Source organism: Mycetohabitans sp. B8, assembly GCF_021991875.1.
Classification (GTDB): domain Bacteria; phylum Pseudomonadota; class Gammaproteobacteria; order Burkholderiales; family Burkholderiaceae; genus Mycetohabitans.
Genome location: NZ_JAHLKR010000020.1, coordinates 57,672 through 102,636 on the forward strand (window position 1 = coordinate 57,672; position 44,965 = coordinate 102,636).

Below are 44,965 nucleotides of genomic sequence, written 5' to 3' on the forward strand. Positions count from 1 at the left end.
GCGGACATCGCGTATTTCATCGATGCGTTCTGCGCGCGTCTGGGCATCAGGCCAATCGTGCCGGCCGCACAACTTGCGCTTGGCCTGATGGCCTTGTGCGACGGCATCCAGTGCTTCCATGCGTCGGACCCGCACGTGACCAACGAAATGGCAGAGAACGTGCTGGCAGCGTTCTTCGGTGCGGCGGTGTTCGGCCATCGGGCGGGGAGCCTCGCTGAGCGTGTCGCCGCGCGTGTACGCTAAGCGGACAGGCCGGGGCCCGCCGCACTGCCGATCCAGCGCGCGACCGACTGCGGATCCGGGTAGTCACGCTCGGGTAGTGCCTGCAGCGCGAGTAGCACGTCGTTGCTGGCACCTGCCGAGCAGGCGGCGGCTACTAGCGCGTCGCGCGTGGCCGGGTAGCGCACATCTCGCAGCGTCTGGCTGATTTGCTGGTCGATTGGGTCGGTGGCGTTCATTCGTCAAGTTTCCAGGCGAGGCAACGGGCGGGCAGCAGGCGCATGGGTGATACTGTGCTGCTCATGTTCGGATCTTGACATGCCGTGCAGGCCTCGCGGCAGCGTCCGGTCGGGGCGTCGGCAACTCAATGGTCTGCCAGTGCTCGATCGGCACGGCACCGTCCCTCTGTGGCACGCCAGGAACGGCGGACGATACCGTGCTGCCGGCGTGTCGCGCGTGCGGAGCATGGACCACGTCGGGTACACCGTTGTCGCCCGGCACGACGGCGATGAGCGGCGTGCTGACGATGGCCGCGGCCAACGCCGCCATCGGAGGTGACATGAATGGATTCATGGTGTAGGCCCTCCACTGAAGCGCGATAGCGATGCTTGCGCAACCTATGTGCCCGCGTTCCGCGAGGGTGCGCCGCGCCGCGCGCCGGCAGGTGATTAACGGACCGCGTCGAACAGTATCCAAGGCTGGGACGCGCGATCGCGCATGTAACCGTTGAGCCAATTCCACTGTGGATGGCGGCGCATAAACGCTTGTGCGTCGAACGGCCGGCCGCATGGGTGACCCCAACGCGCCCACAATTCGAGCCGCACCGCCATGTCGCTGTCGACCACCTTGCCGTCGTTGGCGCCCCATGGATTGAACGGACCATGATCGGCGCCGCCAAAGCGGGCGTCGTCCAGTTCCAGGTGGCCGCAGAGGGTGCGCGAGCTTGGATGATCGTCGCGGTCGAGGTACACATCGTAATGGTCGGCGATGATTTCCTTGGCCAGTTCGGCATCGATTCGGCCTCGGTGCTTTTCCATCAATTGCATCCAGCGCAGCCGGCGCGCGCCATTGCGTCGCACGTCGTTATAGTCATCCCCCTCGCTGATGCATTCTTGGTTGCGGATCTTTAAGTCGTTGGCCGTGTTGAAGCCGCTGTAAAAGCCGTCCGTGGTGGCCTCGAACCCGGAATAATGTAGCCCGAGCTCATAGCGCGCAATTTCGCCGGTTTTGGTGTCGCCGAGCAGCCAGCTATTCACGTAGCCGCCGTTGTTGTCAGTCGCAAAGCGCTCGCACCACGAACCGATGCTATCTGCGTACTGTGTTGCCTTGCGCGAACGGTAGAACTCCGGCGAGCCGGAGGGGTTGTAGCCGACAAAATTGGAGATCGTCGTCTCGGTCACCATGAGGCCCGCTGACGTAATCCAAAAGTCCGTTAAGCTGGAGATGCAGCCGGGCAGCCCCTGCATGAGAATTCGGTTGCCCTCGTCGGGCACGATATCGAAGATCACGTTAAACGCATCGCCGGCCGCATAGCGGTCCCACGAGTTGTGCGCCATCACGATGCGACCATCGCGCGTGGCGCTGCCGGTTGCAATGAACGCACTGCAGTGATGGCCGAGGCGCCCGCGCCATGGCTTGCCGGCGAGTTGCGGCCGTGTTTGGCTGACATGCGCGGGCCACCAGCTTTGCAGCAGTTCCATGTAGCCGTTCCAGGCGAGCACCTGTTCGTAGGGCACCTGCGCGCCATCGGCAATGCCGCGCATCTCGGCGGTGAACTCGTCATCGACACGGTCGGTGAACTGGTCGATGGCGGCGTTCACGAAGGTGTCGAACTCCTCGCCGGTATCCCACTTGACCAGATATTGCGCGGTGCGGATCGCGCTGTTGATCTCGCGGGCAAGCAACTGGCCGTGCTGTAGGCCACGTTCGTACGGCGCACCTTCGATATGCACGAAGATCCAGCCAGCCTGGTCGCGCCGCTGCGCAGGAGTCGATTGTTCAGACATATCGCACCCTCCGAATCCATGGTAGTGAATCCGTTGCGTCTTGCCATCGCGGCGACGCGCCGCACGCGGCGCGGCTCAGTCGCTGGCATTCATCCGGAAGTATGCCTGCAACAGCGAGGTCTTGTAGGCTACGCCTAGCAATTTAGGTACCCGCATCGATGCGACAACGGGTAGCCGCTCGCCTTGGAAGGCGAGAAAGTGCTGCAGCGCGGCGGCAAGCGGCATGTCCGGCGTCAGCGCGGCGAAATCTCTGCACAGGTAATCGTGCGCGCGGCGCTCGCGTGGACCGTGCTGATCGAGTGGATCGGAGGTGATGTCCTTTAACGCGACCACGCCTTGGAACCAGCCGGCGGCGTCGACGATATAGATGTACTTGACCGGATAGGCGAGAAATACGCGCGTCATGTCCGATACGCTCGCCTCCAGGCCAAGGACGGTGTCAGCCGGGCGCACCAGTTTGCGCATCTGCGTGGCCTTCAGGCGCAGCCGTTCACGACGCTCGCGGTTGCGCCGTAGCGTAACTTCGTACATTGAGGTCTCGGCCAAGGCCCGCGCGATGAAATAGGCGATCACGCTGGCCAGCATCAACGGCAGCACGACCTGGTAGCTGAGCGTCATCTCGAAGATCATCAGGATCGCCATCAACGGCGCATGGGTCGCTGCCGCGAGGAAAGCTCCCATCCCGACGATGGCATACGCGAACGGCGCCGACGTGGCGAGCGGCAAGTGCGCATGGGCCGCGAGTCCGTAGATTGCGCCGAGCACCGCGCCGACGAACAGCGTCGGCGTGAAAATACCGCCGACCGCGCCTGAGCCGACTGCCGCGCAAGTCGCCGCCACCTTGAATATCAGCACTGCGACCAGCGCTTGCCAGGTCCACGGCTGGTGCAGGATGGCGTTCACCACGCTATAGCCGTTGCCCCACACTTGCGGTGCCTGGATCGATAAGGCGCCTACCAACGCGCCGCCCAGTGCGAGCCGCCAGGGCAGGGGCGGCACCCATCGGCCAAGCCCACGGATGACACGATGATCGGCCCGAAGCGCTCCATCGCGATTGAGCCCAGCACGATTTCGGTGACGAACAGCGCGCCGGCGATCGGGGTGCTGTACGCGGACGTGATGCCGGCCGCGGCGCCGCCGACGCTGGGCAGCGCAAGCCGCGCGTACCATGGTAGGTCGCGCGCGATCTGCACCAGTCCGATCGCGTCGGGGTCAACGAGCGGTTCCAGCCAGTCGATGCCGACGCGGAATACGACGGTCGCGGCAGCGCCAACCAAGCCGGCAAGGGTGGTCCACAGCAGCATCGTATGCTCGTCGGACAGCTTGAACAGGCGTTGCGCGCGGGTGCGCAGCTTGAGCAAAGGCCAGCACGGCGCTGGTGACGATGGGTCAACTGGCGTCCAGTTCCGCGTAGTGCCGGAACACGCACGACTCATTGTGCGGGATGCGGCGAGGCGACGCCAGGTACGCGGCGATGCGTGGCCGCGCGCGCACTGCTTCATATAGTGCCGTGAGCTTCGGATAGTGTGTCGCGAAGCGGGCGGTGGCGCGCGGAAACGCGTAGCGCAGTCCGTCGATAAGTTGGAACATCGACAGGTCTGCGTAACTCAATGTCGCGCCGACCAGGTGCGCGCATCCCGTGGGGTTCTGCTCGAGCACACGCTCGAAATAGTGCATGAACTTCGGTATCCGGTTGGCGATAAAGTCGGCGGCGCGCTGCCGGGCGGTGTCGCGCTGCTGCTCAAAATACAACGCGCTGGCGATCGGGTGGTGTGTGTCGTGCGCCTCGGTCACCATGTCGGCAATGGTTAACTGCAGCCCATGGACCCAGTGGCGCTGCGCTTCATCCGCGGGCGCCAGGCCGAGCCGGGGCCCCAGGTACAGCAGGATGTTAGCGGTCTGCGCGACGAGTGTCGTGCCGTCGCGCAGGAAGGGGGGAGCGAAGGGGATGCAAGGCTCGGTTTGGCTTTGTAGGATCGACATCATCGCGTCGATGCCGTGCTCCGTGCCCTGCGGATTCGCGTCCTCGCGGCGACCGGACGGCGGCAGGCGCGCGATATCAAGATAATCTGCACCTGCCTCTTCGAGCGCTAGGCGGACGAATTCACCGCGGCCCTGTAGGCCCGGCCAGTAGTACAGTTCGTAGCTCATCATCACAGTCCTGGGACAGCGTAGCGACGGACAGCGGCCGCTGGCAGCCAGTGTTCCGGCGTCCGATGGCCGCTGCGCCCGCGCGGCACCGCAAGCCGGGCCGCGCCTGCCGTCACGATACCATTGACTACCGTACCACTGGGCTAGAGCGTGTTATGCACTTTGCAAGATAGGCGAGGCATGAACGAGCATGAGTATGGCAAAGACGAGGAAATGCAAGCCGACGAGCGTTTCGGGCAAACGCTCGTCGTCGTGAGCGAGTCTTCTGCTGCTGTATAACCTTGGTCGGCAAAGGCAAGCTTCACGCTCCGCCCAGTCACAAGTTGCACCGCTTGTGCCAACATCTGAGCGCTGCAATATGCAGCTCGTTTACACTGATTACCTGCCCCTTACGTTCAAGCGTCGCGCGAATGTCGCCATAATGGGCAGCGGCTTTAACTCCATAGTCCAACGTTTCTAAATGGAACACGAAATCGTCTACCTGTCGGCGGTTATGATCCGGTCTTGAACACCTTTCGACGCCGTGCTGCAGTTCAGCATAGATTATGGTGCTGATACACATCGTTTCCGTATGCGGTTGAAGATAGCTAAGATTTCAATTGGACGACAACCGATGTGTGCGAATCGCATACATGGACTTTCTATGGTCCACCCGCAAACCGCAAGCGCAGACTGGCGGCGGCTCACGACTCGCGTTTATCTATTCGACCTGTGGTGATCTGATACTTTCAGATCTGGCCTGCATGATGTAGTCGCACGCTCCCCTCCCAATGATAGACTTCGCGTGCCAGCTCGACAGAGATATAGCCATTTCGAATGTCGTCGCGAACCGCATCGGGATCGCGCATCGACGGATCACCGTATCCACCGCCTGAGCCCGTACGCACGCGGACCACATCGCCGCGATCGAGCTTGACGCCGCTGGCCATGGCGTAGCGCTCGCTGCGGCCGTCGGCGCGCACAACCTCGACGAAATTGAGTGAACCGTCACGTCCGTTCGCCTGGCCCCACGGTGGCACTTTGGCGCGCGTATATCCGCAGGTCAGGAAGCTGCCGTCGGAGCGGATCCGATAATCGAGCCGGATGCCGCGGCCGCCGCGATATTGCCCGTATCCCCCTGGTTCGTCGTTCAGTTCCATGCACTCAACATAGACGCCATAGCGCGCTTCGCAGATCTCGGCCGGGCAGTTGTATGTCTCGCCATGCATTGCGGAGAACATCGCGCTGTTGCCGTCGCGATCCCGCTTTGCTCCCCATCCGCCGATCTCGGGCTCGATCAGCGTGAAAATGCGCGCGGTTTTCGGATGGGGGCCGCCAATCACAGTGGCGCATATCGACGAGAAACTGCCGGCGGGGATGCGGCCGGGCAGATGCGGTGCAAGACAGCGTAGGATCAGATCGTGCACCCGGATCAGGTTTTCAAAGTAAAATCCTTCTGCCGCGGGGCTACGCGCATCAAACAGCGAACCAGGCCGTGTCACGACCTTCAGCGGCCGGAAGGTGCCGCCGTTGGCGCTGCCGTTCGGCTCGGTGATCGACTTAAATGCCATCTGGGCAGCCACTACCGTGCCGTCGCGGCTAAGATTGCCCGGCCCATGGACCTGGTCCGGATTGTCGCGCAAGTCGACGATCATTCCGTTGTCGCCGATTTCAACGACTACTTTGTACACCTTGCCGTCGTCTTGAGGTTCGGCCAGTTCGAAGCGCCCTTTCGGCGTGTGGCGCAGTGCTTTCAGCGAGACCTTTTCACCGTAGTTCATGAAGTCTTGCATTGCCTGCAGGAACATTGCTTTACCGTACTTTTGGGTCAGTTCAATCAAGCGTGTCGCGCCGCTGCGCGCGGCAGCGATGCCTGCCCAAAGATCACCTTCCATGAAGTCGGGCATGCGCGTGTTATAGCGCAGAATCTGCATCACGGGACGCATCGGCTTGCCGCGTGAGATCAGTTTTACCGCGGCCAGGCGCAGCCCTTCCTGGAAGATATCGGTTGCATCGGTGGAGAACGATCCCGGGACCATGCCACCCACATCGTTCCAGTGAGCAATATTGGCCGTCCACGCGACGATGTCGTCGCCAACGAAAACCGGCATCGACAGTACCACGTCGTTCAGATGCGTCACGCCGCCCGAGTACGGGTCGTTGGTAATGAAGATGTCACCCGGCTCGATGTCGCCTGGTTGGTCGTGCTCAACCAAAATGCGGCGCACTGCCTTGTCCAGCACGCCAACAAAGGCAGGGATACCGGCGCCGGAGCTGGCGATATTGCCTTGCGCATCGGTGATGCCAGTCCCCATGTCGAGCACCTCGTAGATGATCGGGCTCATCGCGGTCTTGCGCATCGCGGTGAACATCTCGTCGGCGATGGCTTGTAGTGCATTCTGAATGATATCGAGCGTGAAGATATCGGTCTTATCACTGTGGCTCATGATGATGGCTCACACGGAAAGAGTGATGTGAAAGTTGCCGAGGCGGTCGACGCTCACGGCGTTGTTCGGGTGGACCACGATGGTCGTGCCGGGGTCCTCAATCATTGCCGGACCGGCGAAGCGCATGCCAGGCTCGATGCGTTCCGCGTCGTAGACGATCGCTTCGAGCCGCCCTTCGAGCGCATAGTCGACGGTGCGACGGCCTTTTGCCGCAGCCTGAACCGTGGCGCCGGTGACTGGCAGCTCGGCCAGGTTGAGCTTGCCGATTTCTGCCACGGCGACGATATGAAAGCCGACGATCTCCAGCGGGGCGTCGAGCCGATAGGTGTACTGTTGCTCGTAGCTGGCGTGAAAGCGGGCAACGATATCGGCCCAATGCGTGGCGAAGCGTTCACCTTGCCGCAGCGGCACCTCGACCGCATGCTCCTGGTTCTGGTAACGGATCTTGCAGTACAGGGCCAATTCGATAGCGTCGGCGCCGATGCCCTCGGTCGCGTACTGTGCCGTTGCATCATGCGACAGCTGTTCGAGCAGCGCTTGCGCACCGAGCGCCGCATCCGGACGATCCATCTCAAAGAGGCGGTTGACGAAGCAGTCGCGACGCAGGTCGGACATCGTCATGCCCCACGCAGAAAAGACAGACGCACCACGCGGAATCACCACCTTTTTCACGCCTAGTTCCTGCGCGAGCGCAACGGCGTGCATCGCGCCGCCGCCACCGAAGGCGAGCAGCGTGAAGTCACGCGGATCATGGCCCCGGCTGAGTGACACCAACTTCAGCGCATTCGCCATGTTGTCGTTGGCGATCCGAATAATGCCGCGCGCGATTGCCTGAGGCGACAGCCGTAGCCGCTCGGTCAGCGGTGCCATGGCCCGGGCCACGGCGTCCATGTCGGCAATGAACGTACCGCCGCAGAAATAATCCTTATTGATGCGGTTCAGAATCAGGTTTGCATCGGTGGTGGTCACGTTGGTGCCGCCGCGACCGTAGGCTGCAGGACCAGGCGATGCGCTGGCCGATTGCGGGCCGACATGCAGCTTGTCGAATTCATCGATCCACGCGATCGAGCCGCCACCATTGCCGATCTCGACCATATCGACCACAGGTACCATGATCGGATAGCCGGCATGCGTCCGGTCGCGCTCAATCCAATAGTCCGTTTTGATGGAGATCTGCTCGTCCTTGATCAGTGCGCATTTGGCCGTGGTGCCGCCGATATCGAGCGCGAGCACATTGGGCTCGTCGATCAGACGGCCCAGTTCGGCCGCTCCCCAGAAGCCGCTGGCCGGCCCCGACTCCACCATCGTAATCGGGATTTCTCGGGCGTGAGCCACGGTGTCGACACCGCAGTTTGATTGCATCACATAGAGCGGCGCCCGATAGCCGTTCGATCGCAATCCATCTTCAAGCCGCTGCAGGTAGCGCGCGGCGATGGGCTGCACATAGGCGGACAGTACCGCGGTACTGGAGCGCTCGTATTCCCGCCACTCGCGCGTGATTTGGTGCGATGCCACCGCCGACGCCTGTGGCCAGAGCCGACGCACACCGGCCAGCACCGCTTGTTCGTGCACCGGATTGGCATAGGCGTGTAGCAGGCAGATCGCGACTGCTTCCACCCCTTCGGCGCGGAATGTGTCGACGATGGCGGGCAGGCCGGATAGGTCCAGCGGCTCGCGCTCGCTGCCGTCCACATGCAGGCGCCCCGGTATTTCACGACGCAGGTAGCGCGGCACAAATGGCGCGGGTTTGACCCAGCTCAAATTGAAAAAGTCAGGCCGGTTGGCACGCGCAATTTCTAGCGTGTCGCCAAAGCCTTGCGTCGTGATCAGTCCCGTCTTGACGCCACGGCGTTCGGTCAGCGCATTGATCACTACGGTGGTGCCGTGCGCGAGGAAGGTAACAACGCTCAAATCCACATCGGCCTTTTTTAGTACGTCGAGGATGCCCTGCTCGTAGTTAGGCGGCGTCGTATCCGACTTGGCAGTCCGTACCGATTGCCGGCCTGTGTCCGGATCGACCTCGAAGTACACCAGGTCGGTGAAAGTACCACCGACGTCAGTAGCTACGCGAATCGTCTTGTTTAGTTTGCTCATCGCGTGTCTCCTTGCCACCGAAGGCCGTCGTCCTGTCCTTTGATGTGACGCGCGCCGGCTTTTTGCTGTCGTTAGCGTACCGATCCAGATCGCTTCCGCATCTAGAGCGGCCCGGCCAGGCGGTCGATGTCCTGCCCGGTGCCAGATGCTGCCACTACAGCGTATTCTCGGTCATGTCAAATGCGGTTGTCTTGACCACCACCGCGACACGGTAGGCGAGCTCACCGTGATCGCGCGTTTTGCGATGCGTGACCCAATCGCCGTATTCAATGGCTACATGCCCCATTATCGAACTGGCATCGACCGGATAGCATTAGCAATACAGCGACTCGCCATTGAGACGGACCTGCGTCATATGGCGCCGGAACTGGCCCAGGTGCCCCGGCGTCCACTGGGAGGGCACGCGGCTGGGCCGCCTGCTCATAAGCATAGAATGCGTGCCACAGTTGTGGGGGCATTCAGGCGGATAGGGTTAAAAAGTGGCCGCTCAATTACATGGATCGGTGCCGTCCGATGATCGATACGCTTTATGGACTAGCTCGCATTGGGTGGGAACTGACTACTGGTATGCCAGTCAGCTCGCGCGCCGAGGCACTCAAAAAATTAAACTGGTATGCCATGCGCTGGAAGATCGAGGCATTCCATAAGAACCTGAAATCGGAGTGCAGGGCAGAAGAGTCAAGGTTGTGAGGCTGACCCAAAAATCTGGGCCATTCAAAAGTAGAAAAACCGGCATGATGCAACCTTGACAAGCAGAAGGTCATGTCGTGAAGAAGGAAAGATACACCGAAGAATAGATGGCGTTTGCGTTGAAGCAGGCTTGGGGCGCATGCTATCGCGATGCGTCGACAAGGGGTGAATGACGATCGTACGTAGCTTGATTACGGCGAGTAGGCGAGAGCTGGAACGAAGCAAGGACATGGCAGCAGTTGTCGAAGGCGTCACTCGTCGGCTTGCATTTCGTTGTCTTTGCCATGCTCATGCTCATGCTCGTTCATGCCGCGCCTATCTTGCAAAGTGCATAACACGCTCTAGCCGAGCCAGCGCTCGACACCGAGCGTCAGCGCGTAACCCCCAGCGATCAGCCAGAGCTGTAGCAGCGCGCCGGCGATCAGCGCACGTGGCCCAGCCTCGCGAATCTGCGCGACCCGAGTTTCGATCCCGAGCGCGGTCATCGCCATCGTCAGTGCGAAGGTATCTAGACTATTAAGAATGTAGGACGCATGCAACGGGATCACGTGCAGCGAGTTCACTAGCACCAGCACGAGGAAGCCGAGCGCGAACCACGGCACGGGCAACTTGCCGCGCCGCGTGCTACTGCCGGCCGGCTGCGCATTGCGCGCGGCACGGGCGATGAAGCCGGCGACCACGAAAATCGCTGGCACCAGCAGCATCACACGCGTCATCTTGACGATCGTCGCCACGTGTACCGTTTGCGCGTTGATCGCGCTGGCGGCGCCGACCACCTGTGCCACCTCGTGGATGGTGCCGCCGAAGTATAGGCCGAGTCCGGTCGCGTCCAGGTGAAGCCATCCGGCATTGGCCATTAGCGGATAGACGAACATCGACAGCGTGCCAAACAGCACCACCGTGCCGACCGCCATCGCACTCTTGTGTGGCTTAGATTGCAACGTGGACTCGAACGCGACGACTGCCGCTGCGCCGCAGATTGCGCTGCCCGCGGCCGTGAGCAGCGCGGTGTCCCGGTCCAACTTCAGCCATCGGGTTCCGACCCACCAGCCGATAGCCAGCGTTGTAGCGACGACCACGACGGACATCGCCAGCCCGGCCAGCCCGACTTGCGCGATTTCCTGCAGACTGACGCGTAGCCCAAAGAATGCGACCGCGATGCGCAGCAGCTTGCGCGCGGAGAAGTTCACGCCGGCAGCCCAACTGTCTGGCATGGCGACGCGCAATGCGTTGCCGTACACCGCACCGCACGCAATGCCGACGATCAGCGGGCTCATGCCGAGCCCGGCGATGAGTGGCCACGCGGCCAATTGGGTGACCGCGAAGGCAAATAGCGCGACGAACAGCACGCCGTTGAGCAGCCCGCGACGTGACGCTGTGACAGCGCCCGCTGACGTGCTCCGCGACGGCGAGGAAGACTCGGAAATTAGGATGGACATGGCGTTCAAGTGACAGGTGACCTCGATAGCCCCATCCTAAATTGGATATATAGATATGAAAAATCGTCATTTAGAATGTAAAATATCGGCTTAACTGATAGTTTGAGCGCATGACCCCTGATCAACTTTTGACCTTTGCCGCTGTCGCGGAACATCAGAACATTAGCCGGGCGGCCGAAGCGGTGCATTTGTCGCAACCTGCGGTGTCCGGACAGCTGCGGCTGCTGCAAGAGGAATTCGGCGAGCCGTTGTACGTGCGCGACGGCCGTGGCGTGCGGCTCACGGACGCTGGCCGGCAGCTGGCCGTGCATGCCGCGCGGCTGCGCGACACGTGGCGCCAAGCGCATGCACTGCGCGACGCGTTGCGGGGTCTGGAACGTGGCACACTGCGCATCGGCGCCAGCACGACGCCAGCCAGCTATCTGCTGCCGTATTTGGTCGCGGATTTTCACCGCGCCCATCCTAATATCGAGATCCGCACCACCTATGGCAATACAAGCGATGTCTGCCATGTGCTGCAGGAGTTGGACATCGCGCTGATTGAAGGCGGTGTGCCTGCCGAGCTACCGGTCGGCACATGCGTGTATCCGTGGCACGACGACGAGATTGTCGCGATCGTGCCAGTCGGTCACCCGCTGGCTACCGATGAAGCCGCATCGTTGTCGCGGATTAGTCAGTTTCCGCTGATTTGGCGTGAGTCGGGCTCCGGCGTGCGGCACGAGGTGGAGCGCGCGTTTGCGCGGGCCGGCGCGCTCGCGCGGGTCGCGTTGGAGCTGGCCGGCGTCGAGGGAGTGAAGGAGGCGGTGCGCGCCGGCATGGGCGTGGGCTTCGTGTCGGCGATGGCGATGCGGCATGAGGATGCGCGCCTGACCAGCGTGTCGCTGGCGCCGCAACCGCTGACGCGGCGTTTCTCGATTCTGGTCATGCACGGCTCGGCAGCGTCGCGCGCGACGCTCAAGTTCCTGGCCATTTGCGGCATCAACTAGGATAGTCTCCATGGCGCGACGTGCAAGCCCGTGCGGATCATCCCTGTATCAATCAGGCGCAGACCGCGCGCCTTTTCGGTGCGAATGCTCCTACGCCACCGCCCAGCCACGCCGGATCAGCGCCGCGCACAGGAACCGATAGGGCGGCTCACCGCAGCGCAACAGGGGCGGCACGGCCCATGGCGCGAGACGGTGAGCGAGCACGGCGCACGCCATGCCGAGCAGCATGCCGCAGCCGACATCCAGTGGGAAGTGGATGCCGGCATAGATGCGGGCCCAGCCGACCATCAACCCGGCCAACGTGAGGGCTGCTCCGGCCACCCGGGTGCCGGCGTGCAGCAGTAGGCTGCAGGCGACTGAGAAGGCGAGCGTGGTATGGTCGCTGGGCAGCGATGCGTCGTCAACGTGGGCGATCCATGCGTGTCCCAAGCCGATCGCGAACGGCCGTGGGTGGGGCCACATTGCACCGATGATCTGGGCGATCCCAAGGCCGAGCGCGGCGGCCAGCGCGGCTTCGACGAAATGGCCACGGCATGCTTGCGGCTGGCCGGCGGCATCGGCGGGGGGCTCGGCGTGCGTCGGGCACGCGCGGCTCGGCACGCGCAACCAGCCGGCGACAAGCGTCGCCGGCATGGCCCAGATCAGCGCATTCGCGCAAAACGACATTAATGCGTGCATCATCGGCGACGGCGCACTCGCGTTGAGCAGCAGGAACAGCGTTTGATTCAAGGATTCCATCAATAGGTGCGAGAGGATTTTAGAAATGACCAGCGCCCGAGGATATCGCAACCACCTTAACGTGCGCTTAGGGCCGTGGTCACGGCAAGCTTGGCGCGGCGGCGAGCTTCACAGGGTTGAAACTATCCCGACTTGCATATGCGACTGATTGTGATAGCCTCGGCACTCTTTCGAAGCCCCGCATCCATGGCCCGTCCGCCTTTTCTCTTTCACGATCCGCTGCGCGAGCGCCTTGCCCGCGTCATTAGCGACTTATTGCCGGAAACCGCCTACTTCACCGATACGCAGGCCGAGGGCGGCCATCCAGCGCTGCGCATTGACTGGACAATCTCGCCCTTTTCGCGGCGGCACTCGAAGGTCACGCTCGACGTAGTGTTCGTCGACTCGAGCCTGGCGCGCTATGCGGCCGCGCCGCCCAACGAGCGTGCGCGGGCCGAAGCTGTGTTGCGTGCCTACGTAGAGGCGGTGATCGGTTCGATGGAAGAGCAGTACGCGCTAGGCAAGGAGATCGAGCCGGTGTCCGCGATCAAGCTCGGGCGCGAGTTCGCATGACGCGTGCGTCGCGGCCAGGCGCCTGTCATGCCGGACCGGCGCGATCAAACTGACGAGCGCCGGTGCGATCGGCCGGTCGTGGATCTGTTTCGTGAAGGTCAATTGCCGCAAAGCGGTTTATCCGGCAGGAGCAGGCCGAGTTCGATGCCTTCTTGGAAAATCGTTTTGGCCGCCTATATACGGGACAGCCAGGGCAGGAACTTATCCCGGCGTAAACGGCGGCCTGCCGGCAGCGGAGGTGGCGGGCTCAGCGCGATGGACTGGCGCGAGAAGCCCATCCCACAGCGCGCGCCGGTCTGCGTCGCAGGGTGCACTGTTCAAGGGGCCGACGACGATCGCGCTGATGCCCAGCGACACGTTTTCGCACACGGTGTCGAGCAGCCCTGGTGTTTAGGGTCACGCCAACGACAGGCGCGACCGTCCAGCGAGTCGGATCGCATCCGCGCCAGGTTTCCTTCGTTTTCCAGCCACATCGCGTTGATCACGCCGAAGCCCAGTGCCACGCCGATACCCAGTATCCAGCAGAAGTACCACATTGTGGTTTCCTCCATTGGGTTGAAATTGGATGGGATGCTGCCTCGTGGCCGGCCGCGGCGGGACACAGCCGTGCCGATGGAGTCATGATGACCGCACGCGCGTGCGAGCGCAAGCTCGATGCGTGGCGCGTGGTGAAGTGGGCGACGTTAACCGTTCGAGATGTTCGACGGCGCCGCTTGCGGCGCGTGGCTTGCCGATGGAATCAGCAATACCGGTAGCTGCGCGAGCCGCAGCGTCTGTTCCGCCACGCTGCCCAGCACCAGTCGGCGCACGCCGCGCCGTCCATGGGTACCGAGCACGAGCAGGTCCGCGTTGAATGCCTGCGCCGCTCGTACGATACACTCGGCAATCCCTTCGAGGGACGATGTCGTCAGCATCTGCGTCGTGCCGACGATGCCTCGAGCACGCATCGCGTCAGCCGCCTCGTCGATCACACGTTGGCCTTCTTCAGTCTGCGCGTGCACGATGATTGACGGATCGTAGCCGGGTACCGAATAGTAGAGCGGGATGTCATCGACGATGAAGACCGGCCGAAGCTGCGCGCCCTCGGACGCAGCAAGATCGAGCGCGGCGTTGAATGCCTGGCGCGACGTGTGGCTGCCGTCGATGGCCACGAGGATGCGGTGGTACATGCTGGCGTTCTCCTACCTAGTGTGATGGGCCCTTCGTGCGCCCGGGTGCGCGCACGCACCCGGACATTATCGTCGCAACGGGGGACGCGCGCAGCGTTTGCTGCTTTCGTCGATGGGCCTGCCCACCCTATTGCGTGCTGCATCGTCTGACAATACGGGGCTTTCGGGCAAAAGCGGCGTGCCCGCGGCATCTGTCCACGCAAACGGTAACGCGGTACCCATGGGCAGGTCGTCGGCCGTCATTGGCGTGCGATCGCCGGTACGCAGGGGAAGCTGTCTGCATTGGAAGCCACGCTCGTTGGGGCGTCTACGGGCGGCTCGATGCGCAAGGCGCTCCTCAGCCGCTGCACGAAGACGCACTGCGTTAAGATAATATTTTATCGGACATCGTTATCGGAATCTTGGGTTCGCTTTGCCCCTTGTTTTTCTTAGCAAGACCCTATAGTCTCGCCGGCGGTACGGGTCGACGCGTGTTCGGACAAGGAGCGAACGATGTTTAAAAAGCTGATTGGCGGTACCGTATGGGCGGCCGTGCCGAGGCACTGAACTCGTCGCGCTCGTGTCGCTCGATAAAACATGCAAGGCGGGCGGCGACCCTCGACGCATCACGCAGGATCACCCAATGCGGTGCGTCGATTTCAATGCGCTCGTACGGACCCAGCCAGCGGTGGAGTATTGGGCAATCAGCAAAGCGGATTCATTCTACGCGGCACGCGTGCGGCAGCGGACGCCGTGACGCGGTAGACTTGCATCCAAAGCCCCTGTGGCGGTGCGAATGATCGAGGGTACGATGCAACAACAATATTTTGACGAGGCCAGCGAATGCGCGGCACACATTGCCAGCGCGACGCTGCCGACCCGCTATGGGACTTTTGCGTCCCACGTGTTTCGGGTCAGAGGCGATGGCACGGAGCACTTAGCACTGGTCATGGGGGAGGTGCGCGCGCGCGAGGCGGTGCTCACACGGCTGCATTCGGAGTGCTTGACAGGCGACGTGCTCGGCTCGTTCCGCTGTGATTGCGGCGAGCAGTTAGATGCGGCGCTGCGCCACATCGCGGCTGAGGCGGCAGGCGTGCTGCTGTACCTGCGCGGACACGAAGGACGCGGCATCGGATTGTCGAACAAGATGCTTGCGTACGCATTGCAAGAGCAGGGTCGCGACACGGTCGATGCCAACCGGGACCTCGGGTTGCCCGACGATGCGCGCGAATACGATTCAGCTGCCAGCATCCTGCGCTGGCTCGGCGTGTCGTCGGTACGATTGATGAGCAACAATCCGAACAAGTTCGACACGCTACGGCGCCATGGCATTCCCGTGCATGACCGCGTCGACCTCGCCATTCCGACGCGCGAGGAAAATGAACGCTATATTTGGACCAAGCGCAAGCGCTTTGGGCACTATTTCAGCGAGAACGAATAGTGTGCGAACGGGTTCTACGAGGCGCCTATTTGTCGACGTGGGCTGGCACCCCGAACGACGTCCTGGTCGGCGTTGGAAAAACGCTTGTCGGCCGCGTGTGAAAAGCGGTCTCTGTCAGTAGGCATCCGTGCCTGAAATAAGGCTTGATTTCGTCCTCCATGTCCATATCATGTGCGTCTACATCTACATGGAGAACGAGATGGCAGCGGTTACCGAGCGACTCGTCGTGCAGGTCACGGCGGCTTAAAGCGTGTGATTGCGCGGATGGCCAAGTGTCTGGATTGAACCTGAGCGAACGCATGCGTCAAGCCGCGCAGGGCTTCACCCCGACCGAAGACTACGCGGACATGCTTGCACGGGTCGAGCGCGTGAACACGTTCACGAAAGAAGTGAATGATGCATTCGATGACGTTCTGTCATTTGCCGCGGAATCGAACAAGCGTATCGAGGCGAGGATGGAGAGCAAGCCGTAATGGGTAGGGTCAGCAAGATCTGGGACGCGCTTACGACCGTGATCAAGATGCGTGACAAGGTTGTGCCGCTTGCCGGTACAGTCAAAGAGCCGCAGTCGAAAATTGAGCGCCTGGTCGAGCGCGCGATTCGTTTTGACGCGACGCTGGAGCGGTTGTTGCGTGCAGGCGGAGATAACCAGAAGCTGCTGCGCTTGTAAGCAGGAAAACAAAGTAGGGAAATCGTTGTTCGGACCGGTGCGCCATGACCATGCTTGACGAGGTGTCCGCACTGTCCAATCCTGGCTCGCTGCTGTCGCCGCACGCCCGCGTAGTGGCCTCGTATGACCTGGAGGTGACCGGCAAGCCGGCGCGCGGCTACCGGCCATTGTCAGTGGTCAGTTGGATCCGTAATGCGAATGCGGCACCTTTCACAATCGATTATCGCCAGCAAACGCATTTGCATCTGATCAACGGCATGGGCGTTACGCTCGGCGACTCGATTATTGGATTGAGCGCGCTCGACGCAATCCGACGTCTGCATCCGTCGTTGTCGGTGACGATCTACCGGCCCGCCCATGCGCCAGATTACGTGAAGCAACTGCATGCATTGGCCGCACCTTGCTTCGGCGACGTGATCGACTTGCCCGTGCCGCTCGACTCGATTCCCGCAACTGAACTTGCCATCGATGTTGGCAACCATCTTTTCTGGCCGGGCTTCGCGACCCTGCCAATGATCGATTTTTTCCTGTTCGCGCTTGGCATGGCGCCCCACACCGTGCCCGCTCGGCACAAGACGAACGAATGGCTCACCGCGCTGACATTACCGCCCCCTGTCGGGGCGTGGCGTGCGGGTGGCTACACGTTGCTTTGTTCGCAGGCGAGCACGCCGGTGCGCAGTATCCCGGCCACCGTGCGCGTGTCGATCGTCGATGAGATGTGGCGCACCTTCGGCTTGCCAGTGTTAGGCTTCGGCGCGCTGGAGCACGATCACTATACGGATATTGCCGCGCTGTCGCCCGATACGGCAAGCTTTCTGAGCTGGATCGCCCATGCTCGCCACGTGGTGACGTCTGACACGGCCGCGGTACACGTGGCGGCAGGTTTTGGCGTGCCGAGTACCGCGTATTTCACGACGATCGCACCGGCGCTGCGCGTGCGCGACTACCCGCACTGCGAGGCGCTCGCGCTGAACGTGCCGGAATTGGATGGGATGCATGCGATCGGGCGGGACGCCGACTTGCGTCGGGTCGAGCGCGCGTACCACGAATGGCATGCGGCCCGCGGCAGCTGGTTGGCAAACCGTGATCGCGCGCCGGGGCAGCCAGTGTTGACACAGCTGGAGTTGGGCCAACCGGAACAGGTCCTGCCAGAGTTGACGCCAATCCAGCTGGGCTAACCGATGTTGAGCTTAACCTGCGCCGGCTCGCTCAGTTGACCTGTCGCGAGCGCATCAGAAGCGCATCCCGACACCGATGCCCACCACTAGCGGGTCGATCTTCAACGAGCCAAGCTGTGTGTCACCGATCGATGCGCTGGTGCGCATCCAGATCTTCTTGATATCGGCGTTGACGAAGACGCTCTTGGTCACTTGCACGTCCACGCCAGCTTGCAGCGCCGGTCCGAAACTGGATTGCTTGATGGATACCGGCGTGCCGTCCGCCTGCAGCCCATCGTTATAGAAGTAAGTGTAGTTCAAGCCGGCGCCCACGTACGGGCGGATCTTGCCGGCCGGATTGAAGTGATATTGCAACAACAACGTAGGCGGCAGTACGTTGACACCCCCCAATGCGCCGATGTTGGACGTGACCTGGTGCCGCGATGTCCCAAGGATCAACTCGATGCCAATGTTGCGTGTTGCCATGTACGTGAAATCGAGTTCCGGGACGATCGCATTGTTGACCCCGGTGCCAAGTTGGCCGAGCATGCCGCCGGCCGACACGTCGGGCTGAATGCTAATCGCGCGCAAGCGGGCCAGGATATCACCTTGCTCGGCATGGACGGGCGCCGCGAAGACGATGGGCGCCGCAAGCAGCACGCCGGCTGCGATACGAGAAAGTGCATTCATCGTGTAGTCCTCTTGTGCAATATTGTGAGTGGGCTATGCATATTGTCGAACGGACGTTCACGCTCTGTATTGACGTGAGTCAATACCCATGCTCGTGCTGGGGGATGGAGTGCCGCGAGCTGGGATCGGTACAAGAAGCGGCTACGTAAAAAGTTGTGCGCACAACCAGCATGGCGGCGTGAGCGTCGATTGCGCCAGGGTCGTCGGCACATTCCGGTCGATTGCCGACGGGCGCCCATCTGACGGATAAGTGCGACGCCCGGCGCTGAGCCCAGGCGCCAACAGAGTGGCATGCCCTCGGACCCTCAGACGCGATGGCCGTCGGAGACGAAGGCACGGATACGGCCAGGCGAAATCCGCCGTCCGGCAGTTCTTGCGCGTGTATCGATGCATTGTCGCGCACCGAAAACGGCAAACTCAAACGGTTCGTGCTGTGGCAGGCCGGATAACGCCAAGCGGGCAGTACCATGCCATGGGCGTAAACCGCGCCGGCGCGATGACCTTGCTCAGTTTTCTTCCATGATTGCCGCCACAAACGCTTGGACGAGTGCGGATGCATTGCTCCGGTACAGCATCGCAACGGCAGTGGTATTGCCGGTGCCGGTCAGCCGAATGAAGCGCACGCCTGCCGGCGCGATCAAGCGCATGCTTTGTGCGACCAGTGATATGCCGAAACCCGCTTCGATCAGACTCAGTTGCGTGGTCTTGCGTGATGTCACGCGAGCCGAACGCGGAAAGTAGCCGTGTTTCATGCACAATTCCGCGACACGAAAACTGAGCCCACCTCGTTCGTGATGCGGCAGTGACACGAACGGCTCCTCGCGTAGCTCGGCAATCGACACGGCTTCGCGTACCGCAAGCGGATGCGTGGCGCTGACGGCAAGCATCAGAGGCTCCGAATAAAGCTCGTCAGCACGCACACCGGGAAACTCCAGGTGAACAGGCAATCGTACAAAGCCGACATCGTTCACGCCTTGCTCGATACTTGCCATCTGTTCTTCTGACGGCATTTGGGATACCTGCGCTGAAACGTGCTCGTTGACGTCAAGATAGCATCGAACGCGTTCCAGCAAGGGTCCAGCAAAGGGCACCGAGCTTGAATGGACCAGGCGGATGATGCCTTGCTCGCCACGATTCGCATGACGCGTCTGCACAAGCGTTTCATTGAGGTTGAACAGTAGACGCTTTGCGCCATCATACAGCGCCTTTCCAGCCCGGGTCAGTTCAATCCGGCGCGCACCGCGCACGAGTAACTGCACTTGTGCCGTTGCCTCGAGCTCCTTGATCTGCCTGCTCAATGCGGATTGCGCGATGAAAAGCCGCTCGGCGGCAAGACTGTAGCTGCCCGCCTCGACGATTTCCACAAAATAACGCAGTTGCCGTAGCGACATCATCTCCATGCCTTACTGAGATAGCACTTTGCCAAAATGATATTGGTTGGCCAAAAATTAGCGCGATATATTGCCTGCGGATTTGGCGGTTAGGATAAATAATTTGGCTTTTAAATAAGGGACTGAACATGGGGGTGAGTGTTTTCCTCCCTTATCCCAAGTGAGCGGTACAGGACATTCAATACTCGATAGATCAAGGGACTACAGTTGATATCCGATCTGACTGTAACGCATTTGTTCATCGTATGGTTAGGGATCGCATTAGCGTATGTCGTGTTCGGCATGACGGGGTTTGGCACTGCACTGGTGGCTAGTCCGCTGTTAGCCCAGTTCATACCGGTGCCGCACATCGTCCCGCTGCTCGCATTGCTGGATTTTTGTGCGGCCACCACGAATGTGGTGCGAGATGGCAGACAAGCCGAGCTTGGCGAATTGAAGCGACTGGTTCCTTGGATGGTTGCCGGCAGCGGAATCGGTGCGGTGATCTTGTTGGCGACGAAACCGGATTTGCTGTTGTTGCTACTGGGGATTTTTGTGATCGGTTACGCAGCATACTCGCTCAGTGGCTATCGGCCAATGACGCAATTGAGTTCATGGTCGTCGGTGCCTTTTGGCCTTGTTGGCGGCATCTTCAGCGCGTTGTTTGGCAGTGGCGGTTTTATGTATGCGATTTATCTGCAGGGACGGCTTGACAACAACGAGCATATCCGCATTACGCAAACCACGCTGATTGGATTGTCGACGCTCACCAGGCTGGTGATGTTCCTGGCGGCCGGCGTCTACGCCAACCGCAGTTTGTTGCTGCTTGCGGTGTTGCTCGCGCCAGGCATGCTGGCTGGCGTGTGGATGGGACGCCGCATTACGTTGAAGCTCTCGCGTGAGCAATTCGTCAAGCTAGTGAATAGCGTCATTCTCGTATCCGGCGTGTTTTTGTTGGTGCAGTATTTTTCGTCAATTTCATAGGTTATGCCCGGTAGGATCGGGCGGTTCCAGGGCGCTGTAGGCAGTCGCGGTTAGGCTCAACGTTACCAGGAGTATCCATGATTCAAAGCACATCCGCGGCATTGAAGTCGAAAGCCGCCGAGAAGGACGAAATGTTGACGGCTGACGAGTATCTTGCCAGTCTCGACGACGGCCGTGAAGTGTTCATTTATGGTGAAAAAGTGCGATCCGTCACGCAGCACGTGGCGTTTCGCAACAGTGCGAGATCCATCGCTCGGTTGTACGATGCGCTGCACGCACCGGCGTTCCGAGACACCATGACGACACTGGACCCGTTTGGTTATCGCACGCATCGCTATTTCACCCCAGCGCGTTCGGCTGACGACTTGCTGCAGGCCCGTGCCGCAATCGCACACTGGTCGCGGCTGTCGTATGGCTTTATGGGGCGCACGCCTGACTACAAGGCCGGTTTTACCGCAACGTTGCTGTCCGATCCTGACTTCTATGATCCGTTCCGCGATAATGCGATCCGCTGGTACCACGAGACGGCGCGCAAGGTGCTGTTTATGAATCATGTCTTGGTGAATCCACCGGTGGGCCGAGCTAAGACGATTGACAGCATGCGTGACGTCTATCTGCATGTGGAAAAAGAGCGTGGCGACGGTATTGTCGTGCGTGGCGCCAAGATGGTGGCGACCAGTGCGGCGATATCGAATGCCACGTTCGTGGCGCAGAACAGTGCAACGCAGTACCAGCAGGGGCGGGAAGAGGATTTTGCGCTGTGCTTTATTGTGCCGATGGGCACGCCAAACTTAAAGATTGTCTGCCGGCGCTCATACGAGGCGTCGTCGTTGAGTCCGTTTGACAATCCATTGTCCAGCCGTTTTGACGAAAATGATTCGGTGCTGATTTTCGATGGCGTGTTTGTGCCATGGGAAAACGTGTTGATCTACCGGGACATACCGAAGGCGCGCAGTTTCTATTCGGCCTCGGGATTCCTGAATCGTTATCCGTTGCAATCCGGCACGCGGCTCGCGGTCAAATTGGATTTCCTGTGCGGTGCGTTGATTAAGCTGCTCGAATCGAACGGTAGCTACGAATTCAGGGGCGTGCGCACGAAGGTGGCCGATGTGGTCGGCTGGCGCAACGCGATGTGGGCGATGACCGAAGCGATGTGCATTGCACCGCAAAAGCGCAGCGACGGCTCTGTCGTACCGCGGCTCGAAACGGCGGCGACAGTGCGGCACTTCGGCGCGCAGGTGATGACCCACATCAAGCCGATTTTCGACACGATCCTCGGTGGCTCGCTGATCATGCAGGTGGCTAGTTTCGCGGACATGCGCAATCCAGAATTGCGTGGGCTTATCGATACGTACTATCAAGGCACCGATTCGAGTGCACAGGAGCGGCTCAAGCTTGTGAAGTTGCTGTGGGACGCGATCGGCAGTGAGTTTGGCGGCCGGCACGAGTTGTACGAGTACAACTATGCGGGTAACCATGAGCAGGTACGGCTGGACATGCTGAACCATTCCACCGCATGTGGCGCGATCGACCAATGCAAGTCGCTCGTCGAGCAGTGTCTTGCCGATTACGACGTCGATGGCTGGTGCAATCCGTCATGGCAGTTTGACGGCCAGCGTGAAGCTTCTCCGTTTGCGCGATGAGGTGAACAATGATTTATTCTGGAAAGTGGGACCGGGATGCGCTCGACTACCGGGCGCTGCGCGACCAATGGCACGTGGTCGCTCGCTCGGACGATGTGGCACGCGATATGCCGCTCGCCGTGCGCTTGTTGGGCGAGGATTTGGTGCTGTGGCGGAACCATGCCGGCATCAACGCGTGGCTCGATTATTGTGGTCATCGTGGCGCGCGGCTCTCGCTGGGCTGTGTGCGCGACGGGGAAATTGAGTGCCCTTATCATGGATGGCGTTATGCGTCGTCGGGACAATGCACGAAAGTGCCTGCGCATCCGGACCAAACGCCGCCCGCGCAACGGCTTGTTCGCATATACCGGGTAACCGAACGCTACGGGCTCGTCTGGGTCTGTGTCGGACAACCGGCGCTCGACGTGCCGCCGTTCCCCGAATGGGATGACGCGAGCTTTCGCAAGGTGTATGCGGGACCTTACCGCTATCGGGCAAACGCATTGCGCTCAGTGGAGAATTTCCTCGATGCTTCGCATTTTCCATTCGTGCACGCAAATCTAAACGGCGATCCAAATTGTCCAGACAAAATTGAGGACTACAAAGTAAAAATGACGGAAAACGGCCTTGAAACATCGGAAATCCAGGTATTTCAGCCGTATGGCGATCACCGTGGGATCCCGGTTACCGCTCGCTATACCTATCACGCTTTTCGGCCCACAACCGCCTATTTTTCGAAGAAGACCGGCGTGACTGAACGCTTTTGCACGTTTTTGAACGCGACGCCCGTTGACGAGGACGAGTGCGTAATACAGCTGATTGTGGCGATTAACTTCGGTGAAGACTTGAGCGACGCACAAATCCTCCAGCGCCAGGACCGGGTGTTTGAGCAAGATCGCCACATCGTCGAATCGCAGCGCCCCTACCGGCTGCCACTGGACTTGCGCGAAGAGATGCATGTGCGCAGTGACCGTCTCGCGGTGGAGTATCGACGATGGTTGCGTGCGCTGGGTGAGGCGGCAACAGCGGACTGCGGTGTGCGCCCATCTGCTGGCGCGCAGCAGCATGCCAGCAGTGAGCATTCAAAGGAGTCGTATCATGCATAAGCAGACGCTGGACGCATTGTCCATGCTCGAGCATTGTGAGTCCAATGCCCGTACGTATGCACGCTCGATAACTCGCGTCCTCACGCGAGCAGAGCTTGCGACAGTCTACGATAGTGAAGGCCGTCAATATTTGGACTGCCTCGCGTGTGCCGGCGCGCTGCCGTTGGGACACAATCACCCGTACGTCATGGAGCGGGTCAGCCAGTTTCTCGCATCGGGCCACATCCTGCAGGCACTGGACATTGCGACGCCGGCGAAAATCGAATTTGTCGAAGCGTTATATCGCGTATTGCCGCCGCAGTTTGCCAACGATGCCAAGCTTCAGTTTTGTGGGCCGACCGGCTCGGACGCAGTCGAGGCAGCGATCAAACTATTCAAGACGGTCACGGGCCGGCGCGCGGTACTGGCGTTCCATGGCGCGTATCACGGCATGACGATGGGCGCGTTGAGTCTGATGGGCAACCGGGGACCGAAGGAAAGCGTGGCCGGGGCGATGGCGGAAGTGCATTTTTTGCCTTATCCGAATGCCTATCGATGCCCGTTTGGCGTGGGCGGTGCACAAAGCGATACGTTGTCGTTGGCGTATATCCGCCATCTTCTTGAGGATCCGGAGAGCGGCATTACGAAGCCAGCGCTGATCCTGCTGGAAGCGGTGCAGGGCGAGGGCGGCTGCATTCCGGCCAGTGCCGACTGGTTGACCGGATTGTCCGAGCTGGCGTTGCGTCATCAGATTCCGCTTGTCATCGATGAAGTGCAGACCGGCTTCGGTCGTACCGGCACGATGTTCGCGCATGAGGTGGCTGGCATCATACCCGACGCGATCATCATGTCTAAGGCCGTGGGCGGCGGTTTTCCACTGTCTGTGCTCGCCTATCGGCGCTGCTACGACGGTTGGCGACCCGGTGCCCATACGGGGACGTTTCGCGGCAACCAGATCGCACTGGTCGCGGGTGCAGCCACGCTCGAATTTCTACGCGCGCACGGCATTGCGCAGCAGGCAGCTGAGCGCGGGGCCAGGTTGCGCGCTGGCCTCGAATCGTTGCAACGGCGCTACGCGTGTATCGGCGACGTGCGTGGCCGCGGCCTGATGCTCGGCGTCGAAATCGTTGATCCGAACGCTCCGCCGGATGCACGCGGATTGCCGCCAGCGGAGGGCGAACTGGCGCGGCGCATCAAGCATGCTTGCTTAAACGAAGGCTTGATCATTGAGACGGGAGGACGTCACGGTGCGGTGTTGCGGCTGCTGCCGCCGCTGATCATTACAGAGGCTGAAACGGACGACATACTCGCTCGTCTCGAAAGAGCATTGTCGACAGTGACCAGCGCGGTGGATGTGCCGTTGCTGACCCCCGCCGGCGTCAGTCGCAACGCTCATATCCCTGTATCGGAGAGCTTATGAAAGCAGGACACGATGTTGCCACGGCGCTTGAACCTTGCATTCACGATGTGATTGGAATCGGCTTTGGCCCCGCTAATATTGCGCTTGCCGTAGCGATCGAGGAGCTGACCGACGGCCTCGACATTTTATTTCTCGAAAAGCGCGATGCGGCGTACTGGCAGCAGGGCATGCTGCTGGAGGAGTCGGACATTCAGAACCATCCGCTGCGCGATCTGGTCACGCCGCGCAATCCACGCAGTCGCTATTCGTTTACCAATTTCCTGTTCGAGAACGGACGATTATTCGAGCACTTGAACCTGGGGTTATCGTTTCCATTGCGGATCGAGTATGCGCAGTACGTGCAGTGGGTGGCCAGCTTCTTCGCGCATCAAGTCAGCTATGGCGTGGACGTGACGAGCATCGAGCCGGTCATCGACGCGCGCTCTGGACTGCTGGAGGGCTATGTGGTGTGCGATTGCACCGGCCGCGCATGGCGGGCCCGCTCGGTCGTCGTCGCACCGGGGCGTACGCCGAACGTGCCGGTGCAGTTCGCCGGCTTTGACGATCCGCGCATTGTCCACTTAAATGATTATCTCTTTGCTCTGCACCGGGCGTGTGACGGCGGCCGCAAGCCGCGAATCGCGGTCATTGGTGGTAGCCAGAGCGCGGTTGAAATTTTGCTGCACGCGTACGGTACCGGCTCGTGCGCTTCGGTTGTCGGCATCACGCGTAACTTTGCGTTCCGGCAGAAGGACACGAGCCCGTTTTCCGACGAGGTTTATTTTCCTGAATTTGTCAAGACATTCTTTTTTGCGGACCAGGCAACGCGCAGTCGGTTGCGCGCGGAACTGATGCCGACCAATTATGCTTCGGCGGACAAGGACGTACTCGATGCGCTGTACGTCAAGCGCTACGTAAACCGGATATTGGGTCGCGATGACCTGGCAATCCGGACGAATACGTACGTCAATGCTGTGACGGCCACAGAAGAGGGGATTCGTCTGGCGCTCGTCAACTCAGTGAGCGGTGAGCATGCGCTTGACTGCTTCGACCTGGTCGTTCTAGCAACGGGCTTTCTTGATATTGGCGACGGTCCGAGGTATGAGCCCTATCCACCGCTGCTGCGGCAGTTGGCGCCGCTGCTCGACTTGAGCCGCGGGCACCTGGATGTGTCGTTCGACTACCGCGTGCATTTCTCGTGTGCAGTGGCGCTGGACGCACCGCTGTACTTGAACGGGCTATGCGAGTCATCCCACGGCATGGGGGACTCCGGCTCGTTCAGTCTGCTGGCGTTGCGCTCCGAAGCCATTGCGCGCTCGCTCTCCGCGCAGTTGTCGCGCCCCGCGGCACGCGCTGGCTCGAATGCAGTCGCGTCTTCTGCTACGGCCATTGCGGCCATCCATGATACGGACAAAAATGGAACTTCTAGCGAATCAACCCGTTTCGTTTCATTATGATGCGTTCCGCTTTACTGATCCGCAGCGGATCGACGCGATCATCGACAGCTTTCCGCTCGCGTTGATCGCCAGTATGGACGCGGGGCTATCTCATGCGAGCCATATCCCGCTTTTCCGCGAGCGCCAATCGCGCAATCTATTCGGTCATGTCGATGCGACAAACCCTCAGTTTTGTGGTGTCAAAACGACGCGTGCGCGTATCGTGTTCACCGGACCTGATAGTTATATCCCGCCCGAAGCGTACGTGACACGGCAACTGCCGACGTGGAACTATGTGGCCGTCCATCTGGTGGGCGCTGTGCATGTCGTGACCGACCTGGCGCAGAAGATCGACGTGCTGCGCGAGACAGCGGCCCGCTTGCAGCCCGACGATGCGCGATGGCAGTTTGATGCGAATGATGAACGGGTGGCGCGGTTCGCGCCGGGCGTGCTCGCGTTGCGCGTGCACGTCGAGCATGAGGAGGCGCGCATCAAGCTTTCACAGGACAAGGGCTTAGAAGATCAGCATGCGGCGCTCGACTGCTTGTTGTCCACGCGCACGCGTAGTCTCCGACCGCTGTTGGAGACCTTCCTGCCGCCACGGGATGGGGCCGCGCATGCTCGATGACGTGCAGGTCATAGCTTCGCTTCGCAGCAGCGGAATCGAGCCGGACGCGAGCCAACGCCGGGCGATCGAAGCGTTATGCATGCTGCTTGTGACACCGGGTCGGCGCTGGTTGAGTGCGCGGCATCGGTTGCATGGCGTGTATTGCCATGGCCTACCCGGACGAGGCAAGAGCAGGGTCGTCGATGCGGTTTTTCAGCTCGCGCCAGGATCGAAGCGGCGGATTCATTTTCATGAGTTTCTGCGGGACATCCATTGCAGGCTTGTGATGGCCCCGCGCAGCAGCGATCGGCTCGCGGACGTTGCGAAGACTTGGCTGCATGGTATCGATCTGCTGTGCTTTGATGAATTTCACGTGCATGACATCGCTGATGCGTTTCTCATTGGGCGCTTTCTGACGGTCGCCATTGCCAAGGGCGTGCGTATCGTGCTTACATCGAACTATGCGCCGGACGACCTGCTGCCGAACCACGAATACCACGCGCGTTTCGCACCGACGATCGACATGATTAAGCGTCATTTCACAATCGTGCACTTCGATGGACCGCGCGATTACCGGTTCAGTGATGCGGATACCGTGCAGCCTCGGTTTTTTTCGCCGCTTGCGCTGGCTCGCGAGCCGTTACGCGCCATTTTCGTCGCTCGGGAAGGCGAAGCTGCGCTGCAACCTGGCGTTGTGGAGTTGGCTGGTCGGCCGTTGCTGGTGAGAGCCGTGGGTGAGTCAACGGTGTGGGTGGATTTCGACGTGCTTTGCATCGCGCAGCGTTCGCACGTCGATTATCTGGCGATGGTTGATCGCTGGCAATGGGTCATCATCGACAACGTCCATGCAACGGCACTGGAAAATCCCGATACATTGCAGCGGCTGGTGTGGTTGATCGACATCCTATATGACCGCAAGTGCGGTGTTTGTATCGCATCGGACATTGCGATGAGCGATGCGCTCGATGGTCTCGAAGGTGCGCATGATCTATCGAGGACAGTGAGCCGCCTTGCCGAGATGCAGTCTCGTGCCTACGCTTGTTTGACCAAAAATTTACTTACCATGACTCAGGAGACTTGAATATGCCAATCGTCAAAATTGAAGAGCAGCGGTCGCGCACCGCAGACGAGAAGGCGCGACTCGTCGACTTGCTGTTCAGCATACTTCGACAAACACTGGGCGTCAGCCCGAACGAGTTGCAAGCGAGATACCAGACGTTCGAACCGGAGGATTTTTATCCGCCGGCGGGCACCGGCGAGTATCTGGGGATCGAGATCACGCTGTTCGTCGGACGCTCGCTCGATACCAAGCGCCGACTTTACGAACGCGTTGTCGCGGAGGTTGCGCAGGTGCGCCAGGTTGATCCATCCTGCATTCTAGTCCTGTTGCGTGAAGAGCCGCTCGACAACTGGGGGTTACACGGCGGCCATGCCGCAGCAGACCTGAAGTTCGATTACGCGATTGCGATATGAAAGGCGACGAACCCGGCCTGGCGGATTCCGACGCCGGATCGACACACGTGCCGGAAGACGCTTTCCCGTCGGCCGGTATTGCGTTCTGGTGTCAAGGCACCGGACTGGTCGTGTCCGCTGTCGATCGACGACAGCTCGCATCCCCGACGTTATGGCGCATGCTGGAGGCAGCGCGGCAATCGCATCAACGTGTCGCTTGCGCGGCGGCAGCCCCCGGTCCTGACGGCGGTGACGAGCATGCGTCTGATGCGTAGTCGGTGAGGTCACGCGATCTATGACTATGTGTCACACCGAATCGCTTTCGGCATAGGTCCGGTACCGTCAGCTTTGCCTCCTCGCGCTTGAGCGTGTCCCTGAGCTAGCTGTCCGTGAATCTCGACTTCTTTATTCTGTAGAACCCCGTCAACGAAAAAATGCTACTTCTGTTCCCGCTGGATTCTCGGGAGGATACCTTGTCGCTCGAGGACGCTATGAACCGCACCGAGTTTTGTGGAGGCTCTAACTCTTGAGAGAATGGAGCCATGAACAAGAAGCCAAGCAAGTTTTCCCCGGAAGTGCGAGAGCGGGCAGTGCGCCTAGTACGCGAGTAGCGTAGCGAGCGCCCGTCGATGTGGGCGGCAGTCGAATCGATTGCACCGATGATCGGCTGTACGCCGCAGACGCTGTTGGATTGGGTTAAGCGCGACGAGCTCGATCGTGGCGAGCGCGATGGCGTGAGTACGGCCGAGCGTGAACGCATCAAGGCTTTGGTGCGCGAGGTCAAGGAACTGCGCCGGACCAACGAAATTCTCAAACTGGCGAGCGCATTTTTCGCCCAGGCGGAGCTCGAGCGCCGTTTCAAGTCCTGAAGGCCTTCATTGATCAGCATCGCGACACCTTCGGGGTCGAGCCGATCTGCAAGGTCTTGCGGATCGCCCCGTCGGGCTACCGACGCCATGCAGCACAACTTCGCGATCCGTCCAAACGCTGCGCCCGCGCGAAACGCGATGAGCTTTTGCAACCGGAGATCAAGCGTGTCTGGCAGGCCAACATGCAGCTCTACGGCGTGCCGAAGGTCTGCAAACAGATGAACCGGGAAGGCATTGCGGTGGTACGCTGCACGCTCGCACGGTTGATGAAGCTGCAGCGCTTGCGTGGCGCAGTTCGCGGTAAGCGTGTTCGCACGACGATTCCCGATGTGGCCGAGCCGCACCCGCTGGAGCGAGTCAACCGGCAGTTCAAGGCCGACCGACCGAATCAGCTCTGGGTGTCGGATTTTACGTCTGTATCGACATGGCAAGGCTGGCTGTACGTGGCATTCGTGATCGACGTGTTCGCCCGCCGTATTGTTGGCTGGCGCGTCAGCTCGTCGATGACCACGGACTTCGTTCTGGATGCACTTGAACCAAGCGCTGTACGCCCGCCAACCGGGCGAGCACGGGACTTTGATTCATCATTCCGACAGAGGGTCTCAATACGTCAGCATTCGCTACAGCGAACGGCTGGCTGAGGCCGGCATCGAGCCGTCGGTCGGCAGCTACGACAATGCGCTGGCCGAAACAATCAACGGCCTGTACAAGACGGAACTGATTCATCGGCGCGCCCCTTGGAAAACGAGGGAATCCGTCGAACTGGCAACGCTGGAATGGGTTGCCTGGTACAACCATCATCGGCTAATGGAACCGCTCGGCTATATCCCGCCTGCTGAAGCTGAGGCAAACTACTACAGGCAACTCAGAAATGCCGCTAACGTGTCCGCATTAACTTAAACCAACCAGCCTCCACGATTCCCGGTGCGGTTCAGCTGGGCAAAATCTAAAAAGATGATGCCGATAGCCTCGAGTGTAATGGTCAGCAAGATAATGCCAAGGACCCAAGCTCATCAAGGATTGCTGTACGTTGACGGATGAGATGACGGTGTCCACGATTATCGATGAGCGGTGAAAACGATGTAGAACGCAAAATACGATGATGCGATTGTGATGGTCTGCAGCCTAGAGTTAGTCAATAGGGGACGAGAGCATGTTGACACTCATACAAAGCCTGTGGCTCGCGTATCGAAGGGCGACGTGTTGTGCCCATGATGCGGTGGCTTCACGCTTCACAGCATCTGATGACGCGTTTTGCTACCCAAGCAGTCTCAGCTAAAAGCGTGCCAAGCCTCGCTGATAGGTTGGTGGCACAGTGGCGATCACAATGACTTGCTTTCCGCTATTTGTTGCAAATTTCGGCTTTATCGTTTAATGACTTGTCGTTTAAGCAAAGATAATGCAATTGAATGCATTATGGCGGGCGCTTTGCAGTCTTTCAACCAGGCGCTAAGCGTTGCGGTTACATGAACCTTTGTAGCGGCTCTTGACAGTTGGGCACAGTGTTTGCAAGACGTGAAGTAGGTAACGTCAAGCTGATTGGTCAAGGAACGGGTGCGTTGCCATAGCCGTATGGCTAAGTAAAAGTGATGTCTGGAGGGAAAAATGAAGAAGTACCCCAGTACTAAACTGAATGACGCCGCGCCAGTGCGCAGCCTTATGCGCGTTATGCTCAGCGTTTTCGCTAAAGCTTGGCAAAAATCGATTGTGGCGTGATCACCGGCGGGCCAAGTGACACGAACGTCTCCCTGACGTTTGCCGATGAGTCGCTCTGATCGCCGCAGTGAATGGTTAGGGATTGCACGCGGTGTGACATAAAAACCGAGTGGTTTATGAAGGGCAACGATAGATTTTGATTATAGCATTAATGTTAATTTTTATGCCTATTAAATGTTAGGCTAATCGGTCACCTGGAATCGGAGCTTTGTTATGGATGCTAGCGTCACGTCTGCTACGTATGCATTATCCGCTGCCCAAACGGAGATCTGGCTCGCGCAGCAGCTGCATCCAGACAGCCCTGTCTACAACATTGCACAGTACACGGTGATCGAAGGCGCGATTGATCCTGCCGTTTTTAAAGCGGCATTGTGTCAAGTCATTGATGAGGCCGACACCCTCCGCTTGCAATTTATCGACAGCGATGGCGGGCTGCGGCAGAGGATCGGTTCACCCGCATGGTCAGTGCCGGTGCTGGACTTCACAACAGAAGCGGATCCGCAGGCGGCCGCCCAGGCGTGGATGCGCACCGATTATGAGCAGCCAGTCCATCTCTTACGGGATCCGCTTTTTTGCTACGCGTTGTTGCAAGTCGCGCCCACGCAATGGCTCTGGTATCAGCGCTATCACCATATCATCATGGACGGATATGGCCAGTTCCTCATCGCACAGCGTGTTGCACACGTGTATAGCGCGCTGTGTGCGGGGAATGAGCCCGCGCCTTGTACGTTTGGCTCGGTGCTAAAGCTGTTAGAAAGCGATGCGCAATACCAGGCCTCCGCCCAGCGAGCACGGGATGAATCCTATTGGCTTAAGCACTGCGTCCACTGGCCTGAGCCTGCGACGCTGGTAAGCCGCCGCGCCTCTGTTTCACAGCAGCGGTTGCGCCAGACAACTTATCTGGCCACCCAGGCGCTGGGCGACACTGCGTCGGATATTCGCCGGTTAACACGGTTTATGACGGCGGCAATGGCCGCGTATCTTTATCGATTCACGGGTGAGCAAGGCGTCGTATTGGGTCTTCCGGTCAAGGCCCGCTTCGGTGCTGACCAGCATATTCCTGGCATGAAGTCCAATACATTGCCACTGCGGCTCACAATGCGGCCAGGGATGAACCTGTCGTCGTTCATGCAGCAGGCCGCGCAGGAGGTGCAACGCGGATTGCAGCACCAGCGCTACCCGAGCGAAGCGCTGCGGCGTCAACTTGGGCTGCCCCCCGGGCAGCGGCTGTTTGGTACCACGGTCAACGTGATGCCGTTTGACTATGACCTGTTGTTTGGCAGGTATCCGTCGACAAACCATAATCTACTCCTTGGTCCGGTTGACGATTTGATGATCGATGTCTATTGGACACCTAATGGCTGTCAATTGCGCATCGACTTTGACGCCAATCCTGCCTGCTACAGCGTGCAGGAGCTTGAAGCGCATCAGCACCGGTTTATCCGGTTCATACAAGCGCTGGCTGACAATGCCATGCAACCGATTGACAGCATCGATCTGCTCGACGCTGACGAACGGCATCGGCTGCTGATCGAGTGGAATGCGACAGAACAAGACTATCCATCGCACTTGTGCGTACACCAGCTATTTGAAGCGCAGGTCGAGCGTACACCTGAGGCGCCGGCGCTGGTGTATGAAGAGCAGACACTGAGCTATGCGGAGCTGAATACGCAAGCTAACCGCCTGGCGCATCGGCTCATTGAATTGGGCGTCAAGCTGGACGCCCGTGTGGCGATCTGCGTGCAGCGTAGTCCCGCGCTGGTCGTTGGACTACTGGCAATTTTGAAAGCGGGCGGCGCGTATGTGCCGTTAGACCCTAACTATCCGGGCGAGCGCTTAATGCACATCCTAGCCGATGCTGCACCGAACATTGTGCTCGCGGATGCGGCTGGGCGCGTCGCACTCGGTGACACGGTGCTGGCCGAACGTATAGTGCTCAGTCCGAACATGCTGCCGGAGCAGGCGGACACCAATCCGTCGGTGCCGGGCCTCACCGCACAGCATCTGGCGTATGTGATCTACACATCTGGCTCGACCGGTATGCCGAAGGGTGTGATGATTGAACATGCTCAAACAGTCAATTTTTTGCATTGGGCACTGCAAACTTTTACGCCATCAGAGACGCGGCACACGCTGTTTGCGACATCAATTAATTTTGATCTTTCGGTCTTCGAGTGTTTTGTGCCGCTCACGCAAGGCTCAACTATGCACCTGGCTGACGATGCATTGGCTTTGATGCATCATGCTCCACCAGTCAGCTTAATTAATACTGTGCCTTCTGCGCTGCAGTCCTTGTTGGTGCATCGAGCGAGCTTAACTTCGGCGAGCACCATCAATCTGGCAGGCGAGCCGCTGACAATGCGCTTAATCAAACAGATTTTTGAACAGACGCCGGTTAAGCGGCTGTGTAATCTTTATGGGCCTTCAGAGTGCACCACCTATTCGACTTGGCACTCGATGGATCGTGGCGACCCATGCATTGAAAGCATCGGCCGCCCGATTGCCAATACACGTATTTATCTGCTAGATACTCGCGGCCAGCCGGTGCCGCTGGGCGCGGTCGGCGAGTTGTATATTGGCGGCGCGGGTGTGGCACGTGGTTACTTGAACCAGCCGGAGCTGACCGCCGAGCGCTTTGTGCGCGATCCGTTCTCAGATAAAGCTGATGCACGGCTGTATAAGACCGGGGATTTGGCGCGTTACTTGCCCGACGGCAACCTGGAGTTCTTGGGCCGCAACGATGATCAAGTCAAGATTCGCGGCTTTCGGATTGAGCCCGGTGAAATCGAAGCATGCCTGACGCAGTACCCGCAAGTACGCGAGGCGGTCGTGCTTGCACAAGGCGGCGGCAGCGGCAAGCGTCTGGTCGCCTATGTGGTCGCAGAAGCCGATGAGCACTTGGCCAGTACATTGCACGCGCATGTGGCGGCAAGCTTGCCCGAGTACATGGTGCCCAGTGCGTTCGTGCAGCTGGACGTATTACCGCTGACACCAAACGGTAAACTCGATCGGCGTGCACTGCCCTCGCCAGATGCCAACGCGTTCGTGCATCAAGCGTACGAGGCGCCGCAGGGCGAGTTCGAGACGACGCTGGCGCAAATTTGGGCCGAGCTGCTGGGTGTCGAGCAAGTGAGCCGGCATGATAGCTTCTTTGCGCTCGGTGGCCATTCACTGCTCGCGGTGCAGTTGATCGAGCGTCTGCGGCGTCGGGGAATCGGCTTGTCGGTGCGTGCGCTGTTTGACACGCCGGTGCTTATGGCACTGGCCCAGACGCTGGGCGAGCATCGTGAAGCGGTCGTGCCGCCCAATGTTATCACGCCGGCCACCACCGCGCTGACGCCCGAAATGCTACCGCTTATTGAGCTGACGCAGGCCGAGATCGATCAGATTATTAAACAAGTGCCCGGTGGCGTCGCAAATATCCAGGATATCTATGCACTGTCGCCACTGCAAGACGGCATTCTGTTTCACCATCTGTTCACTAGCGACGGTGATCCGTATCTGCTGATCACCCAATTGGCTTTTGACACGCGAGCGCGGCTCGATCAGTATCTGGATGCGCTTCAGCATGTCGTGAACCGCCACGACATTTTGCGCACTGCGTTGGTATGGGAAGGTGTGTCCACGCCCGCGCAGGTGGTGTGGCGCCAGGCGCCGCTGTCGGTGATCGAGCTCATGCTGGAGCCGGCCGACGGGCCGATCGCGAAGCAACTGGCGCGACGTTTTGATTCGCGTCACGCTCGGCTGGACCTGACGCAGGCACCTTTACTACGTTTGGCGGTCGCCCAAGACAGCGACGATCGCTGGGTGCTGGTTCAGCTAATGCACCATTTGATTGGCGATCACTCGACGCTGGAGATGATGCACGCGGAGGTGCAGGCGTTCATCGCAGGTGAGAGCAGGAGGTTACCACCGGCACAGCCATTCCGTAATCTAATCGCACAGGCACGTTTGGGCGTCAATCAAGCCGAACATGAGCGTTTCTTTAGTGACATGCTAGCCGACATTGAAGAGCCGACGTTGCCGTTCGGCTTGGTGCAGGTGCATCGTGACGGCACACAGGTGAGCGAAGCGCATCGGATGTTACCGCAGACATTGAACGATCGACTGCGCGCGAAGGCTAAGCAGCTGGGTGTAAGCTTAGCCAGTTTGTGTCATCTCGCGTGGGCGCAGGTGCTTGCGCGTGCCAGTGGTCACCAACAAGTGGTATGCGGTACGGTGTTGTTTGGACGGATGCAAGCCGGCGGCGGCGCGGATTGTGCAATGGGGCTTTTTATCAATACGCTGCCCCTGCGCGTGAACTTAGACGGCAGTGTGAAAACGAGTGTGTGTGCCACGCATGCGCGCCTGGCGGCGCTGCTCGAGCATGAGCATGCGTCGTTGGCGCTCGCGCAGCGTTGTAGTAGCGTGCCGGCGGGCATGCCACTGTTTAGTGCGCTGCTCAATTACCGGCACAATGCAATGGACTTGGGCGAGCGCAGCATCTTACCGGGCGTGGAGCTGTTACACGCACAAGAGCGTGACAACTACCCAATCGGTCTGTCGGTCGAAGATTTTGGGCAAGCGCTAGGCTTGACTGCGCAAATCGTTCAGCCACTAGATCCTGACCGGCTGTGCGGCTATATGCAGCAGGCGCTGCAGAGCCTGGCCGAGGCACTCGAGGCAACGTCCGAGCAGCCGGTTAGACAACTGGAAGTACTGCCCAGCGAGGAGCGGAACTTACTGCTTCAAACGTGGAACGCGACGCAACGCGATTACCCATCGCACTTGTGCATCCACCAGCTATTCGAAGCGCAGGCCGAGCGTACCCCCGAGGCGCCGGCCCTGGTGTTTGAAGAACAGACACTGAGCTATACAACACTCAATACGAGCGCGAACCGCTTGGCGCATCGGCTCATTGAGCTGGGCGTCAAGCCAGACACACGGGTGGCGCTCTGTGTCGAGCGCTCGCCGACAATGGTGGTGGGGCTATTAGCAATCCTTAAAGCGGGCGGCGCGTATGTGCCGCTTGATCCCGCCTATCCACCAGAGCGCTTAGCGTACATGGTTTCGGATAGCCAACCGGCGGTCTTGCTTAGCATTGGCACACCGCCTGCCGCAGTGACGCAAGGTTTGGGAGCTGGGATACCGATACTGGACTTGCAGGCTGACATAGCGCAATGGGCGCATCAAAGCGCGGACAATCCGAACGCGTACGAATTGTTGCTGGATGCGCAAAATTTGGCGTATGTGATTTATACGTCAGGTTCCACAGGCCAGCCCAAAGGAGTCGTGATTCCACACCACAGCTTGGTCAACCTGGTGACAGCAATGGTGCGTCGTCTTGGCTTAACTGCACAAGACCGGATGCTGCAATGTTCGTCTTTGTCCTTTGATGCGTCGCTCGGGGAAATGTTTGTCACGCTCACTCAGGGCGCGACATTAGTGCTACGCACCGATGCTTGGTTAGCCGGGGCGCAGTCATTCTGGGCGCTTTGCCAAGCCAACCGTGTCAGTGTAACGGATTTACCTACCCAATTCTGGACACAACTGATCCAGGAAAAAACTCCACTCCCCAACAGTGTACGTGTGGTCATGATCAGTGGAGACGCGTTGAGCGCGTCAGCACGTGATGCTTGGTTTGCCAGAGACGGTCATCGACCGCGTTTGTTGAACGTTTATGGTCCGACCGAGACGACGGTGACGGCGACCGTGCATGAGGTGACGGATCACGAAAGTAGCTGGCGCACGATCGGTCGGCCCATTGACAATACCCGGCTGTATATCCTGGATACGCACAGCCAGCCGGTGCCGCTGGGTGCGGTGGGCGAGTTGTATATCGGCGGAGCGGGTGTCGCGCGTGGCTACCTGAACCGCCCGGAGCTCACGGCCGAGCGCTTCGTGCGTGACCCGTTCTCGAGCGAAGCTGATGCCCGGATGTACAGGACAGGGGACCTGGTGCGCTACTTGCCTGATGGCAACCTGGAGTTCCTAGGCCGCAATGACCATCAAGTCAAAATCCGGGGCTTTCGCATTGAGTTGGGCGAGATCGAAGCGTGCTTGGCCCAGCACGCGCAGGTGCGCGATGCGGTGGTGCTCGCGCAAGGCGACGGCAGCGGCAAGCGTCTGGTCGCCTATGTGCTCACTGAGGCTGATGAATCGCTGGCGAGCACATTATGCGCGCATGTGGCGGCAAGCTTGCCCGAGTACATGGTGCCCAGTGCGTTCGTGCAGCTTGACGTGTTACCGCTGACGCCAAACGGCAAGCTCGATCGGCGTGCACTGCCCGCACCGGATGATAACGCGTTCGTGCATCAAGCGTACGAGGCGCCGCAAGGCGAGCTTGAGTGCATGCTCGCGACGATTTGGGCCGAGCTGCTCGGTGTTGAGCGTGTCAGTCGGCATGATAGTTTCTTTGCACTCGGTGGCCATTCGCTGCTCGCGGTGCGCTTGATGAATCGGGTGGCCGCACTCGGTGTGCCATTGCCGCTCACAGCGTTGTTCGCCGCGCCTACGCTGGCTGCATTGGCCGCTGCGCTCAATGCGCAACGCGCGTCAGACAGTAGCGCACTCCCGACAATCACGCCGGTGTCGCGTGCAGGGGCGCTGCCGCTGTCGTTTGCACAGCAACGGCTGTGGTTCCTCGCGCAGCTCGACGGGGCGAGCGACGCCTATCATATACCGCTTGCGCTGCGCGTGCGGGGGCCGCTAAATCGGGGCGCATGGCAGCAGGCGCTGGATGCGCTCTTGGTGCGCCACGAAGCGCTGCGCTCGGTGTTTGTGAACATTGACGGTCAGCCGCAGGCGCAGTTGTTGTCCGCCGAGACAGGCGTGCCGATGACTTGGCATAACCTGCGCGGCTTGCCCGACGCGAATACCCAACTAGCCCGGCTCAGCGCGGGGGAAACACAGGCGCCGTTCGACCTGGCGCGTGGCCCGCTGATGCGCGCCTGCGGCATTCAATTGGTTGATGACGAGCACGTAATACTGCTCGTACAGCACCATATTGTGTCGGATGGCTGGTCGATCGGCGTGATGGTGCGCGAACTGAGTGCGCTGTACCGTGCAGCCTGTGAGGGCCAGGCTGATCCGTTGCCACCACTGTCGATCCAGTATCCGGATTATGCGGCCTGGCAACGTCAATGGCTGTCGGGCGAGCGGCTCCAAGCGCAAAGCGACTATTGGCGTGCGACGCTCGCTGATGCGCCGGTATTGCTGGAGTTGTCCACTGATCGGCCTCGTCCGGCGCAGCAATCGTTTGCCGGCGCGCAGGTGCCGATCCGTATCGATGCCCAAACCACGGGGGCGTTGAAGCGCGTGAGCCAAGCGCACGGCGCCACACTGTTCATGACGGTGCTCGCAGCGTGGAGTGCGGTCCTGTCCCGCCTGTCGGGCCAAGACGATCTGGTGATCGGCACACCCAGCGCCAATCGCAACCACTATCAAATCGAGCCGTTAATTGGTTTCTTTGTCAATACGCTCGCATTGCGTATGGATTTGTCCGGTAAGCCCGATGTGACACAGTTGCTTGAGCGCGTGCGGCGCACGACGCTGGAAGCGCAAGCGCATCAGGATTTGCCGTTCGAGCAAGTCGTAGAGATCGTGCAGCCGCCGCGCCGGCTCGAACATACGCCGCTGTTTCAGGTGATGTTCGCGTGGCAGAACAACGAGACCGTGGCTTGGGACTTGCCCGGCTTGGCTGTGCAGTCGATGGAGCTGAACTATGACGTCGTCAAGTTTGATCTGGAGTTAGGTTTGTACGAGGCGGGCGAGGAAATCGTCGGCAGCCTAAGCTATGCCACGGCGTTATTTGACCGCGCAACGATTGAGCGGCATGTCGGCTATCTGCAAGCGATGTTGCAAGCGATAGTCGCTGGCGGACAACAGCCTGTCGCCCATGTTGAGCTGCTCGCGCCGGCTGAGCGGACTTTACTGCTTGAAACGTGGAACGCAACGCAGCGGGACTATCCGGCGCATCAGTATATCCACCAATTGTTCGAAGCACAGGTAGTGCGCACACCGGAGGCAACGGCACTGGTCTACGAAGACCAAATGCTCAGCTATACAGAGCTCAATGCGCAGGCCAACCGTTTGGCACACCATCTGATTGGGTTGGGCGTTGCACCCGATGCGCGGGTGGCGATCTGTGTCGAACGCAGCCCCGCGCTGGTGGTAGGGCTGCTGGCGATTCTGAAGGCCGGCGGTGCGTATGTGCCGCTGGATCCCGCGTATCCGCCAGAACGCCTGGCTTATATGGTGATGGATAGTGCGCCCGCCGTATTGCTCAGCGTGGGTACACCGCCTGCCGCGGTAACGCAAAGCTTAGGAGCCGGTGTGACGGTACTGGATCTGCACTCTGATGCAGCGCAGTGGGCACATCGAAGCGCGCACAATCCTGACGCGTACGAGTTGTCGCTGAATGCACGGCATTTGGCCTATGTGATTTATACGTCAGGTTCCACTGGTCAGCCCAAAGGAGTGATGGTTCCACACCACAGCTTGGTTAACCTGGTGACAGCGATGGTGCGTCGTCTTGACTTAACTGCACAAGACCGGATGCTGCAATGTTCGTCTTTGTCCTTTGATGCGTCGCTCGGGGAAATGTTTGTCACGCTCACTCAGGGCGCGACATTAGTGCTACGTACCGATGCTTGGTTAGCCGGGGCGCACTCATTCTGGGCGCTTTGCCAGGCCAACCGTGTCAGTGTAACGGATTTACCTACCCAATTCTGGACACAACTGATCCAGGAAAAAACTCCACTCCCCAACAGTGTACGTGTGGTCATGATTAGTGGAGATGCGTTGAGCGCGACAGCGCGTGATGCTTGGTTTGCCAGAGACGGTCATCGGCCACGTTTGTTGAACGTTTATGGTCCGACCGAGACGACGGTGACGGCGACCGTGCATGAGGTGACGGATCAAGAAAGGAGCTGGCGCACGATCGGTCGGCCCATTGACAATACCCGGCTGTATATCTTGGATACGCACAGCCAGCCGGTGCCGCTGGGGGCGGTGGGCGAGTTGTATATCGGCGGAGCGGGTGTCGCACGTGGCTACCTGAACCGGCCGGAGTTGACGGCCGAGCGCTTCGTGCGCGATCCGTTCTCGAGCGAAGCTGATGCCCGGATGTACAAGACGGGCGACTTGGTGCGCTACTTGCCTGATAGCAATTTGGAATTTTTGGGCCGCAACGACCATCAAGTCAAAATCCGGGGCTTTCGCATTGAGTTGGGCGAGATCGAAGCGTGCTTGGCCCAGCACGCGCAGGTGCACGAGGCGGTGGTGCTGGCCACTGGCGAAGGCCAGAATAAACGCCTGGTGGCGTACGTGGTGGCGCAGGCCGATGAGCAACTGGCCAATACGTTACGCACACATGTGGCGTCAGCGTTGCCCGAGTACATGGTGCCCAGTGCGTTTGTGCGGCTCGATGCATTGCCGCTGACACCGAACGGCAAGCTCGATCGACGTGCGCTTCCTGAGCCAGAAGCGGGTGCGCTCGCGCATCACGCGTATGAGGCGCCGCAGGGCGAGCTCGAGACGACACTGGCCCAAATCTGGTCCGAGCTGTTGGGTGTGGAGCAGGTGGGCCGTCACGACAGCTTTTTCGCGCTCGGCGGCCATTCGCTGCTGGCAGTGCAGTTGATTGAGCGTCTGCGGCGTCGGGGAGTCGGATTATCCGTGCGCGCGCTGTTCGACACGCCGGTGCTCAGCGCGCTGGCGCAGTCGCTGGGTCAGCATTGTGAAGAAGTGGTTGTGCCGCCCAATGTCATCACGCCCGAGACCACGACGCTCACGCCATCGATGTTGCCGCTTGTTGAGCTGACACAGGCCGACATCGACCAGATCGTCGGACAGGTACCGGGTGGCATCGCCAATCTCCAAGACATCTACGCGTTATCACCGTTGCAGGATGGCATCCTGTTCCATCATCTGCTGGCCAGCGAGGGCGATCCGTATTTGCTGAACATGCAGTTGGCTTTTGATACGCGTGAACGGCTCGATCAGTATTTGGATGCAGTTCAGCAGGTCGTCAATCGTCACGATATTTTGCGCACTGCGTTTGTTTGGGAAGGCTTGTCCAAACCCGCGCAGGTGGTCTGGCGCCACGCGCGGCTGCCGGTGACCGAGTTGACGTTCGATCCGGCTGACGGTCCGATCGCCGAGCAGTTGGCGCAGCGCTTTGATTTCCGCCACTATCAATTGGATTTAACTCAGGCGCCACTCTTGCACTTTGCCATTGCGCAGGACACCGATGGCCGTTGGCTGCTCATCGAGCTGCTGCACCATCTGATTGGCGATCATTCAACTGCTGAAGTCATGCATGCGGAGGTACAGGCGTTCATTGAAGGCCGGGGCGAGACGCTGTCGGCGGCGCAACCATTCCGTAATTTGGTCGCACAGGTGCACTTGGGCGTGAGCCAAGCCGAACATGAGCGTTTCTTCACCGGCATGCTTGCTGACATTGACGAACCGACGTTGCCGTTCGGTCTGGCACAGGTGCATCACGACGGCACACAGATGGTTGAAGCGCACCGCAGGCTGCCACCAGCATTGAACGACTGGCTGCGCGTACACGCAAGACGCCTGGGCGTGAGCCTGGCGAGCCTGTGTCATTTGGCGTGGGCGCAGGTGCTCGCGCGCGCGAGCGGCCAACCACGCGTGGTATTCGGCACAGTGCTGCTCGGCCGGATGCAAGCGGGTAGCGGTGCTGATAGCACGATGGGGCTGTTTATCAATACGCTGCCGCTGCGCGTGGACTTGGACGGCAGTGTTCAGGCGTGTGTGCGCGACACGCACGCGCGGCTCGCGGCGCTGCTCGAGCATGAGCATGCGTCGCTGGCGCTGGCGCAGCGCTGCAGTGGGGTGCCGGCGGGCACGCCGCTGTTTAGTGCGCTGCTTAATTACCGACACAATGCGAGGGATTCGAGCGAGCGTAGCCTGCTACCGGGTGTCGAACTGTTAACCGCGCAGGAGCGCACCAATTACCCGCTGACACTGTCGGTTGAGGACTTCGGTCAAGCATTGGGGCTGACTGTCCAAACAGTGCCGTCGCTGGAGCCCGAGCGAGTGTGCGCGTATATGCAGCAGGTGCTGCAAAGCTTGGCCGACGCGCTCGAGGTGAAGCCCGACACCGCAGCGCAGCAGTTGCAGGTGCTGCCCGAGGCCGAACGTCAGTTGTTGCTTGACACGTGGAATGCGACGCAGCGGGACTATCCGTCGCACTTATGCATCCATCAGTTGTTCGAAGCGCAGGTTGAGCGTACTCCCGAGGCGCCAGCGCTGGTGTTTGAAGCGCATACACTGAGCTATGCGCAGCTGAACGCACAAGCTAACCGCCTCGCACACCAGTTGATCGAGTGGGGCGTCAAGCCCGATGCACGAGTGGCGATCTGCGTGCAGCGCAGTCCCGCGCTGGTCGTGGGATTATTGGCGGTTTTGAAGGCCGGGGGCGCGTATGTGCCGCTCGATCCGGGCTATCCGAGTGAGCGCTTGGCGCACATCCTCTCCGATGCGGCCCCGAGCATTGTGCTGGCCGATGCGACCGGGCGCGCTGCGTTGGGCGAGGCGGCGCTCGCGTCATGCACGGTGCTCGATCCGACCACCCTGCCGGCGTTGCCGGACACCAATCCATCGGTAGCCGAGCTGACGGCCCAGCACCTGGCGTATGTGATCTATACGTCCGGCTCGACCGGCATGCCCAAGGGCGTACAGAGTGAGCACCAGGCGCTTATCAATCGTCTGGTGTGGATGCAACAAGCTTATGGTTTGACGACGGCCGATCGCGTGCTTCAGAAAACACCCGTTAGTTTTGACGTGTCTGTCTGGGAGTTTTTCTGGACTTTACTCAATGGCGCTACCCTAGTTGTGGCAGCACCCGATGTGCATAAAGATCCGGCTGCCTTAATAGAGTTGATCACTCGGCAGCACATCACTACGGCTCATTTTGTGCCGTCCATGCTTAGTATGTTTTTGCACAATGAAGGGGTTAAGCACTGTACGTCTGTGAAACGGCTGATTTGCAGTGGCGAAGCGCTGCCAGGGGCGAGTGTACGGCTTTGCCAAATGCTGTTACCGAGCGCGCAGCTGTATAACTTGTATGGTCCGACGGAAGCGGCAATTGACGTGACGGCCTGGACTTGCCCGGCAAACTATACAGAGGACACTGTGCCAATCGGCCGGCCGATAGCGAACACGCGAGTTTATCTGCTCGATGCGCACGGCCAGCCGGTGCCACTGGGTGCGGTCGGCGAGCTGTATATTGGTGGCGCGGGCGTGGCACGCGGCTATCTGAACCGCCCCGAACTAACCGCTGAGCGCTTTGTACCCGATCCATTCTCAGATGAAGCGGATGACCGGTTGTATAAGACCGGTGATTTAGCGCGTTATTTACTGGACGGCAACCTAGAATTCTTGGGGCGCAATGATGATCAAGTCAAGATTCGCGGCTTTCGGATTGAACCGGGCGAGATCGAGGCGTGCTTAACGGCGCGCCCGCAGGTGCGCGACGCGGTGGTGGTAGCAATAGGTGAGGGCTCGGATAAGCGGCTAGTTGCATATGTGCAGGCCGAAGCGGATGAGCAGCTTGCGAGCACGCTGCGTGCACAAGTGGCGGCGAGCTTGCCTGAATATATGGTGCCCAGTGCGTTTGTGCGGCTCGATGCATGGCCGCTGACGCCCAACGGCAAGCTCGATCGGCGTGCGCTGCCTGCACCGGATGAGGACGCGCTGGCGCATCAAGCGTATGAAGCGCCGCAAGGCGAGCTGGAGACGACGCTCGCGGCGATCTGGGTCGAGTTATTGGGTGTCGAATGTGTGGGCCGGCACGACAGCTTCTTTGCGCTCGGGGGCCATTCACTGCTCGCAGTGCAGATGATTAGTCGCAGCCGCACGGCATTAGGCTTGTCCATTTCGATGCGCACGCTGTTTGAGGCGCCGACCCTCGCTGCACTAGCACAGCGTGTATCCGCGCAAGGCAGCGAGCAGGATGACTCGTTTGCTGTCTTGCTGCCGATTCAGCCGCACGGCACTCGCCCTGCGCTTTTCTGCGTCCATCCCGTCAGTGGGCTGAGCTGGCACTATCGAAGTCTATCGAGCCATTTAGAGGCGGATCAACCGGTCTATGGCTTGCAAGCACGTGGACTGGACGGCGTTTCGTCGCCCGCCCCCACAATCGAGGCGATGGCGGCGGACTATATTGATCAAATTCGCCGTATTCAGCCCAATGGGCCTTACTATCTGCTGGGCTGGTCGTTGGGTGGAAACGTCGTGCACAGCATGGCCACGCAGCTTGAGCAACAGGGTGAGCGGGTCGCATTGCTGGCGGTGCTCGATGCCACGCCAGACCATGCTCAACGACATGATGAGTCGGAAGTCATCGAAGAAGCGGATTTTTATATCCTTCTGTTTGCGCGCCACGATGCAGCCAGTTCGTCAAAGGCAGGCCATTATTTGTGGGAAAAAACCCGCGCGGTGATTCAAAACAACCAGCGCATTGTAACGAGCTTTTCGCCACGTATTTATGGTGGCGACATGCTTTTTTTCCGTGCCACGATGCTACAGGATACGTCTGATAAGCTCATTCCCCCGCAGGCATGGCAGCCTTACGTTCGGGGCTATGTTGAAGTTCACGACATTGCCTGTAAACATTACGATATGGAGTTGCCGACACCAATTGCACAGATTGGCCATATTCTTCGCCAGAAGCTAAATGCATTACATAGATCCTATGTAGCGTGAGACCAAGCAAAGCTTAAGTCGTAAGCTTAAGTGAATCAAGGCGAACGCAACGCAGGCTATCATGCGTACAGATCACTGAGCCGGAGTCGATGCTGAGAACGTAATACTGGCAACATCACTCGAACTGGCGGGGGCCCAATGGAAAATTGCGCTGCATGATGGACGCAGACAGAGTCCAGCGGTGCACACGGTAAGGGGAGCGCAAGCGGCCATGCGAGTGCAAGCCCTATTGGAGGTGATTGAGCGGTACAAGCAGAAATGGTCGCTGCCCCAAGGTGTGCGTGTGGTGGTCAGTTATGAGG

General features: G+C 59.8%; 29 protein-coding genes, 5 pseudogenes and 1 other annotated feature (1 of these 35 running past the window's edge). Of the genes and pseudogenes, 19 read left to right on the forward strand and 15 right to left on the reverse strand.

All coding sequences use genetic code 11. The features are described 5' to 3' along the window. Positions 1-243, forward strand: the end of a protein-coding gene (locus KQH60_RS12885) for a TetR/AcrR family transcriptional regulator (RefSeq protein WP_237576830.1). It extends 426 nt beyond the left edge of the window; the window shows 243 of its 669 coding nt (coding positions 427-669); the start codon falls outside the window, past its left edge; its stop codon occupies positions 241-243. Here KQH60_RS12885 and KQH60_RS12890 read toward each other — a convergent pair. The 9 genes and pseudogenes from KQH60_RS12890 to KQH60_RS14870 all read right to left on the reverse strand — a co-directional run bounded on the left by KQH60_RS12890 (position 240) and on the right by KQH60_RS14870 (position 9,182). After that, the gene (locus tag KQH60_RS12890) at positions 240-458 is read right to left on the reverse strand and encodes a DUF2795 domain-containing protein (RefSeq protein WP_237576831.1); all 219 of its coding nucleotides are present in this window, start codon (positions 456-458) and stop codon (positions 240-242) included. The two genes, KQH60_RS12885 and KQH60_RS12890, sit on opposite strands and share 4 nt — an antisense overlap. Before the next feature lie 61 nt (positions 459-519). After that, positions 520-780, reverse strand: coding sequence for a hypothetical protein (locus KQH60_RS12895; RefSeq protein ID WP_237576832.1), 261 nt, complete (start codon positions 778-780; stop codon positions 520-522). A gap of 107 nt (positions 781-887) precedes the next feature. After that, positions 888-2,225 carry a C45 family peptidase gene (locus KQH60_RS12900; RefSeq protein WP_237576833.1) on the reverse strand — a complete coding sequence of 446 codons (1,338 nt, stop codon included), beginning with the start codon at positions 2,223-2,225 and terminating at the stop codon, positions 888-890. A gap of 75 nt (positions 2,226-2,300) precedes the next feature. Next, positions 2,301-3,586: pseudogene (locus KQH60_RS12905) on the reverse strand (chloride channel protein). Between the two features lie 28 nt (positions 3,587-3,614). Continuing rightward, positions 3,615-4,376, reverse strand: coding sequence for a glutathione S-transferase (locus KQH60_RS12910; RefSeq protein ID WP_237576834.1), 762 nt, complete (start codon positions 4,374-4,376; stop codon positions 3,615-3,617). A gap of 153 nt (positions 4,377-4,529) precedes the next feature. After that, positions 4,530-4,717, reverse strand: a pseudogene (locus KQH60_RS12915) (IS5/IS1182 family transposase); the annotation flags it as partial. 387 nt (positions 4,718-5,104) lie between these two features. Then, positions 5,105-6,802 carry a hydantoinase B/oxoprolinase family protein gene (locus KQH60_RS12920; RefSeq protein WP_237576835.1) on the reverse strand — a complete coding sequence of 566 codons (1,698 nt, stop codon included), beginning with the start codon at positions 6,800-6,802 and terminating at the stop codon, positions 5,105-5,107. Positions 6,803-6,811: 9 nt separating this feature from the next. Next, positions 6,812-8,896 (reverse strand): hydantoinase/oxoprolinase family protein, encoded by a 2,085-nt coding sequence (locus KQH60_RS12925; protein WP_237576836.1) that lies wholly within the window; start codon positions 8,894-8,896, stop codon positions 6,812-6,814. A 154-nt stretch (positions 8,897-9,050) separates the two neighbouring features. Then, a complete protein-coding gene (locus KQH60_RS14870) occupies positions 9,051-9,182 on the reverse strand; it encodes a hypothetical protein (protein WP_255779144.1) in 132 nt (43 codons plus the stop codon). Between the two features lie 625 nt (positions 9,183-9,807). Here KQH60_RS14870 and KQH60_RS12930 point away from each other — a divergent pair. After that, positions 9,808-9,921, forward strand: a pseudogene (locus tag KQH60_RS12930) (IS5/IS1182 family transposase); the annotation flags it as partial. Between the two features lie 6 nt (positions 9,922-9,927). Here the strand turns inward: KQH60_RS12930 and KQH60_RS12935 are convergent. After that, a complete protein-coding gene (locus KQH60_RS12935; RefSeq protein WP_237576837.1) occupies positions 9,928-11,025 on the reverse strand; it encodes a YeiH family protein in 1,098 nt (365 codons plus the stop codon). 110 nt (positions 11,026-11,135) lie between these two features. On the opposite strand from KQH60_RS12935, the gene KQH60_RS12940 reads away from it, so the two are divergent. Beyond that, positions 11,136-12,011 (forward strand): LysR substrate-binding domain-containing protein, encoded by an 876-nt coding sequence (locus KQH60_RS12940; RefSeq protein ID WP_237576838.1) that lies wholly within the window; start codon positions 11,136-11,138, stop codon positions 12,009-12,011. Between the two features lie 90 nt (positions 12,012-12,101). Here the strand turns inward: KQH60_RS12940 and KQH60_RS12945 are convergent, their stop codons facing one another. After that, on the reverse strand, positions 12,102-12,749 hold the full coding sequence (locus KQH60_RS12945) for a phosphatase PAP2 family protein (protein WP_237576839.1): 648 nt from the start codon (positions 12,747-12,749) through the stop codon (positions 12,102-12,104). A gap of 186 nt (positions 12,750-12,935) precedes the next feature. Here KQH60_RS12945 and KQH60_RS12950 point away from each other — a divergent pair, with 186 nt between their 5' ends. Further along, the gene (locus KQH60_RS12950; RefSeq protein WP_237576840.1) at positions 12,936-13,301 is read left to right on the forward strand and encodes a DUF3022 domain-containing protein; all 366 of its coding nucleotides are present in this window, start codon (positions 12,936-12,938) and stop codon (positions 13,299-13,301) included. 446 nt (positions 13,302-13,747) lie between these two features. On the opposite strand, the pseudogene cydX reads toward KQH60_RS12950, so the two are convergent. Together cydX and KQH60_RS12960 are read right to left on the reverse strand one after the other, a co-directional pair. Continuing rightward, positions 13,748-13,837: pseudogene (gene cydX / locus KQH60_RS12955) on the reverse strand (cytochrome bd-I oxidase subunit CydX); the annotation flags it as partial. 147 nt (positions 13,838-13,984) lie between these two features. Next, positions 13,985-14,470 carry a universal stress protein gene (locus KQH60_RS12960; RefSeq protein WP_237576841.1) on the reverse strand — a complete coding sequence of 162 codons (486 nt, stop codon included), beginning with the start codon at positions 14,468-14,470 and terminating at the stop codon, positions 13,985-13,987. 790 nt (positions 14,471-15,260) lie between these two features. Between KQH60_RS12960 and ribA the strand changes: the two genes are divergently transcribed. From ribA to KQH60_RS12980, 4 genes are all read left to right on the forward strand, one after another. Then, entirely contained in the window at positions 15,261-15,890 is a 630-nt protein-coding gene (gene ribA / locus KQH60_RS12965; protein WP_237576842.1) for a GTP cyclohydrolase II, read from the forward strand. 299 nt (positions 15,891-16,189) lie between these two features. Continuing rightward, positions 16,190-16,363, forward strand: a complete 174-nt coding sequence (locus tag KQH60_RS12970; RefSeq protein ID WP_237576843.1) for a hypothetical protein — start codon at positions 16,190-16,192, stop codon at positions 16,361-16,363. Further along, entirely contained in the window at positions 16,363-16,560 is a 198-nt protein-coding gene (locus KQH60_RS12975; protein WP_237576844.1) for a hypothetical protein, read from the forward strand. The genes KQH60_RS12970 and KQH60_RS12975 overlap by 1 nt, the downstream gene beginning before the upstream one ends. Positions 16,561-16,604: 44 nt before the next feature. Beyond that, complete coding sequence (locus KQH60_RS12980; protein ID WP_237576845.1) at positions 16,605-17,738, forward strand: ADP-heptose--LPS heptosyltransferase; 1,134 nt, start codon at positions 16,605-16,607, stop codon at positions 17,736-17,738. A 54-nt stretch (positions 17,739-17,792) separates the two neighbouring features. Here the strand turns inward: KQH60_RS12980 and KQH60_RS12985 are convergent, their stop codons facing one another. Together KQH60_RS12985 and KQH60_RS12990 are read right to left on the reverse strand one after the other, a co-directional pair. Continuing rightward, positions 17,793-18,407: an OmpW family protein gene (locus KQH60_RS12985; protein ID WP_237576846.1), complete on the reverse strand. Its 615-nt coding sequence runs from the start codon at positions 18,405-18,407 to the stop codon at positions 17,793-17,795. 506 nt (positions 18,408-18,913) lie between these two features. Continuing rightward, positions 18,914-19,798, reverse strand: coding sequence for a LysR substrate-binding domain-containing protein (locus tag KQH60_RS12990; protein WP_237576847.1), 885 nt, complete (start codon positions 19,796-19,798; stop codon positions 18,914-18,916). Between the two features lie 207 nt (positions 19,799-20,005). Here KQH60_RS12990 and KQH60_RS12995 point away from each other — a divergent pair, with 207 nt between their 5' ends. From KQH60_RS12995 to KQH60_RS13045, 11 genes and pseudogenes are all read left to right on the forward strand, one after another. Then, a complete protein-coding gene (locus KQH60_RS12995) occupies positions 20,006-20,761 on the forward strand; it encodes a sulfite exporter TauE/SafE family protein (RefSeq protein WP_237576848.1) in 756 nt (251 codons plus the stop codon). Positions 20,762-20,838: 77 nt separating this feature from the next. After that, positions 20,839-22,404, forward strand: coding sequence for a 4-hydroxyphenylacetate 3-hydroxylase family protein (locus KQH60_RS13000; RefSeq protein ID WP_237576849.1), 1,566 nt, complete (start codon positions 20,839-20,841; stop codon positions 22,402-22,404). 8 nt (positions 22,405-22,412) lie between these two features. After that, positions 22,413-23,489, forward strand: a complete 1,077-nt coding sequence (locus tag KQH60_RS13005; protein WP_237576850.1) for an aromatic ring-hydroxylating dioxygenase subunit alpha — start codon at positions 22,413-22,415, stop codon at positions 23,487-23,489. Further along, complete coding sequence (locus KQH60_RS13010; protein WP_237576851.1) at positions 23,482-24,888, forward strand: diaminobutyrate--2-oxoglutarate transaminase family protein; 1,407 nt, start codon at positions 23,482-23,484, stop codon at positions 24,886-24,888. The genes KQH60_RS13005 and KQH60_RS13010 overlap by 8 nt, the downstream gene beginning before the upstream one ends. Then, complete coding sequence (locus KQH60_RS13015; RefSeq protein WP_237576852.1) at positions 24,885-26,324, forward strand: SidA/IucD/PvdA family monooxygenase; 1,440 nt, start codon at positions 24,885-24,887, stop codon at positions 26,322-26,324. The genes KQH60_RS13010 and KQH60_RS13015 overlap by 4 nt, the downstream gene beginning before the upstream one ends. Next, positions 26,284-26,931, forward strand: a complete 648-nt coding sequence (locus KQH60_RS13020) for an FMN-binding negative transcriptional regulator (protein WP_237576853.1) — start codon at positions 26,284-26,286, stop codon at positions 26,929-26,931. Before KQH60_RS13015 ends, KQH60_RS13020 begins: the two co-directional genes overlap by 41 nt. Beyond that, positions 26,921-27,991: a cell division protein ZapE gene (zapE, locus tag KQH60_RS13025; protein WP_237576854.1), complete on the forward strand. Its 1,071-nt coding sequence runs from the start codon at positions 26,921-26,923 to the stop codon at positions 27,989-27,991. Before KQH60_RS13020 ends, zapE begins: the two co-directional genes overlap by 11 nt. A 2-nt stretch (positions 27,992-27,993) precedes the next feature. After that, positions 27,994-28,383 carry a tautomerase family protein gene (locus KQH60_RS13030; protein ID WP_237576855.1) on the forward strand — a complete coding sequence of 130 codons (390 nt, stop codon included), beginning with the start codon at positions 27,994-27,996 and terminating at the stop codon, positions 28,381-28,383. Then, positions 28,380-28,637 (forward strand): hypothetical protein, encoded by a 258-nt coding sequence (locus KQH60_RS13035; protein WP_237576856.1) that lies wholly within the window; start codon positions 28,380-28,382, stop codon positions 28,635-28,637. Before KQH60_RS13030 ends, KQH60_RS13035 begins: the two co-directional genes overlap by 4 nt. A 267-nt stretch (positions 28,638-28,904) precedes the next feature. Then, a pseudogene (locus tag KQH60_RS13040) lies at positions 28,905-30,131 on the forward strand (IS3 family transposase). Then, positions 29,186-29,302, forward strand: a sequence feature (AL1L pseudoknot). Its footprint overlaps the pseudogene before it by 117 nt. Before the next feature lie 1,029 nt (positions 30,132-31,160). Continuing rightward, a complete protein-coding gene (locus KQH60_RS13045; protein WP_237576857.1) occupies positions 31,161-44,663 on the forward strand; it encodes a non-ribosomal peptide synthetase in 13,503 nt (4,500 codons plus the stop codon). The last annotated feature ends 302 nt before the right edge of the window (positions 44,664-44,965 follow it).

Bases quoted from the DNA above. Each gene is read 5' to 3' on its own strand.
- KQH60_RS12890 (WP_237576831.1), bottom strand. From the start codon at position 458: ATGAACGCCACCGACCCAATCGACCAGCAAATCAGCCAGACGCTGCGA.
- KQH60_RS12895 (WP_237576832.1), bottom strand. From the start codon at position 780: ATGTCACCTCCGATGGCGGCGTTGGCCGCGGCCATCGTCAGCACGCCG.
- KQH60_RS12900 (WP_237576833.1), bottom strand. From the start codon at position 2,225: ATGTCTGAACAATCGACTCCTGCGCAGCGGCGCGACCAGGCTGGCTGG.
- KQH60_RS12910 (WP_237576834.1), bottom strand. From the start codon at position 4,376: ATGAGCTACGAACTGTACTACTGGCCGGGCCTACAGGGCCGCGGTGAA.
- KQH60_RS12920 (WP_237576835.1), bottom strand. From the start codon at position 6,802: ATGAGCCACAGTGATAAGACCGATATCTTCACGCTCGATATCATTCAG.
- KQH60_RS12925 (WP_237576836.1), bottom strand. From the start codon at position 8,896: ATGAGCAAACTAAACAAGACGATTCGCGTAGCTACTGACGTCGGTGGT.
- KQH60_RS14870 (WP_255779144.1), bottom strand. From the start codon at position 9,182: ATGGGGCATGTAGCCATTGAATACGGCGATTGGGTCACGCATCGCAAA.
- KQH60_RS12935 (WP_237576837.1), bottom strand. From the start codon at position 11,025: ATGTCCATCCTAATTTCCGAGTCTTCCTCGCCGTCGCGGAGCACGTCA.
- KQH60_RS12940 (WP_237576838.1), top strand. From the start codon at position 11,136: ATGACCCCTGATCAACTTTTGACCTTTGCCGCTGTCGCGGAACATCAG.
- KQH60_RS12945 (WP_237576839.1), bottom strand. From the start codon at position 12,749: ATGGAATCCTTGAATCAAACGCTGTTCCTGCTGCTCAACGCGAGTGCG.
- KQH60_RS12950 (WP_237576840.1), top strand. From the start codon at position 12,936: ATGGCCCGTCCGCCTTTTCTCTTTCACGATCCGCTGCGCGAGCGCCTT.
- KQH60_RS12960 (WP_237576841.1), bottom strand. From the start codon at position 14,470: ATGTACCACCGCATCCTCGTGGCCATCGACGGCAGCCACACGTCGCGC.
- ribA (WP_237576842.1), top strand. From the start codon at position 15,261: ATGCAACAACAATATTTTGACGAGGCCAGCGAATGCGCGGCACACATT.
- KQH60_RS12970 (WP_237576843.1), top strand. From the start codon at position 16,190: ATGCGTCAAGCCGCGCAGGGCTTCACCCCGACCGAAGACTACGCGGAC.
- KQH60_RS12975 (WP_237576844.1), top strand. From the start codon at position 16,363: ATGGGTAGGGTCAGCAAGATCTGGGACGCGCTTACGACCGTGATCAAG.
- KQH60_RS12980 (WP_237576845.1), top strand. From the start codon at position 16,605: ATGACCATGCTTGACGAGGTGTCCGCACTGTCCAATCCTGGCTCGCTG.
- KQH60_RS12985 (WP_237576846.1), bottom strand. From the start codon at position 18,407: ATGAATGCACTTTCTCGTATCGCAGCCGGCGTGCTGCTTGCGGCGCCC.
- KQH60_RS12990 (WP_237576847.1), bottom strand. From the start codon at position 19,798: ATGTCGCTACGGCAACTGCGTTATTTTGTGGAAATCGTCGAGGCGGGC.
- KQH60_RS13000 (WP_237576849.1), top strand. From the start codon at position 20,839: ATGATTCAAAGCACATCCGCGGCATTGAAGTCGAAAGCCGCCGAGAAG.
- KQH60_RS13005 (WP_237576850.1), top strand. From the start codon at position 22,413: ATGATTTATTCTGGAAAGTGGGACCGGGATGCGCTCGACTACCGGGCG.
- KQH60_RS13010 (WP_237576851.1), top strand. From the start codon at position 23,482: ATGCATAAGCAGACGCTGGACGCATTGTCCATGCTCGAGCATTGTGAG.
- KQH60_RS13015 (WP_237576852.1), top strand. From the start codon at position 24,885: ATGAAAGCAGGACACGATGTTGCCACGGCGCTTGAACCTTGCATTCAC.
- KQH60_RS13020 (WP_237576853.1), top strand. From the start codon at position 26,284: ATGGAACTTCTAGCGAATCAACCCGTTTCGTTTCATTATGATGCGTTC.
- zapE (WP_237576854.1), top strand. From the start codon at position 26,921: ATGCTCGATGACGTGCAGGTCATAGCTTCGCTTCGCAGCAGCGGAATC.
- KQH60_RS13030 (WP_237576855.1), top strand. From the start codon at position 27,994: ATGCCAATCGTCAAAATTGAAGAGCAGCGGTCGCGCACCGCAGACGAG.
- KQH60_RS13035 (WP_237576856.1), top strand. From the start codon at position 28,380: ATGAAAGGCGACGAACCCGGCCTGGCGGATTCCGACGCCGGATCGACA.
- KQH60_RS13045 (WP_237576857.1), top strand. From the start codon at position 31,161: ATGGATGCTAGCGTCACGTCTGCTACGTATGCATTATCCGCTGCCCAA.